The organism is Herbaspirillum chlorophenolicum (assembly GCF_001189955.1).
GTDB lineage: Bacteria > Pseudomonadota > Gammaproteobacteria > Burkholderiales > Burkholderiaceae_D > Herbaspirillum > Herbaspirillum chlorophenolicum.
In genome coordinates this window covers 56,360-100,217 of the sequence record NZ_LFLT01000019.1, presented here as the reverse complement: position 1 = coordinate 100,217, position 43,858 = coordinate 56,360, and the positions used below count along the sequence as shown (strand labels likewise).

34 protein-coding genes (1 of these 34 only partly in view) are annotated in these 43,858 nt (G+C 58.6%); 21 read left to right on the top strand and 13 right to left on the bottom strand.

Translation table 11 applies throughout. The features are described 5' to 3' along the window. Nucleotides 1-87: 87 nt before the first annotated feature. Entirely contained in the window at nucleotides 88-2,205 is a 2,118-nt protein-coding gene (locus AKL28_RS13415) for an AIPR family protein (RefSeq protein ID WP_050468652.1), read from the top strand. Nucleotides 2,206-2,271: 66 nt separating this feature from the next. Here AKL28_RS13415 and AKL28_RS13410 read toward each other — a convergent pair whose 3' ends face one another. Then, entirely contained in the window at nucleotides 2,272-3,846 is a 1,575-nt protein-coding gene (locus AKL28_RS13410; protein ID WP_050468651.1) for a DNA cytosine methyltransferase, read from the bottom strand. A 43-nt stretch (nucleotides 3,847-3,889) separates the two neighbouring features. Between AKL28_RS13410 and AKL28_RS23925 the strand changes: the two genes are divergently transcribed. Then, nucleotides 3,890-4,345 carry a very short patch repair endonuclease gene (locus AKL28_RS23925; RefSeq protein ID WP_082221490.1) on the top strand — a complete coding sequence of 152 codons (456 nt, stop codon included), beginning with the start codon at nucleotides 3,890-3,892 and terminating at the stop codon, nucleotides 4,343-4,345. Nucleotides 4,346-4,370: 25 nt separating this feature from the next. Here AKL28_RS23925 and AKL28_RS13405 read toward each other — a convergent pair whose 3' ends face one another. From AKL28_RS13405 to AKL28_RS13375, 8 genes are all read right to left on the bottom strand, one after another. Then, nucleotides 4,371-5,039 carry an HNH endonuclease gene (locus AKL28_RS13405; RefSeq protein ID WP_156226338.1) on the bottom strand — a complete coding sequence of 223 codons (669 nt, stop codon included), beginning with the start codon at nucleotides 5,037-5,039 and terminating at the stop codon, nucleotides 4,371-4,373. Nucleotides 5,040-5,634: 595 nt separating this feature from the next. Next, on the bottom strand, nucleotides 5,635-8,133 hold the full coding sequence (gyrB, locus tag AKL28_RS13400; protein ID WP_050468649.1) for a DNA topoisomerase (ATP-hydrolyzing) subunit B: 2,499 nt from the start codon (nucleotides 8,131-8,133) through the stop codon (nucleotides 5,635-5,637). 158 nt (nucleotides 8,134-8,291) lie between these two features. After that, a complete protein-coding gene (gene dnaN / locus AKL28_RS13395; RefSeq protein ID WP_050468648.1) occupies nucleotides 8,292-9,398 on the bottom strand; it encodes a DNA polymerase III subunit beta in 1,107 nt (368 codons plus the stop codon). A 215-nt stretch (nucleotides 9,399-9,613) separates the two neighbouring features. Next, nucleotides 9,614-9,973 carry a hypothetical protein gene (locus AKL28_RS24495; protein ID WP_156226337.1) on the bottom strand — a complete coding sequence of 120 codons (360 nt, stop codon included), beginning with the start codon at nucleotides 9,971-9,973 and terminating at the stop codon, nucleotides 9,614-9,616. Between the two features lie 107 nt (nucleotides 9,974-10,080). After that, a complete protein-coding gene (gene dnaA / locus AKL28_RS13390) occupies nucleotides 10,081-11,499 on the bottom strand; it encodes a chromosomal replication initiator protein DnaA (RefSeq protein ID WP_050468647.1) in 1,419 nt (472 codons plus the stop codon). Between the two features lie 280 nt (nucleotides 11,500-11,779). After that, on the bottom strand, nucleotides 11,780-12,547 hold the full coding sequence (locus AKL28_RS13385; protein ID WP_050468646.1) for a class II glutamine amidotransferase: 768 nt from the start codon (nucleotides 12,545-12,547) through the stop codon (nucleotides 11,780-11,782). A gap of 229 nt (nucleotides 12,548-12,776) precedes the next feature. Then, nucleotides 12,777-13,094 carry a hypothetical protein gene (locus tag AKL28_RS13380; protein WP_050468645.1) on the bottom strand — a complete coding sequence of 106 codons (318 nt, stop codon included), beginning with the start codon at nucleotides 13,092-13,094 and terminating at the stop codon, nucleotides 12,777-12,779. Between the two features lie 496 nt (nucleotides 13,095-13,590). Beyond that, nucleotides 13,591-13,827, bottom strand: coding sequence for a hypothetical protein (locus AKL28_RS13375; RefSeq protein ID WP_050468644.1), 237 nt, complete (start codon nucleotides 13,825-13,827; stop codon nucleotides 13,591-13,593). 156 nt (nucleotides 13,828-13,983) lie between these two features. Here AKL28_RS13375 and AKL28_RS13370 point away from each other — a divergent pair, with 156 nt between their 5' ends. Further along, nucleotides 13,984-14,943 (top strand): LysR family transcriptional regulator, encoded by a 960-nt coding sequence (locus AKL28_RS13370; RefSeq protein ID WP_050468643.1) that lies wholly within the window; start codon nucleotides 13,984-13,986, stop codon nucleotides 14,941-14,943. 147 nt (nucleotides 14,944-15,090) lie between these two features. Continuing rightward, nucleotides 15,091-17,127, top strand: a complete 2,037-nt coding sequence (locus tag AKL28_RS13365) for an AsmA family protein (protein WP_174525347.1) — start codon at nucleotides 15,091-15,093, stop codon at nucleotides 17,125-17,127. A 614-nt stretch (nucleotides 17,128-17,741) separates the two neighbouring features. Here the strand turns inward: AKL28_RS13365 and AKL28_RS13360 are convergent. Next, nucleotides 17,742-18,044 (bottom strand): 2Fe-2S iron-sulfur cluster-binding protein, encoded by a 303-nt coding sequence (locus AKL28_RS13360; RefSeq protein ID WP_050468641.1) that lies wholly within the window; start codon nucleotides 18,042-18,044, stop codon nucleotides 17,742-17,744. 486 nt (nucleotides 18,045-18,530) lie between these two features. Next, nucleotides 18,531-19,415 (bottom strand): LysR family transcriptional regulator, encoded by an 885-nt coding sequence (locus AKL28_RS13355; protein ID WP_050468640.1) that lies wholly within the window; start codon nucleotides 19,413-19,415, stop codon nucleotides 18,531-18,533. Nucleotides 19,416-19,651: 236 nt separating this feature from the next. On the opposite strand from AKL28_RS13355, the gene AKL28_RS13350 reads away from it, so the two are divergent. The 14 genes from AKL28_RS13350 (at nucleotide 19,652) to AKL28_RS13285 (ending at nucleotide 35,057) form a co-directional block, all read left to right on the top strand. After that, nucleotides 19,652-21,163 carry a CoA-acylating methylmalonate-semialdehyde dehydrogenase gene (locus tag AKL28_RS13350; RefSeq protein ID WP_050468639.1) on the top strand — a complete coding sequence of 504 codons (1,512 nt, stop codon included), beginning with the start codon at nucleotides 19,652-19,654 and terminating at the stop codon, nucleotides 21,161-21,163. A 100-nt stretch (nucleotides 21,164-21,263) separates the two neighbouring features. Next, complete coding sequence (locus tag AKL28_RS13345; RefSeq protein WP_050468638.1) at nucleotides 21,264-22,886, top strand: GMC family oxidoreductase; 1,623 nt, start codon at nucleotides 21,264-21,266, stop codon at nucleotides 22,884-22,886. Nucleotides 22,887-23,099: 213 nt separating this feature from the next. Next, nucleotides 23,100-23,870 carry an ABC transporter ATP-binding protein gene (locus AKL28_RS13340; RefSeq protein WP_050468637.1) on the top strand — a complete coding sequence of 257 codons (771 nt, stop codon included), beginning with the start codon at nucleotides 23,100-23,102 and terminating at the stop codon, nucleotides 23,868-23,870. A 23-nt stretch (nucleotides 23,871-23,893) separates the two neighbouring features. Continuing rightward, complete coding sequence (locus AKL28_RS13335) at nucleotides 23,894-24,634, top strand: ABC transporter ATP-binding protein (protein ID WP_050468636.1); 741 nt, start codon at nucleotides 23,894-23,896, stop codon at nucleotides 24,632-24,634. 163 nt (nucleotides 24,635-24,797) lie between these two features. Next, the gene (locus tag AKL28_RS13330) at nucleotides 24,798-26,009 is read left to right on the top strand and encodes an ABC transporter substrate-binding protein (RefSeq protein WP_050468635.1); all 1,212 of its coding nucleotides are present in this window, start codon (nucleotides 24,798-24,800) and stop codon (nucleotides 26,007-26,009) included. A gap of 215 nt (nucleotides 26,010-26,224) precedes the next feature. Next, nucleotides 26,225-27,109 carry a branched-chain amino acid ABC transporter permease gene (locus tag AKL28_RS13325; RefSeq protein WP_050468634.1) on the top strand — a complete coding sequence of 295 codons (885 nt, stop codon included), beginning with the start codon at nucleotides 26,225-26,227 and terminating at the stop codon, nucleotides 27,107-27,109. A 13-nt stretch (nucleotides 27,110-27,122) separates the two neighbouring features. Then, a complete protein-coding gene (locus AKL28_RS13320; RefSeq protein WP_050468633.1) occupies nucleotides 27,123-28,103 on the top strand; it encodes a branched-chain amino acid ABC transporter permease in 981 nt (326 codons plus the stop codon). Nucleotides 28,104-28,398: 295 nt separating this feature from the next. Continuing rightward, complete coding sequence (locus AKL28_RS13315) at nucleotides 28,399-29,160, top strand: sulfite exporter TauE/SafE family protein (protein ID WP_050468632.1); 762 nt, start codon at nucleotides 28,399-28,401, stop codon at nucleotides 29,158-29,160. Between the two features lie 311 nt (nucleotides 29,161-29,471). After that, entirely contained in the window at nucleotides 29,472-31,400 is a 1,929-nt protein-coding gene (gene mnmG, locus AKL28_RS13310; protein WP_050468631.1) for a tRNA uridine-5-carboxymethylaminomethyl(34) synthesis enzyme MnmG, read from the top strand. Nucleotides 31,401-31,450: 50 nt separating this feature from the next. Further along, the gene (rsmG, locus tag AKL28_RS13305) at nucleotides 31,451-32,113 is read left to right on the top strand and encodes a 16S rRNA (guanine(527)-N(7))-methyltransferase RsmG (RefSeq protein ID WP_050468630.1); all 663 of its coding nucleotides are present in this window, start codon (nucleotides 31,451-31,453) and stop codon (nucleotides 32,111-32,113) included. Then, nucleotides 32,113-32,652, top strand: coding sequence for a lipocalin family protein (locus tag AKL28_RS13300; protein ID WP_050468629.1), 540 nt, complete (start codon nucleotides 32,113-32,115; stop codon nucleotides 32,650-32,652). The genes rsmG and AKL28_RS13300 overlap by 1 nt, the downstream gene beginning before the upstream one ends. A 64-nt stretch (nucleotides 32,653-32,716) precedes the next feature. Continuing rightward, complete coding sequence (gene leuE, locus AKL28_RS13295; protein ID WP_050468628.1) at nucleotides 32,717-33,349, top strand: leucine efflux protein LeuE; 633 nt, start codon at nucleotides 32,717-32,719, stop codon at nucleotides 33,347-33,349. 7 nt (nucleotides 33,350-33,356) lie between these two features. After that, nucleotides 33,357-34,127: a ParA family protein gene (locus AKL28_RS13290; protein WP_050468627.1), complete on the top strand. Its 771-nt coding sequence runs from the start codon at nucleotides 33,357-33,359 to the stop codon at nucleotides 34,125-34,127. A 15-nt stretch (nucleotides 34,128-34,142) separates the two neighbouring features. Further along, nucleotides 34,143-35,057 (top strand): ParB/RepB/Spo0J family partition protein, encoded by a 915-nt coding sequence (locus AKL28_RS13285; RefSeq protein ID WP_050468626.1) that lies wholly within the window; start codon nucleotides 34,143-34,145, stop codon nucleotides 35,055-35,057. Nucleotides 35,058-35,201: 144 nt separating this feature from the next. Here the strand turns inward: AKL28_RS13285 and AKL28_RS13280 are convergent, their stop codons facing one another. Further along, nucleotides 35,202-36,779: a glucan biosynthesis protein G gene (locus AKL28_RS13280; protein WP_414735700.1), complete on the bottom strand. Its 1,578-nt coding sequence runs from the start codon at nucleotides 36,777-36,779 to the stop codon at nucleotides 35,202-35,204. A 314-nt stretch (nucleotides 36,780-37,093) separates the two neighbouring features. On the opposite strand from AKL28_RS13280, the gene bglX reads away from it, so the two are divergent. Beyond that, a complete protein-coding gene (gene bglX / locus AKL28_RS13270) occupies nucleotides 37,094-39,448 on the top strand; it encodes a beta-glucosidase BglX (protein WP_050468624.1) in 2,355 nt (784 codons plus the stop codon). Nucleotides 39,449-39,547: 99 nt separating this feature from the next. Here the strand turns inward: bglX and AKL28_RS13265 are convergent, their stop codons facing one another. Further along, a complete protein-coding gene (locus tag AKL28_RS13265; RefSeq protein WP_050468623.1) occupies nucleotides 39,548-41,407 on the bottom strand; it encodes an ABC transporter ATP-binding protein in 1,860 nt (619 codons plus the stop codon). A 462-nt stretch (nucleotides 41,408-41,869) separates the two neighbouring features. Between AKL28_RS13265 and AKL28_RS13260 the strand changes: the two genes are divergently transcribed. After that, a complete protein-coding gene (locus AKL28_RS13260) occupies nucleotides 41,870-43,615 on the top strand; it encodes an ABC transporter ATP-binding protein/permease (RefSeq protein WP_050468622.1) in 1,746 nt (581 codons plus the stop codon). Nucleotides 43,616-43,791: 176 nt separating this feature from the next. Next, a protein-coding gene (locus tag AKL28_RS13255) for a D-amino acid aminotransferase (RefSeq protein ID WP_050468621.1) crosses the window boundary here: on the top strand, nucleotides 43,792-43,858 show its 5' end (the start). Its footprint extends 782 nt past the window's final position; 67 of the gene's 849 nt are visible here — the first part of the coding sequence; its start codon is at nucleotides 43,792-43,794; its stop codon lies off the right edge, out of view.

Genomic DNA, 43,858 nt, shown 5'->3' with positions numbered 1-43,858 from the left:
ACCGCATGCTGCCGAATGGAATCGTCCACCTTTCCTACGGCATCTCGCTGACCTCGCTAGGACCCTATCAAATTTGAAAGGCTGTAAATGCAGATCGATGAATTTCTGGTCGAGTTGTCCCAGCTTGTAGCACGACGTAGTACGGCCAGCCATCTGGTTGATACCCTTGCCTTCATCAGCGAAGTTGCCGACCGTCTCGAAGACGATCCTGTTTTTGGTGAATTCGAAAGCATCGAATATCAAGGAACTACAAGCAGAAACCGAACAATGAAGCTTCATGGTTTCAACCGCTTGGATGAATCTGATGGCAGTATTGGATTGGTCATCGGTAAATGGGAGGATACGTCTTCACCGCAGACACTGAATAGCGCCACGGTGAGTCAGATGTCCGGCTGGTTGGAAAATTTTATCCGAGAGTCGATCGAAAATGATCTTTGCGAGCGCATTACCGAGGCCAACCCGGCCTATGAGCTAGCGCTGCAGCTACGCAATGAGCAGAGAAAAATCAACAGAATCCGCTTTCATATTTTCAGCAACTCGGTCTTGAGCAATAGATTCAAGGAAGAACTCCAAGGTGAAATAGCAGGCATTCCTGTCGAAAGTCACATTTGGGATTTACAACGCTTATCTGCGATCTATCAGTCCAACCGTGAGCGAGAGGTTGTTGACATTGATCTGACCACTCTAGGCGGTTTCGGAATACCCTGTATCGAGGCTGCCAAGTCCGATACCTTGCGCTCGTATTTGTGCGTGATCCGGGGCGATCAGTTAGCCGACTTATTCGATCGATATGGAAGCCGGCTCCTTGAAGGTAACGTGCGATCTTTCCTCGGCATGAAGGGCGGCGTCAACAAGGGGATCAGAGCAACCATTCAGGATGAGCCGAGTCTCTTCTTTGCCTATAACAACGGCATTGCTGCAACGGCATCCGATGTGACCATTCAGAGCATTGACGGTCAGCACGTCATCACCAATCTAATCGATCTGCAAATCGTCAACGGTGGTCAAACGACCGCAAGCATCCTGAGTGCCAGAAAGAAGGACAAATTGAGCCTTCAGGATGTTTCAGTGCAGATGAAGCTTACAAAGGTCTTGCCCGAGAAGGCGCAGGAACTGATCCCCAGTATTGCTGAATTTTCGAATACTCAAAATAAGGTCGCTGCAGCCGACTTTTTCGCTAATCACCCGTTCCATCGCAAAATGGAAGAAGTTTCTCGTCGACTTCTTACTCGTTCCATTGCAGGTCACCGTATTCAGAGCAAATGGTTCTATGAGCGCTCACGTGGCCAATTCCAAAATGAACGCCTCTATCTGAGCAAATCAGAGAAAACGTCATTCGAACTACAATATCCACCGGAACAACTGATCAGCAAAACTGACCTCGCCAAATACAGCCACTCTTGGGAGGAAAAACCTTACTGGGTCAGTTTGGGTGCGCAAAAAAATTTCTCACGATTTGCAGCGAAGTTTTCAAGCAAGGACGGTGACATAACCGAAGCAGAACATTGGCAAGCCATCAGTGCGTCCTATGGTGACGAATACTTCAAATCCATGGTCGCCATCGCCATCATCTGGAAGAAAATGGAATCTATCGTCGATGCCGCCAGAAACTCATGGTACGAAGGTGGTTATCGAATCAACATCGTCACCTATACAATTGCCAAGCTCGCACATGATGTCCGCAAGGCTGGTGGCGAAATTGACTTGGAACGTGTTTGGAACAACCAAGACGCAGGTCCGGAAATTTCCGGACGTCTCGAGCAACTCGCACCGCATATTCAGACGTCGCTACTTCTTCCGCCACCAGGAGTAAAGAACGTCGGTGAATGGTGCAAGAAAGAAGCATGCTGGGAAAGCATCAGTCAACTCCGACTTCCTTGGGAAGTCAGCATCAAGGCGATGGCAATCACCAAAGAGGCTCACAGCGAAAAAAAGGTCGAAGAAAAGAAAAAGGGATCAGTTGATATTGGGATCAATCTTCAAGCGGAAACCCTCGCTCTTTGCATGTCCGGCTACTGGGCGGCACTGCACGCGTGGACAGGAAATCGGACAGATATTTTTTCACCTACCGACAGAGCTCTACTGCAGCGGGCCAGTACAACTCAAGGCTTCCTGAAATTGAATCAGGAAGCAAATTGGAAAAAACTAATAGCTTTCAAAAAGGCTGCCGAGGACGAGGGGTTTCGGCATGCAGCACAAAAATAGTCAGTCATCGAGCTACCGCTCGCAATGTTGTCGGATAAATTGACCCCATGACATTGCGAGATATTTCTACTGCGAATTTTGAAGAAGCATCAGCACCTTCTTAGCGATCTTCTGGGCCAACATGGGTGGTACAGCGTTACCGACCTGATGATATTGCTGCGTACGATTTCCTTGGAAAAAGTAGTTATCCGGAAAAGTCTGCAAGCGCGCGGCCTCTCTCACAGTCAAGCTTCTGCATTGTGCGGGATCAGGATGAATGAAATAGTGACCATCCTTGGCAATGTGACTTGTCACTGTCGTTGACGGCATGTCTTTGAGTTGTACCCGGAACCGATCCTTAAATTTTCCACTCGTCCAGTTTTCATGATTAGGATGAAGAGTTTCCAATAGATCAAACTCCTCATGTCCGGATGGCGATCTCTTTCTCGCTCCGGCAAATACCGATGCATATGCGTATCGCCCCAAATCACTACTCATATGTGATCGGACATCATGGTTGAGCCAGACTTTCAAATTCTTGTCCGCGTACCATTTTTCAAGTGGGGAATCTTGTGAGCGGTCGCCCTTGCGCCGTGGATACCTCAACGCACCAGACTCCATGTTCGATGCAATCTTTCCGGCATATTTTCCTAGTTCAGCACGAACATCGGCCATCTCATGGTTACCTACCGTTGCACTTCGCATGTCCTTGAGATGTCGATTTACAGCATCTGCCCACAGTTCAGGACTGTCCGACTCCTTGCTCAATCGACTCCTCAATGGAGGCAACGAACCAATGGCCTCCTCCACAGTCCGGTATTCTGAGTGTTTTTGCAATGCGCTAGGAGCGATATCAATATCTTCCCGTACACCAATCAAAATGACGCGGTGGCGTGCCTGCGGAATACCATAGTCTTCAGATCGAAGGACGAAGTCCTTAGGATTGATGTCGTCAGGATCCATGCTCCGGTCAAAATATGTCTGGCAGGACAGGGAGTGGATACGATAGCCGTATTTTCCTGGTTTGCTTCCCATGGCCAAATCAGGATCTGCCAAGTCACGCAAAATCGTTTCGAATATGCGCTTGCCGCCAACGGAAGCAGACAATATACCCTTGACGTTCTCCATGACGAAAACCGCCGGTCTGTAACGTTGAATAATCTTTAAATACTCTTTATACAGAAAGTGTCGATGATCCTTCTCTGGAACATAGGTAGCAGTACCCATGTTTCGAGAGCGCCCCACTAAAGAGTAGGCTTGGCAAGGGGGGCCACCGATCAGTACCCACGGAATAGCTGGTCCAATCTTTTGTTCTTTCAGAACACGCTCCAAGCGAAGATTGTCCTTTTCTTCACCCAATGTAAGTTGTAGCGCTTCTTTCCCCGCACACTCCCAGTCCGCAAGAGAGGCCATGTCGTAAGGATGCTCGGCTTCGCCATTGCAATACAGATAATACGGCCGCAGTGCCTCTGGACCTTTTCGCTTCAGAATTCTAAAGTAAGCTCGTAGTCGAAGCGTTTGATGGGCGGACGCTTCCATTTCCGCTGATACGGCAATATGGAACGCGTTCTGAGACAGTCCGGAAAATCCTTCACCGAGCCCCCCGGGTCCAGCAAATAGATCGACGATCGGAATAGAATTTTCGGTGACTGAGTGAGCCATTCCCTAGAAGTCAATTAACTAAATAACTAGGATACCAGGAAGCATGGATGTAGTCGACAATTCCACGCGATCAAGAATGATGGCGGGTATACGTTCGAAGAACACCCTACCGGAAAAACACGTCCGATCATTTTTGCATGCTCGAGGATTCCGATATTTAATTCACGATAAACGACTTCCGGGTTCTCCGGACATCGTACTCCCAAGGTACAAGGTAGCCATTTTTGTACATGGCTGCTTTTGGCATCAACATCGCAAATGCAAGAAGGCAGCAACTCCAAAGACCAATCAATCAAAATGGGCTGCGAAATTTGCCAAGAATCGAGAAAGAGACCGTCGCCACTTGGCTGCACTAGAAAATTCAGAATGGAAAGTAATCGTGATTTGGGAGTGTGGGCTGACGCGAAACTCGGATAATAGCGAAGCGTTGCAGTGGCTACCTGACGCTATTCGAACCCCTTCTGCCTCATTTAAAGAGTGGCCACTCAACGACAATTAAAGCGCTGTAGAGCCTAAAGAATCGATTAAGCTAATGACGCCAAGAACAATTGCCATCGCCTCGACAGGGCAGTACTTGATGGTAAATGCCTGCCTTTGATACGCAACTCATACCCGTCAAATTTTTCATAGTCAGTACCGATTTTTGCCTCTGCATGTACTCTGACAGTCAGCGAATCCGGATCTATAGCCAACAATCCCAAATCGAACAATGTATGCAGGTCCGCTCGCAGTAATAAACCGTTTTCAGTGTGGTTATGCTCTTCGCCTCGATAGCAATCGATATGTGCGGCCTCCAAAACACTGAGCAACTCGCATCCACTAATCATGCATTTCGCGCCATAAATGCGAATCAGACCGTCCCTGAATTTTCGTTGCCCGCGACGCAGCTTGATCGCACGAAGCACCTCCTGCCGAGAATCTGTCGCCGACGGCATATAAGCCAGAACCTCAGATCCTGTATCAAAGTTGGCCTCGGTTGCGCCGACCGACAGCGAACTGACGAAACCTTGGATCAAAGAACGTGTTTCACCGTTAGCCGCGAGAATCGCATCTTCAAGTTTAGCCAGATCCAATTCCGCTATCGAGAGCTGATCACTGGGTCGCAATATTGACGACTTAATTAAATCAATGGGAATTCCATCAGGCATAGCAATAAATGCTGCTCCATATGACGCGTCATACGAAGTGACCAAGGCATTTTCCCCTACAGGCTGTGGAAATTGAAATCCACATTTATGGCACTTCCAATTTGGGAGTTTTTTTCGCGTCTTGATATTGGTTGATCTACACTCAGGACAGCGTTGACGATGCTTTTCACTGTTCTCATTTCGTTCGATGTGCTGAACTAACGAGATTCCTATTAGCCTTGTTTTACTACGGATAACAACCAAATCCCCCACCGCCAGTTGTTTGTGATTGGGTACCTCACTGTCATAACGATATGAATTCTCTGGTCGGTCCAAGTACCCATTATTTCCACCGTATTGGAGATCATTTTTTTCTACGGTAAGTAGCGACCATACGCGACTTGTTCTCACTCCCCACCCCTTTGATCAATATATGAATTATTAGAATCCAGCCTCTTATTCTTGCATCGAATCTTGATATTTTTTTGGGCTTCGGATCGAAATTATTCTTCAAACAAACAAAGGTCAAACAATATATCTTTTCTGTTGTCGCAGAGCTTTTTCCCATAAAGCTCACATCCTCCGTAAAGTCTCTCGGCAAAATAAAAAAGGCCGATGAACTTCATCGGCCTTTTCCAAAAACGTACTTAATGACGCAAAATCAAACGTCAATATTCCCCGCCTGCAACGCATTAGATTCAATAAACGCCCGACGCGGCTCCACATCATCCCCCATCAACGTCATAAAGATCTGATCCGCCGCAATAGCATCCTCAATCTGCACCTTCAACAAACGGCGCACCGTCGGATCCATCGTGGTTTCCCACAGCTGCTCAGGATTCATCTCACCCAGGCCTTTGTAACGCTGCTTGTTGACGCCGCGTTCAGCTTCATCACGCAGCCAGGCCATGGCTTGGCGGAAGTCGGTGATGGCGGACTCCTTGCGCTTTTCGCCGGTGCCGCGGGCGATAACGGCACCCTTGCGGATCAAACCCTTGAAGGTCTGCGCAGCATTCGACAACACCTGGTAATCGGGGCCGGAGGCGAAGTCGGCATCAATCACGGTAGCCTTGATGTTGCCGTGGTGGCGGCGCTGGATGTGCAGGGCGACCTTTTCGGAGAGTTCGTCGAGCTTGGCGACCACTTGCACGGTCGGGTCCGCGATGGCCTTGGTGAGTTCGGCGGCGGTGGCTTCGGCCTGTTCCAGGTTTTCCATCTTCAGGGTGACGCCGGCGTTCATGATGGCGTCCAGCGCCGCTTCGTCGATCGCGCGCGTGAGGCGCATGATGATGGCGTTGGCGGTGTTGTACTGGCGGGCCAGTTCGACCAAGGCGTCGCCGCTGATGCCGGCTGCATCTTCCGCCGGTTTCAGTTCGGCGTCGTTCAGGGCGATCTGCATCATGTATTGCGCTTCCTCGAGGTCGTCCTTGAGGTAGCGTTCGTCCTTGCCGGCCTTGACCTTGTAGAGCGGCGGCTGGGCGATGTAGATGTGGCCGCGCTCGACCAGCGCCGGCATCTGGCGGTAGAACAGCGTGAGCAGCAGGGTGCGGATGTGGGCGCCGTCGACGTCGGCGTCGGTCATGATGATGATGCGGTGGTAGCGCAGCTTGTCCGGGTTGAATTCGTCGGCGCCGATGCTCGTTCCCAGCGTGGCGATCAGGGTGGTGATCTGCTCGGAAGAGAGCATCTTCTCGAAGCGCGCCTTTTCGACGTTCAGGACCTTGCCGCGCAGCGGCAGGATGGCCTGGAACTTGCGGTCGCGGCCCTGCTTGGCGGAGCCGCCCGCGGAGTCACCCTCGACGATGTAGAGTTCGCACAGCGCCGGGTCGCGTTCCTGGCAGTCGGCCAGCTTGGAGGAGAGGCCCAGGCCGTCCATCACGCCCTTGCGGCGGGTCAGCTCGCGGGCCTTGCGCGCGGCTTCGCGCGCGCGGGCGGCTTCGACGATCTTGCCGCAGATGATCTTGGCGTCGTTGGGCTTTTCCATCAGGTAGTCGGTGAGCGTCTTGGCGACGATTTCTTCGACCGGACCGCGTACTTCGCTTGAGACCAGCTTGTCCTTGGTCTGCGAGCTGAACTTGGGTTCGGGGACCTTTACCGAGAGCACGCAGGTGAGGCCTTCGCGCATGTCGTCGCCGGAGATTTCGACCTTGGCTTTCTTGGCGAAATCGTTCTCGTCGATGTACTTGTTGATGACGCGGGTCATCGCGGCGCGCAGGCCGGTCAGGTGGCTGCCGCCGTCGCGCTGCGGGATGTTGTTGGTGAAGCAGAGCACTTGCTCGTTGAAGGCGTCGTTCCATTGCATGGAGACGTCGACCGAGATGTTGGTGTTCTGGTCCGACATCCTGTCGCCGGTGGCCTGGAACACGGTCGGGTGCAGCACGTTCTTGTTCTTGTTGATGTACTCGACAAAACCGCGGGTGCCGCCTTCGAAGGCGAAGTTTTCTTCCTTGCCGGTGCGCTGGTCGGTGAGCTTGATGTGCACGCCATTGTTCAGGAACGAAAGTTCGCGGATGCGCTTGGCGAGAATTTCGTAGTGGAATTCGACGTGAGTGAAGATTTCTTCGTCGGCCCAGAAGTGGACTTCGGTGCCCTTCTTGTCGGATTCGCCAATGACCTTGATCGGCGAGACCTGGATGCCGTCGATGGTTTCCAGTTCGCGGTTTTGCACCACGCCTTTGGCGAACTCCATGGAGTGGACCTTGCCGTCGCGGCGGATGGTCAGCAGCAGTTTCTTGGACAGTGCGTTCACGCAGGACACGCCCACGCCGTGCAGGCCGCCGGAGACCTTGTAGGAGTTCTGGTCGAATTTGCCGCCGGCGTGCAGCTCGGTCATCACGATTTCGGCGGCGGAGCGCTTGGGTTCGTGCTTGTCGTCCATCTTCAGGCCGGTGGGGATGCCGCGGCCGTTGTCGGTGATCGAGATCGAGTTGTCGGCGTGGATGGTGACGTGGATCTCGCTGCAGTAGCCGGCCAGCGCTTCGTCGATGGAGTTGTCCAGCACTTCGAACACGAGGTGGTGCAGGCCGGTGCCGTCAGAAGTATCGCCAATGTACATGCCGGGACGCTTGCGCACCGCTTCCAGGCCTTCCAGGATCTGGATGGAGGAGGCGCCGTAGCTTTGTTGCGCGGAGTTGGTGTTGTCTGCTGGGCTGGAGGACATGGTTACCTTCTGAAAAAGCTAGCCAAACGACTAGAGACTGCGGGTGAAACGACAAAGAAATTACAAAATGCGACAGGGGTACGGCTGAAAACGGAATTCTTAAAAGCGACTGAGGGGCCGTCTCAGACGGCCCCTCGTTCGCTTGCACGCGGCAACGCTTAAATGCGCATCGGCATGACGACGTACTTGAAGTCGGCGTTGTCCGGGATGGTGACCAGGGCCGACGAGTTGGCATCGCCCAGGGCGATGTTGACGTAGTCGTTCTTCAGGTTGTTGAGCACGTCGAGCAGGTAGCTGACGTTGAAACCGATGTCGACGGTGTCGCCGCCGTAGTCGATTTCGAGTTCTTCGACCGCTTCTTCCTGGTCGGCGTTGGTGGAGCTGATCTTGAGGCTGCCGGGAGCGATCACCCAGCGCACGCCCTTGAACTTGTCGCTGGTCATGATGGCGGCGCGCTGCAGCGAACGCAGCAGCTGTTCGCGGCTGATGGTGAAGCCGTTCTTGTAGCCCTTGGGCACCACGCGGGTGTAGTCGGGGAACTTGCCTTCGACCAGCTTGGAGATCAGCTCGATGTCGGCGAAGGTCAGCTTGACCTGGTTGTTGGCGATTTCCAGTTTGACTTCTTCATCGCTCTCGTCGAGCAGGCGCTGCAGCTCGATGATGGTCTTGCGCGGGATGATGACTTCCTGGCGCGGGAATTCCTGTTCGGTGGCGACCTGGCAGAAGGCCAGGCGGTGGCCGTCGGTGGCGACCGCGATGACGTTCTTGCCTTCGACGACCAGCAGCAGGCCGTTCAGGTAGTAGCGGATGTCCTGTTGGGCCATGGAGAAGTGGACCATGTTGAACAGGTGCTTCAGGGTCTTTTGCGGCAGGGTGACTTGCGCGTTGTACTGCTCGGCCTGGGCGACGGTGGGGAATTCTTCCGCGGCCAGGGTCTGCAGCGCGAAGCGCGATTTGCCGGATTGCACGGTCAGGCGCTTGTTGGCAAGCGAGATGGAGACTTCGCCGGAATCGGGCAGGGCGCGCAGGATGTCGAGCAGCTTGCGCGCGGCCACGGTAGTGGCGATGGCTTCGCTGCCGGAACCGACTTCGGCGTGCGTGGTGATCTGCACTTCGATATCGGTGGACAGGAAAGACACTTTCTCGCCGTCCTTGCGGATGAGGATATTGGCCAGAATCGGCAATGTGTGCCGACGCTCGACAATACCGCTCACGATCTGCAGAGGACGCAGGAGCGTGTCTCTTTGGGTTTTAACCAATTGCATAGTCTGTTTGTCCTTGCTAATAGTGGTTTAAAGGATGCCGTTGGCTGACTGGCCGCTCATGCAAATGTCGCGCGTGTTCCCCCTCTGGTGAAAACAACCGGAACCTGCCTGGAATACGCAACGCTCCTGCATTTGCACGGCCTGCCCTCAGCCGGTCCGAAACCTGTTCCGATGTCGCCGGCAAGCTTTTGGCGGGCAAATTATTGTGTTTTTGATCACAACCATGAACCATCCGGCTTACCTGACAACACCTTAGGAACATTTGAAGGCAAATCCCCCATTTTTAAAGAGGTTTTCTCCGAAGTTTCCACGATATCCCGCGAATTTTCCGCGTGCTGGGCGGCCCTGGCGTCCGCCGGCGAAATATCGCCTTCCATTGTACCAATCATCCCCCTTGAACGTAAGTTTTTGCCTAGGAAACGAGTACTTTTGGCGATTGGATTGTCCGGGATCAGTATTGGTGCGGCGAAATCCCTGGGATCGCGGGCCGGGGCGGCTTTCAGGCGGCCGGATGGCGAGGGGGCGGGGCGGTCGCCGGCCGCTTTATCGTTGTGCCGGAGAAGGTCCGGAACCATGTGGCGTTTATCGCATATCGGCGGTCAACGCTTCGGCTTCTACAAATAAAAATGCCGCCCAACTCACGTGGGCGGCATGTTGCCGGCATGGCGAACAGCTTGCCGGATCAGCCTTTGAGGGTCTGCTCCAGCACGTGCAGCTCGTGGTTGCATTCCGGGCTCTTGGCGCGGTCGGCGGAGATCTTGCGCACGGCGTGCAGCACCGTGGTGTGGTCGCGGCCGCCGAACAGGTCGCCGATTTCGGGCAGGCTCTTCTGGGTCAGTTCCTTGGCCAGGTACATGGCGATCTGGCGCGGCCGGGCGATGTTGGCCGGGCGCTTTTTCGAGTACATGTCGGCGACCTTGATGTTGAAGAAGTCGGCCACGGTCTTCTGGATGTTTTCCACCGAGATCTGGCGGTTCTGCACCGAGAGCAGGTCCTTCAGGGCTTCCTTGACGACATCGATGGTGATGTCCTTGCCGTGGAAGCGCGAGTAGGCCAAGATCTTGCGCAGCGCGCCTTCCAGCTCGCGCACGTTGGAACGCAGGTGCTTGGCGACGAAGAAGGCGACGTCGTCGGACAGCACGACTTCTTCGGCTGCCGCTTTTTTCATCAGGATGGCCACCCGCATTTCCAGCTCGGGCGGCTCGATCGCCACCGTCAGGCCGGAGTCGAAACGGGAGATCAGGCGGTCGTCCATGCCGCTGATTTCCTTGGGGTAGGTATCACTGGTGATGATGATCTGTTTCTTGGCCGCGATCAGCGCTTCGAAGGCGTAGAAGAATTCTTCCTGGGTGCGGCTCTTGCCGCCGAAGAACTGGATATCGTCGATCAGCAGCAGGTCCAGCGAGTGGTAATAACGCTTGAAGTCGTCGAAACCCTTGCGCTGGTAGGCGGTGACCACGTCGCGCACGTATTGCTCGGCGTGGATGTAGCGGATCTTGGCGCCGGGGTTATCCACAAGCACCTGGTTGCCGATGGCGTGGATGATGTGGGTCTTGCCCAGGCCCACGCCGCCATACAGGAACAGCGGGTTGTATGACACGCCGGGGTTGTTGGCAACCTGGGTGGCGGCCGCGCGGGCGAGCTGGTTGGCCTTGCCGGTGACCAGGTTGTCGAAAGTCAACACGGGGTTGATGCGCGACTGTTCCTGGCGCGGCGCGACCGCGCGCACGGGCTCCGGTTCGGACTGGTAAGCCTGGGCCGAGGGCAGCCCGAGGCCGGAAATGCCATTGCCGCCACCTGCCTGGTGGCCCGTATCGGCGCCGCCGTTGGTGGCCGCTGCCGCGCGCCGGGCTTGGCCCACACGCGGGTCGAGCACGAATTGCACTTCGATCGGGGACTCCCAGTATTCACTGGCGAGGTTGGTGATGCGGCTGGCAAACTGGGCCTTGACCCAGTCGAGTTTGAAACGGTTGGGCGCGGCGATGCGCAGCAGCCCGTCTTCATAGTCGAGCGGAATCAGCGGCTTGATCCAAGCGCTGTATTGTTGCGGAGTCAGTTCCTGCTCAAGTTTGATGGAGCAGGTCTGCCAGAAGTTTTCCATGAAGCTTTCTTATTGAATAGTAGTGCGGCGCCGTTGAACGGATTCAGGTCAGGACCGGTGGATAAAAAACAATGTCGGCCGAGGCGCAAACAAGGGACGCATTTTACCCCGCCGGGAGAAAGTTATCCACAGGGCGCGAGGCAGATTGGCAGAGTAAAAAATCATATCCATCGACAGGAAATGGTCGATTCGGACATTATTTTTTTAGCAAGGGGCCGCGCATGCGGTTTACCGGGGATAACCCCGATGGATTTTCTTTTTGGAAATATCCCGGTTCGTATCAGGCGATGACTTCGCCATCCACGAATACCTTGAGTTCGCCCGGCTGATATTGCGTCCAGACCTCATTGTTGGTCAGCGGCTGGGTGACGATGACGGCTACGCGGTCGTTCACCGTGGTGACCTGGGCGAAATCGACGGACAGGTCGTCATCCGACAGCTTGGCGGTGGCGAAGGGGTGCTGGCGGATGATGTAGTAGAGGTTGGTGGAGCAGTGCGTGTAGAGTGCCGATCCGTCCGAGAGCAGCATGTTGAAGGTGCCGTGGCCGGCGATGTAGTCGGCAATCTCGCGCAATGCGGCGCGCAGTTCGGCCAGCGGCGGCAGCGTGTCGCCGAAGCGCTTGCGGAACTCTTGCAGGATGTAGCAGAAGGCCTGTTCGCTGTCGGTGGTGCCGACCGGGCGGTAGGGGCCGTCGAGTTCCGGCGTGAAGTTCTTCAGGTCGCCGTTGTGGGCGAATACCCAATAGCGCCCCCACAGCTCGCGCACGAAGGGATGGCAATTGGCCAGCGCCACGCGGCCCTGGGTGGCCTTGCGGATGTGGGCGATGACGTGCTGCGACTTGATCGGATACTGCTTGATCAGCTCGGCCACCGGGGAATCGATGGCGGCCTGGTGGTCGACGAAGGTACGCACGCCTGAGCCTTCGAAGAAGGCGATGCCCCAGCCGTCGCTGTGATGATCGGTCAATCCCCCTCGGGTGGCGAAACCGGTAAAGCTGAAGACGATATCGGTCGGGGTATTGCAGTTCATCCCAAGAAGCTGGCACATGATGTTTCTAGCGTGAATATAAGTGTTGCCGGACTGCCAAAGTTATCACGATTGCCTGCTGCCGGGAGCGGCCGGCTCCACAGGCACAGATAAAAAAAACCCCGCGAGCTTGCGCTTGCGGGGTTAATCCTTCCTAAAGAGGGAGGAGGAGACACAGTACGTACTACAAAACCTCAGGTTACTACTCGACTAGAAGTCGGCTTGCCTTGGAACGGCGACTGGCGCTCGCTTAGTCGCGCGCGGCCATGTTGCGCAGTTCGTTGGCGAAATTCGGTTGGGTCAGGCTGTATTCATTGGCCATGCGGTTCAACATGCGCTTGCCGCTGAACTTGTGCGCCAGGATGCGTTGCTCCAGCGACTTGCGCGGCTTGACCAGCACCAGGGCGGCTTGCGCCACTCCCATGAGCAGCGGCTTGAACACCATCAGGACAGTTACCAGTGCTCCCAGACCCAAGGCCGGGCGCATGTAGGCCGCCAGCATGCCGATCAGCGTCTGCGCGAAAGGAATCGCAGCTTCGGCGGGAAAGGCCAGGTTCAGGAAGGACATGATATTTCTACCTCTGATAATTCGTTTCGGTGCGCATCAGGCGCGTTCAATCTCACTGTTGTTGCATTGCAGTATATGTTTACAAGGTTTGTATGACTACTTTAGAGTTCTCATATCAGATATAGCGATGATGAATATGGCAGGGCGGGATTGCCGGCGAGTGGTTTGTGAATATCTCACCGGCCTTGCTGGTGTAGCCTCAGCAGCGGGCGTTTGTACCCGCGAAAAAAAACCCCACAGGCATGGCCTGCGGGGTTAATCCTTCCTAAAGAGGGAGGAGGAGACAACGGATCGGTGTCCAGACGCGTTGATCGAATCAGCGTCAACACAGGCGCCGTACGCGCCTGAACAACCGAAATCCCTGACACCGGAGGCGGTGGCCGGTTGGGCCTGCCGCCATGCCGCGCAGCGAATCGCGCACGGCCGGTAAAAACTTGAATCTTGTACTGCTTTGCCGCCGGCGCTTTATCAGCACCCGCCCGGCCAATGTTGCGAATTAACCGCGCGAAGCGATGAAACGCAGTTCAGCGGCCAGGTTCGGCTGGGTAGCTTCGAACTTGTCGGCCATGCGGTTCAGTTGGCGCGAACCGCTGGCGCGATCCTGTTCGGCGGCGACCAGGGCGACAGCTTGCAGCTCGTGGGCCTTCACGAAGTGGATGAAGATGTTGCGCATGACGGCTGCGAACTTGCTCTTGAATGTGGTGTTAACGGTGCTTTGTGCGATGGTTGCCATGATTCGATCCTTGACGTTATGTGTTATGTTGCATTGCAGTGTAGTGAACTCGTATTTATTTGACCAATTTCCTTTTCGGATATCAGTTATATAATTCGTGAATAGCGATTTCCTGAATTCATTCGCGATCCACTTTCCGCCGCAAAGGCCCGCCCTATGAGCTTCCTGACCCTGGACCTGAACCTGCTGCGCGTATTCGATGCAGTCATGACGGAGCAGAATCTGACGCGCGCGGCCAACTTGTTGGCCATGACCCAGCCGGCTGTCTCCAATGCGCTACGGCGGCTGCGCGATACCCTGAACGACGACCTGGTGATCCGCACCGCCCATGGCGTGAAGCCGACGCCGCGCGCCGAAGAACTGTGGCCGACCGTGCGCCGGGCGCTGTCCGAGCTGGAAGCGGTGATCGCGCCGGAAAGCTTCGATATCTCGCGGGCCCAGAATACCTTCCGCATGGCGATGGTGGACGCGACCGCGGCGCTGTGGCTGCCGTCGCTGGTGCGCACCATCATGCGCGACGCGCCGCGCATCAAGATCCGCATGATGCCGCTGACCACCCGCGACCCGCGCGCCATGCTGCTGCGCGGCGACATTGATCTCGCGGTCGGCTTTTTCCCCGGCGTGACGGCGCAACTGGCCGATGGCCAAGGCATGGCCAAGAGCCAGATCAGCCATGCCCGGCTGTACACCGGCCAATACGTGTGCGTGATGCACAAGAACCATCCGCTGGCGGGCCAGCCGCTGACGCTGGACACCTACTGCGCGGCCGACCACCTGCTGGTGAGCCTGTCGGGCAAGCCGCATGCGGTGATCGACGACGTGCTGGCCGGCATGAACCGCGAGCGCAAGATCCTGCTGACGGTGAACCAGTTCTTCACGGCCGGGCGCATCGTTGCCAGTTCGGAATTGCTGACGGTGCTGCCGCGCCACCTGGTGGCCGCCACCGGCATGGCCGAAGTGCTGGTGGTCAAGGAACTGCCATTCCAGACGCCGGAAGAACACGTCGATATGCTGTGGCACGAGCGCGATGCGCGCAATCCGGCGCACAAATGGCTGCGCGCGCACTTGAGTGCAACGACTCATGACGAATTCGGTCGTATCAACATGAAGCGCTGATGCGGCGCATGCAGGTATAAGAATCCCGTTGGAACCCCGCGGCTGCCCAGGAGACAGGCGGCTGCCGGGATCGCCTGTACCGGACATCTCCGGAGACCGTCGCATCGGCGCATGTTGATCAAAACCCTCACGGGAACAACCATGCCAATGCCGCGTATCCGAAAAATAATCCTGTGGCTCGTCGCCAGCCTTTTCATCGTCATCGCTGCCGCGGTGATCTTCCTCCTCACCTTCGACTGGAACCGGGCCAAGCCCTGGATCAACCAGCGCGTATCCGAATCGATCGGACGCGAATTCGCCATCAACGGCGACCTCTCGCTGCAATGGCAACGCGCCGGAGAAACCGCGCCATCGCAATCCGGATGGTCGAGCTGGGTGCCTTGGCCGCGGCTGCAGGCGCAAGACATCACGCTGGCCAATCCCGATGCCTTCAGCCAGTCCGGCAAGATGGCCACGATCAAGCAGGTCACTTTTACGCTCAACCCGGTGCCGCTGCTGGTGCATGACATCTCGGTGCCGACGCTGGAAATCCACAATCCCGACCTCGCACTCCTGCGCAACAAGGACAACGCCAACAACTGGACCTTCAAGAGCAGCGATAGCGGACCTTCCGAGTGGAACCTGAAACTGGGGCGGCTGATCCTGCGCCAGGGCACATTCAAACTGGATGACGCCATCCAGAAAATCGACATCAAGGCCGAGATCGACACCCTCGACCCCGACAAGGAAAAGGTCTACGGCCTGGGCTGGAAATTGAAGGGCAGCTTCAACGGCGCACCGGTCTCAGGTGACGGCCGTGCCGGCGGCGTGCTCTCGCTGCAGAATCGGCAACAGCCATATCCATTGCAAGCCAGCGTGAAGGTAGGCAAGACCGCCATCGGCGTGCGCGGCACGCTGACCAAACCGGCCCAGCTGGCGGCGCTGGATCTGCGCCTGTCGGTCTCGGGCGCCAGCATGGGCAACCTGTATCCGCTGACCGGGATCTTGCTGCCGGAAACGCCGCCCTTCGCCACCGAAGGACATCTGCTCGGCAAGATCGACGCCACCCACAGCGAATGGCGCTATGAAGAATTCACCGGCAAGGTCGGCAGCAGCGATGTGGGAGGCACGCTGTCTTACAACACCAGCGGTCCACGTCCGCGGCTGGACGGCGCCATCACTTCCAACTTGCTGCGTTTCGAGGATCTGGCGCCGCTGATCGGGGCCGACTCCAATGAGGAAAAAATGCAGCGCGGCGCACAGGAACGCCAGCCGGCGGGCAAGGTGCTGCCGGTCAAGCAGTTCAGCACCGATGCCTGGGGCACGCTGGACGCCGACGTCAAACTGACCGGCAAACGTATCGTCAAGCAAAAGGACCTGCCGATCAGTGACCTGCAAGCGCACCTGGTTCTCAAGGACAAGGTGTTGACGCTGGATCCGCTGAGCTTTGGCGTGGCCGGCGGCAACCTGAGTTCGACCATCCGCCTCGATGGCCAGGATAAACAGATGAAGTCCGATATGAGCTTGTCGGCGCGTCGCATCAAGATCCAGAAGCTGTATCCGGAACTGGACGCGTCCAAAACCAGCTTTGGCGAAATCAACGGCGATGCCAAGTTGAGTGCGACCGGCAATTCGGTGGCGGCGATGCTGGGTTCGGCCAATGGCGAGGTCAAGACCCTGGTCAACCAGGGCGCCATCAGCAAATTCCTGCTGGAAGCGGCTGGCCTGAATGTGGGCAATATCGTCATCAGCAAGCTGTTCGGCGATAAGGAGGTGAAGCTCAATTGCCTGGCCGGCGATTTTCCGGTCAGCAATGGGGTGATGGATATCCGTACTTTCGTGCTGGATACCGAAGATGCGCTGATCAGCGCCGACGGCACGGTGGACATGAAACAGGAAAAACTGGACCTGACCATCCATCCCAAGAGCAAGGGCCTGCGCATTATCTCGCTGCGTTCGCCGCTGTACGTATCGGGCACGTTCAAGAATCCGGATGTCGGCGTGAATAAGGCGGTATTGGCGCTGCGGGCCGGCGGAGCGCTGGCGCTGGGCTTGCTGGCGCCGGTGACCGCCATCTTGCCGCTGATCAACGTGGATGGCGAACAAAAGGCCGATTGTGCCAATCTGCTGGAGGAAGTGAAAAAGCAGCCGCAAGCGCCGCCAGCGGGAAAAACCAGTGCCAGGAAAGTTTCGCCTAAAAAATAGGCATAGAAGAAATTTGATTTTTTAACATCGTTGGCCGGGGGATAACTCTCCCGGCCTTTGTCTTTTTTGGCGGTTCTTTTCCAGCCGTCAGTATTTGGGCAGGTTATTGGGGAAGCCCAAACCATCCAAAAATGCTTTCGAAACGGCCTATCGCCCCTGGAAATCCGATTGAAACGGGCTTGAAACAGCAAAAAATGCGGAATTACTGAAAATTGCCATTCGGCTCACGTTTTCCACAGGAAGCAGCTCAACCTGTGGATAAAGGTCTGGATAACTTTTTCATGGATTGGGGAAAACTAGGGAAGTTATTCACGGCCGATTTTTTATCCAAGAACTGTCCTTCGGCCATACACGCCTTGCCAAGTGTTTATACTTTTCGCAACCCCATGATTTTTTTCCGGTAAACCGGGTTATCCACAGAAAAGGGCCTGTGTTAACTATTACCTACTATTTATATATATAGACTTATTCAAAAGAGCAGAAAACCCGAATTCCGGGAAAAACACCATCCCCAACATCCCAACCCCTCCTGAATTCACTCATCTGACCAAAGCGATATTTCCATCCATGTGAAAAACAGGATTTCCTGATGGATCGAACAGAACGCGCTCAGCTCATCCTTCCAGGTCGATCGCAAGGGGTACCTCCAACACCAGGTCGGATTGCGCTTCAGCTACGCAAGGAAGGATCCAGCCCTCTTCTTTTTCTTCTTTGGTCAGCCCCGGCCATTCGATTTGGTAACTTACCGTGCCGGACTTCAGTTTGCACATGCAAGTACGGCAAGTGCCGTTACGGCAGGAATTGGGAAGGCGGATGAATTGGGCCAAGGCCGATTGCAGCAGCGATAGTCCTGGACGCTGTTCAAAACGCAGGCCGACTGGCTGGATATCAATGGAATGGGGCTGAGCAGGTGGCATGTGACGATGGATGTTCGATGCGATGGCGTAATGACGGCTTATCGATGCTTTTGGTCATTCATTTCAGGCGCCTGTGGATAAGTCTCTGCATATCTGCTGCGCGAATTGGGAATATCTCTGGGAATTATCCAAAAGCGAAAATTTATCCAATATTTGTTCTTGAGCTATGCAGAAGCTTACCAAGCGTTTATCCAAGACGTAAATTGCTGATTCAATTCAGGTAAACAAGCTTATCCACAGAAAAGTCCTGCGTTAACTATTACTACTATCTTTATATATAAACTTTTAATTTAAAAAACAGAAAAGCGGAATTGCGGGGATAACCTGAAAAAGCGCCACAAAAACAATTCAAAGGAAGAATTCAACAACGACGGCGTACTCAACAAGCACCGGAGGTGACATCCAGTGTTTTTGTTCGGCAAGGGGGAGGGATAAAAGGGAGCCGCTTGCTGGTTCAAGACCCGCAAGCGGTAGTCGAACGAAAATTCAATACTTCCAGATTTCCTGGAGCACCTGAAATACTGCCTTGATGGCATCTTCGTTCTGACGTTTCTCCAAGGCGATGAAACGCAGTTCGGTCGACAGGTCGACTGCGTCAGCGATGACCAGACCGTGGGCATGTGCCTGGCTGAGGGCAATCGACTCCCGCGCCAGCGACAGGCCTACCCCCGATTTCACCAGATCCAGCATGGAAGACTCCTGGTCGACCAGGGCCACGGTGTCCGGTTGCACCTTGTGTTGCGCGAATACCTTGCTCAGCAGCCGGTGATGGGCGGACTCCGGCGGTGTCCAGATCCAGGGCAGGCGCGACAGTTCTTTCCAGCCTTTGCCGGAAACCCGGCTTTTCCAGCCGGCCGGGGCAATCACGTTGTAGGTGAAAGGGGTCAGCGTCATGGCATGGAAACCCTTGCCCGGGTCGCCCAGGAAAAAACCGACATCCAGCCGTCCGTGCCGGATTTCATTCAGGACCGAGCCCGACATGTGATGGGACAACTTGGTGGATAACTGCGGGTGGCGTTCGACCAGCAGCTTGAGGAAGGCGCCCAGGCGGATGAATTCCGGATCGAGGATGGTGCCGATGGCCAGCGAACCGGACAGGTGGTCGGCGCTGGTCTGCAAGGCAGCCGCATGGCGACGCAGCTCTTGCAGGTCGGCCAGCACGCGTTCGGCCAATGGCAGCAGTTTGTTGCCTTCTGCCGTCAGCACCATGCCGGCGGCAGTGCGGGTGAACAAGGCCAGGCCCAGTTGTTCCTGCAGCGATTTGATCTGCAGGCTGACGGCGGGTTGGCTGACATGCAGTTTTTCAGCGGCGCGGGTCAGGTTGCCTTCCCGGGCGACTGTGATAAAAGCGCGTAACTGTATGATATCCATCGCTAATTCTTGTTAATTTCGCTTTTCACGTACTAAGTCGCGTACGTCGTAAATGATAGGTTTATAAGTTGTTCTTATATTTCTGTTGATAATAACTCATTGGATAGGATCGAATTGTCGCGATATTCTTCCAACGTCTGCCTAATTTAGCTTTCATCGGCACTTCCACCACGGGCCAACAGGATCGGGAGACAGATCCGGCCCGGATTGATATATCCATCACCAAAGGAATACTTATGAGCATCCCGCACATCGACCATTTCATCAACGGCAAGCTGGCGCGATCGGAAAGCGGCCGCAGCCAGGACGTATTCAATCCGGCTACCGGCGATGTGGCGGCCAAGGTGTCGCTGGCATCGGTGCAGGAAGTCAATGCGGCGGTGGCGGCTGCCAGCGCGGCGGCGCCGGCCTGGGCCGAGACTGCGCCGTTGAAGCGCGCACGCGTGCTGTTCAAGTTCAAGGAGCTGATCGAACAGAACCACGATGCGTTGGCCAAGGCGATCACGCTGGAACATGGCAAGGTGTTTTCGGATGCCAAGGGCGAGGTGACCCGTGGATTGGAAATCGTGGAATTCGCGACCGGCATTCCGCAACTGCTCAAGACCCAGTTCACCGACAACATCGGCGGCGGCATCGACAACTGGAACCTGCGCCAGCCGCTGGGCGTCACCGCCGGCATCACGCCGTTCAACTTCCCGGTGATGGTGCCGCTGTGGATGGCGCCGATCGCCATCGCTACCGGCAACAGCTTCGTGCTGAAGCCTTCCGAACGCGATCCGTCGCCTTCGCTGATGCTGGCGGAGCTGTTCAAGCGTGCAGGCCTGCCTGATGGCGTATTCAACGTGGTCCAGGGCGACAAGGTCGCGGTCGATGCGCTGCTGGAGCATCCCGAGGTGCAGGCGGTGTCTTTCGTCGGCTCGACGCCGATCGCCGAATATATCTATCGCAAGGCAACCGAGCGCGCCGGTACCTTCCCGCTGCGTGCGCAAGCGCTGGGCGGCGCCAAGAACCACCTGGTGGTGATGCCTGACGCCAATCTTGAGCAGGCGGTCGACGCACTGATAGGCGCGGCTTACGGTTCGGCCGGCGAGCGTTGCATGGCGATTTCGGTCGCGGTGGCGGTCGGCAGTGTGGCCGACAAGCTGGTGGACGCGCTGATTCCGCGTGTGAAGGCTCTGAAGGTCAAGAATGGCATGGAGGACGATGCCGAGATGGGGCCGCTGGTGACCGCTGCCCACAAGGCCAAGGTCGAGGGCTATATCCAGAGCGGTGTCGATGCCGGCGCCAAGCTGCTGGTGGACGGCCGCGGTTTGAAGGTGCCGGGCCATGAAAACGGCTTCTTCATCGGCGGTACGCTGTTCGACAACGTGACCACCGACATGAAAATCTACCAGGAAGAAATCTTCGGCCCGGTACTGTGCGTGGTGCGTGTGCCGGACTTTGCCGAGGCGGTGAAGCTGATTAATGCACATGAGTATGGCAATGGTGTGTCACTATTCACCGCCGACGGCAATACCGCGCATGAGTTCTCGCGCCGTATCCAGGTGGGCATGGTCGGCATCAACGTGCCGATTCCGGTGCCGATGGCATGGCACTCCTTCGGCGGCTGGAAGCGCTCGCTGTTCGGCGATACGCATGCCTATGGCGAAGAGGGGATCCGCTTCTATACGCGTTACAAGTCCATCATGCAGCGCTGGTCGGCGACCATCGGCAAGGGGGCCGAGTTCACGATGCCGGTGGCGAAGTAATCTGCGTGTAAAGATATCTTGGTATGGTCGTCCCGGCTTTGGCCGGGGCGGCAGGCAAGAATAAGAACGGCCGGAACGGCCAATAAAAAACGGAGACACCATGCAATCGGCAGGGCAATACGACTACATCATCATCGGCGCCGGCACAGCCGGTTGCGTGCTGGCCAACCGCCTTTCCAAGCAACCCGGCGTGAAGGTGCTGCTGCTGGAAGCAGGGGCCAAGGATGATTACATCTGGATCCACATCCCGGTGGGCTACCTCTATTGCATCAACAATCCCCGCACCGATTGGATGTTTCGCACCGAGGCCGATCCCGGGCTGAACGGGCGCAGCCTGATCTACCCGCGGGGCAAGGTGCTGGGCGGCAGTTCCTCGATCAACGGCATGATCTACATGCGCGGACAGGCGCGCGATTACGACGAGTGGGCGCGCATGACGGGCGATGACAGCTGGCGCTGGGACAATGTGCTGCCGCTGTTTCGGAAGAGCGAGGATTACTACCGCGGCAGCGATGAATTCCATGGCGCCGGGGGCGAATGGCGAGTGGAAAAGCAGCGCCTGAGATGGGACATCCTCGATGCGTTCCGCGAGGCGGCTGCCGAAAACGGCATTCCCAAGGTCGACGATTTCAACCGTGGCGACAATGAAGGTTGCGGCTATTTCGATGTGAACCAGAAACGCGGTATCCGCTGGAATGCATCGAAGGCGTTTTTGCGGCCGGCGATGAAAAGCGGCAACCTCGACATTATGACCGGTTCGCATGTGAAGAAACTCCGATTCTCTCGTGGTGAGAATGGACTGGTCTGCACCGGTGTGGAATTTACCGGCGGAGGCAGCGAGTGGTTTGCCGAATCGAAGAAGGAAACCATCCTGTCGGCCGGGGCGATCGGATCGCCCCATATCCTGCAGCTGTCGGGCATCGGCAACGGCGAACTCCTGCAGCAGCACCAGATTCCGGTAGTGCATGCGTTGCCAGGCGTGGGCGAGAACTTGCAGGACCATCTGCAGATTCGCACGGCCTTCAAGGTCAGCGGGGCCAAGACGCTCAATGCGATGGCATCCACGCTTGTCGGCAAGATGAAGATCGGCCTGGAATACATGCTGACGCAAAGTGGACCGATGTCCATGGCGCCGTCGCAACTTGGCGCCTTTGCCCGGTCCGACCCGTTGCAGGCCCGGGCCAACCTGGAATATCACGTGCAGCCGCTGTCGCTGGAAAAATTCGGCGATCCGCTGCATCCTTTCCCGGCCTTTACCGCCAGTGTGTGCAACCTGCGTCCGACTTCGCGCGGCCATGTGCGACTCGCCTCCACCGACCATGCGCTGGCGCCGAAGATCACCACCAATTACCTGTCCACGCCGGAAGACCTGAAGGTGGCGGCCGATTCGCTTAAGTTGACGCGCCGCATCGCCGCCGCGCCGGCGCTGGCGAAGTACATGCCGCAGGAGTTCAAGCCCGGTTTGCAATACCAGACTGAAGAGGATCTCTATCGTGCCGCGGGTGAAGTAGGCACGACGATTTTCCATCCTGTGGGCACTTGCAGCATGGGGCGCGCCGACGATGCGGCGGCGGTGGTGGACTCGCAATGCCGTGTGCGCGGGGTGTCCGGATTGATGGTGGCAGACGCATCCGTGATGCCTGCCATCACATCCGGCAATACCAACTCGCCGACGGTGATGATCGCCGAGAAAGTCGCATCAGCTCTGCTTTCCAGGGGGTGAGACAATATTTTTGAGGCGCTGGCCGATACGGTACTTATACGTATTGTAGGAATGGTACTACTCGGCTACTATGCGCCAAATATTAAAAAGAGCTTCTCAATTCGCCAGATAAGAACCGCGGTCTCTCATGCCAAAAGCGTTGGGCGATTTGCAGCAGGGCAGGCCTCGATGACCGGATAAACCGGCACGGGCATCAAAGGGAAAGATGAGACTATGACAGACGTCATTCTGGAGACAAGGAACCTGACGAAGGAATTCAAGGGTTTCACGGCAGTAAGCGCGGTCAATCTGCAAATTGAGCGCGGCCACATTCATGCATTGATCGGCCCCAACGGCGCCGGCAAGACTACCTGCTTCAACCTGCTGACCAAATTCCTGGTGCCGACTTCGGGCCAGATCCTGTTCAACGGGAAGGACATCACATCGGAAGCGCCGGCGCAGATCGCGCGCCAGGGCATCATCCGTTCATTCCAGATTTCCGCCGTGTTCCCGCACATGAGTGTGCTGGAAAATGTGCGCATCGGCTTGCAGCGCAAGCTCGGCACTTCCTTCCATTTCTGGAAGAACGGCGAGAGCCTGAAGCAGCTCGACGCGCGCGCCATGGAATTGCTGGACGAGGTCGACCTGACCGATTTCGCGCACACCACCACCGTGGATTTGCCTTACGGCCGCAAGCGCGCGCTGGAGATCGCCACCACCCTGGCGATGGAACCGGAGCTGATGCTGCTGGACGAACCGACCCAGGGGATGGGGCACGAAGACGTGGACCGGGTCACTGCGCTGATCAAGAAAGTTTCGGCCGGCCGCACCATCCTGATGGTGGAACACAACATGAGCGTGATCGCAGGCATCTGCGACCGCATCAGCGTTTTGCAGCGCGGCGCCCTGTTGGCTGAAGGCACCTATGCGGAAGTCTCGCGCAACCCGCAGGTGATGGAAGCCTATATGGGTACGACCAGCGCCGAGCTGCAGGGAGCGCACTGATGACTACCGCAACTTCGGCAACCATGAATTCCACCGTGAGCACATCTTCTTCCAACGCGCCGCTGGCGCTGCAGATCAGCGACCTGCAATCGTGGTACGGCGAGTCGCACATCCTGCATAACGTCAACCTGAACGTGCGCCAGGGCGAAGTGGTGACGCTGCTGGGCCGCAACGGCGCCGGCCGCACCACCACGCTGCGTTCCATCATGGGCTTGGTCGGCACCCGCAAGGGATCCATCAAGATCAACGGCCAGGAAACCATCAACCTCGCCACGCACAAGATCGCCCATTTCGGCGTCGGCTATTGCCCGGAAGAGCGCGGCATTTTTTCTTCGCTGTCGGCGGAAGAAAACCTGATGCTGCCGCCGTTCGTGTCGAAGACGGACAAGGGCATGTCGATCGACGAGATCTATGACATGTTCCCCAACCTGAAAGAGCGCCGCAACAGCCAGGGCACGCGCCTGTCGGGCGGCGAACAGCAGATGCTGGCGGTGGCGCGCATCCTGCGCACCGGTGCACGCTTGCTGCTGCTGGACGAAATTTCCGAAGGCCTGGCGCCGGTCATCGTGCAGGCGCTCGCGCGCATGATCACTACCCTGAAAGCCAAGGGCTACACGATTGTGATGGTGGAGCAGAACTTCCGCTTTGCCGCCCCGCTGGCCGACCGCTTCTATGTGATGGAGCATGGCCAGATCGTCGAGTCGTTCGAAGCGTCGCAGCTTGAAGCCAAGATGCAGACCTTGAACGAATTGCTGGGCGTTTGATCGTTTCAAGACTTGCATCCGGATGTGAACGGATGCTGTCGCAAGAATCATAAAAAGTACTGCCAACAAGTACGTCGCGGGGAGGCGATCCCTTTTCCGCTCAACATAAAGCTGTCTCGCAGGTCTATCAATTTAGCGGGCTCATATAACTGAGGAGATGAAAATGAAACTTAAGGCAATGGCACTTGCTGTCACCGCTGCAGCCGCAGCGTTTTCCATGGTGTCGTCGGCATCGGCGCAGACCTCCGGAGACGTGATCAAGATCGGTTTCATCACCGATATCTCCGGTGTGTATTCCGACATCGACGGCCAGGGCGGCGCCGAAGCGATCAAGATGGCGATCGCTGACATGGGCGGTTCGGTCAACGGCAAGAAGGTTGAACTGCTGGTGGCAGATCACCAGAACAAGGCCGACGTCGCCGCCAGCAAGGCGCGCGAATGGTTCGACCAGCAGGGCGTGAACATGCTGATCGGCGGCACCAACTCGGGTACTGCGCTGGCTTCGGCCAAGGTTGCAGCCGAGAAGAAGAAGGTCTACATCCAGATCGGCGCCGGCTCCGCGCGCCTGACCAACGAAGAGTGCTCGCCGTACACCGTGCACTATGCGTATGACACCGTGGCCCTGGCCAAGGGTACCGGTTCGGCAGTGGTGAAGCAGGGCGGCAAGAGCTGGTTCTTCCTGACCGCCGACTACGCGTTCGGCCACTCGCTGGAAGCCGACACCGCAACCGTGGTGAAGGCATCGGGCGGTACCGTGGTCGGTTCCGTGAAGCACCCGCTGGGCGCTTCGGACTTCTCTTCCTTCCTGCTGCAGGCGCAAAGCTCCAAGGCGCAGATCATCGGCCTGGCCAATGCCGGCGGCGACTTCATCAACTCGGTCAAGGCGGCCAATGAGTTCGGCATCACCAAGACCGCCAAGCTGGCCGGCCTGCTGGTGTTCATCAACGACGTGCACTCGCTGACCCTGAAGACCACCGAAGGCCTGTACCTGACCGATAGCTGGTACTGGGATGCCAACGAAGAAACGCGCGCTTTTGCCAAGCGTTACTTCGCCGTGCGCAAGAAAATGCCTTCGTCGCTGCAAGCCGCCGACTACTCGGCAGCCCTGCAGTACCTGAAGGTGGTCAAGCAAATCGGTACCGACGATCCGGACAAGGTCATGGCCCAGCTGCGCAAGACCAAGTTCAACGACATGTACCAGAAGAACGGCTACCTGCGCGCCGACGGCCGCGTGATGCACGACATGTACCTGTACCAGGTCAAGGCGCAGTCGGAATCGAAGTATCCGTGGGACTACTACAAGCTGGTGCAGACCATTCCTGCTGAACAGGCATGGACCACCAAGGCAGAGTCCAAGTGCGCGCTGTGGAAGTAATGCGCAGGACGTATCACAGGCATCAACCGCATCAACGCTGAAAGGCGGCAGTAAAAGAAGCGGCAGTAAAGGCAATCCGCAAAATCTGTCATTTCTGCTGGCCGGAAATGGCAGATTTTTGCTGTTGGAAGCGGCCCCCGATTTTGTTCGCGGGCGGCTTCTGTCTAGGCAAATAAGCGGTTGCGTTCTTCACCCATCTGGATGAACGGGTTTTTATGGAACTATTCGGAATCCCCTTGCAAGCCTTGCTGAGCCAGCTCCTGCTGGGGTTGGTCAACGGCTCTTTCTACGCCATGCTGTCGCTCGGCCTGGCAGTGATTTTCGGCTTGCTCAACGTGATCAACTTCGCGCACGGAACGCTCTACATGATGGGCGCTTTCCTGGCTTGGATGGGGTTGAGTTACTTCGATCTCAATTACTGGGTCATGCTGGCGCTTGCGCCTGTCCTGGTCGGCATCTTCGGCATCATCATCGAGAAGACCATGCTGCGTTGGCTCTACAAGCTCGACCACTTGTATGGCCTGCTGCTGACGTTCGGCATCACGCTGATGATCGAGGGCATCTTCCGTTCCATCTATGGCGTCTCGGGCCAGCCGTATTCGGTGCCTGATGCGCTGCAAGGCGCAACCAACCTCGGCTTCATGGTGCTGCCGAACTACCGCGCATGGGTCGTCGTGGCCTCGTTGGTGGTGTGCTTCGTGACCTGGTTCGTGATCGAGAAGACGCGCCTGGGCGCTTACCTGCGCGCCGGTACCGAAAACCCCAAGCTGGTCGAAGCCTTCGGCATCAATGTGCCGCTGATGGTTACCCTCACGTATGGCTTTGGCGTGGGACTGGCGGCATTCGCGGGCGTGCTGGCGGCCCCGGTGATCCAGGTCTCTCCGCTGATGGGATCGAACCTGATCATTACCGTCTTCGCAGTGGTGGTGATCGGCGGCATGGGCTCCATCCTGGGCTCCATCGTCACCGGTCTTGCACTGGGCCTGATTGAAGGCCTGACCCGGGTGTTTTATCCCGAGCTGTCAGCCACCGTGGTGTTCATCATCATGGCGATCGTGCTGATGATCCGTCCGGCCGGCCTGTTCGGCAAAGAGAAATAATCGGGAGACCGGCATGAACAAGAAACTGATAGTTGTTATTTTGTTAATACTTGCATTGGCTGCACCGTTTGGGCTCTATCCGGTGTTCCTGATGAAGATGTTGTGCTTTGCGCTGTTCGCCTGCGCCTTCAACTTGCTGATCGGCTATACCGGCCTGCTGTCTTTCGGCCATGCTGCCTTCCTTGGTTGGGCCGGCTATCTGTGCGGCCAGGCGCTGAAGGTGTGGGGCCTACCGACGGAACTGGGCTTGCTGGTGGGCACCGGTGTGGCGGCGCTGATCGGCCTGGTGATGGGCTTGCTGGCAATCCGCCGCCAGGGCATCTACTTCACCATGATCACCCTGGCGCTGGCGCAGATGCTGTACTTCGTTGCGCTGCAGGCATCCTTTACCGGCGGTGAAGATGGCCTGCAAGGCGTGCCGCGCGGCAAGTTGCTGGGCTTTATCGATCTCAGCAACGACCTGACCTTGTACTACGTGGTGCTGGCCATCGCCATCTTCGGCTTCGCCCTGATCGTGCGCACCATCAACTCTCCCTTCGGCCAGGTATTGAAGGCGATCAAGGAGAACGAGCCGCGCGCCATCTCGCTGGGTTATGACGTGGCGCGCTACAAGCTGCTGGCCTTCGTGCTGTCGGCTGCGCTGTCCGGCCTGGCCGGCTCCACCAAGACCCTGGTGCTGGGCTTCGAGACGCTGACCGATGTGCACTGGAGCATGTCCGGCCTGGTGGTGCTGATGACCCTGGTTGGCGGGCTGGGTACCATCGTCGGTCCCATCGTCGGCGCCATCATCATCATCATGCTGGAGAACAAGCTGGGCGATATCGGCAGCTGGCTGGCGAATGTGACCCATATCGACTGGTTCAATACCCTGGGTGATTCGGTGACCATCGTGACCGGCTTCATCTTCATCATTTGCGTGCTCTTGTTCCGCAAGGGGATCGTTGGCGAAATCCTGGCCTTGACCAAGAAGGGATCGGCAAGCCAGTCGCACTGAGTTTGAGAGAGAAGTTCGCCATCCCTGCGATGGCATCCTTGCCGCCGGCAAGTCATCGAGAGATGATTGCCGGCGGTATTTTTTTGCCGGTACGGCCTGATTGCATAACAGATGCTGCTGTTGCGTAACAGAGAAAGGGCGGCTGGATCTGTTGCCAATGTGGAAGCTGAGGGCAGGGTAGAATAGCGCTCCCGGCCAGGGCCGGGAGCTGTATTCAACAATAACAATCGCGCCAGTTTGTCTTCGATCGAAAGCCTTTCCATGCAATCTCGTTTTCCTGTACTGGTGATCCGCCATGGCTGATTACCTGATCCTGTGCGCCGCTGCTTTTGTCGCCGGCCTGATCGATGCGGTCGTCGGTGGGGGCGGGCTGGTACTGGTGCCGACCTTGTTCTCGGTATTTCCCAATACGCCGCCGGCAACATTGCTTGGCACCAATAAAGTAGCAGGTGTCATGGGAACCAGCGCCGCAGCCATCAATTTCGCCCGCAAGGTCGCGGTACGCTGGAGCACGGTAACGCCGGCGGCGATCGCGGCATTCGCCTTATCCTTCTTCGGCGCTTATGTGGTTACGCACATCCCGACCGATCTGATCCGCAAGGCCTTGCCCTTTGTATTGATTGCAGTGGCGGTGTATACGCTGAAGAAAAAAGACTTTGGGCAGACCCATGCGCCTACCTTGAGCGGCGCCAAGGAAATGATTTATGCCGCACTGATCGGGGCCGGCGTTGGTTTCTACGACGGCGTTTTTGGCCCGGGTACCGGCAGCTTCCTGGTTTTCCTGTTTGTGCGCGTATTCAGTTATGACTTCCTGTCGGCATCGGCAGTCTCCAAGTTCGTCAATATCGCGACCAATTTGGCCGCCCTGTGCTGGTTCGGCTATAGCGGCCACGTGATCTGGCAGTTGGGATTGCTGATGGCGGTATTCAATATTGGTGGTTCGCTGGTGGGCACCAGGCTGGCGATGAAACATGGCAGCGTATTCGTGCGCAAATTGTTTTTGCTGGTGGTGGGGGCATTGATCTTGAAGAGCGGGTACGATGCCTTCCTGAGATAAGGAAAAAGGGTTGTGTTTTTGGTCCGATGTTTCACGTGAAACATCGCATCAAAATTGGGGAAGAAAATCAAACGGGGCTGCGGCTCCGTTTTGTTTTGTGTTCACATGGTTTTTGTCGCCAAATGTTTCACGTGAAACAGTCGATGCCGGATAGCTATCCGATAGCTAGCGGATATCGGTAGAGCCGGGAATGAGGTAAACCTGCATCACCCCATGCCGATATTCCACATAATCCAGGCAGCCTTCCGACCCCATCATCCAAAAGACTTTATAATCTCGCCTCTGTTCACACCGTCTCCACGAGGCGCATCATGCTATTCCCCACACAATTTGACGTCATCGTTGTCGGCGGCGGGCACGCCGGCACGGAAGCTGCACTGGCCGCGGCACGCATGGGCCAGAAGACCCTGCTGTTGACGCACAACATCGAAACACTGGGCCAGATGTCCTGCAACCCGTCCATCGGCGGCATCGGTAAGGGCCATCTGGTCAAGGAAGTCGATGCCATGGGTGGGGCGATGGCGATCGCCACTGACGAAGCCGGCATCCAGTTCCGCATCCTGAACTCGTCCAAGGGACCGGCCGTGCGCGCTACCCGCGCCCAGGCGGACCGCATCCTGTACAAGCAGGCGATCCGTTCGCGCCTGGAGAACCAGCCCAACCTGTGGCTGTTCCAGCAGGCGGTGGACGATTTGATGATCGAAGGCGACCGCGTGGTCGGTGCCGTGACCCAGGCCGGTATCCGGTTCCAGGGCAGGGCGGTAGTGCTGACCGCCGGTACTTTCCTGGACGGGAAGATCCACGTCGGCCTCAATAACTATGCCGGCGGCCGCGCCGGCGATCCACCGGCGGTGTCGCTGTCGGCGCGCCTGAAGGAGCTGAAGCTGCTGCAAGGCCGGCTGAAGACCGGCACTCCGCCACGTATCGACGGCCGCAGCATCAATCTTTCGATCCTGGAAGAGCAGCCGGGCGACTTCGATCCGGTGCCGGTGTTCTCGGTCATGGGCAATACGGCCATGCACCCGCAGCAGATGCCGTGCTGGATTACCCATACCAACAGCCGTACCCATGACATCATCCGCGGCGGCCTGGACCGCAGCCCGATGTACACCGGCGTGATCGAAGGCGTGGGCCCGCGTTACTGCCCATCCATCGAAGACAAGATCCATCGCTTCGCCGGCAAGGATTCGCACCAGATCTATCTGGAACCCGAAGGCCTGACTACCCACGAGTTTTACCCCAACGGCATTTCCACCAGCCTGCCGTTCGACGTGCAGCTGGAGCTGGTGCGGTCGATGAAGGGGCTGGAAAACGCCCACATCCTGCGTCCCGGCTATGCCATCGAATACGATTACTATGATCCGCGCGGCCTGAAGTCGTCGCTGGAAACCCGCCAGATTCAGGGACTGTTCTTCGCCGGCCAGATCAACGGCACCACCGGCTACGAAGAAGCCGCTGCCCAGGGCATGCTGGCCGGCCTCAATGCCGCGCTGCAGACCCAGGGCCGCGACGCCTGGGCCCCGCGCCGCGATGAAGCCTACCTTGGCGTGCTGGTCGACGACCTGGTCACCCAGGGCGTGCAGGAGCCGTACCGCATGTTCACCAGCCGCGCCGAATACCGTCTGTCGCTGCGCGAAGACAATGCCGACCTGCGCCTGACCGACATCGGACGCCGGCTCGGTTGCGTCGGCGACGCGCAATGGGAAGTCTTCGAGAAAAAGCGCGAAGCGGTTGCACGTGAAATGGAGCGCCTGAAGACCACCTGGGTCAATCCGCGTATCCTGGCCGCTGCCGAAGCCGAACGCGTGCTCGGTAAGGCCATCGAGCACGAATACAATCTGCTCGACTTGCTGCGCCGCCCGAACGTGAGCTATGACAGCCTGATGAGCCTGACCGGCGCCGAAGGCCAGCCGCTGGCCGGCCCTGGCATCGAAGATGGGCCGGTGCGCGAACAGGTCGAGATCCAGGTCAAGTACGCCGGCTACATCGCCCGCCAGGCCAGCGAGATCAGCCGCCAGGACCACAATGAAAACCTCAAGCTGCCGGCTGACCTCGACTACATGGAGGTCAAGGCGCTGTCGATCGAAGTGCGCCAGAAGCTCAACAAGCACAAGCCTGAAACCCTGGGCCAGGCGTCCCGCATTTCCGGCGTGACCCCGGCGGCGCTGTCGCTGCTGCTGGTCCACCTGAAAAAGGGCGGCCTGAAGCTGGCGCAGGGCGAGACCAACGAAGCGGCCTGAGCGCGGCGCCTGACAGGCCAGGACAGCAAGCACAAGAAAACGGAATACGGATGAGCATTACGGCAGACCAGAACCCATTGACCCAGACCCTGAAGGACGGCGCCGCCGAACTCGGCCTGCACCTGAGCGAACGCCAATTGTCGCGCTTGCTGGCCTACCAGGCGCTGCTGGCGAAATGGAACAAGGTCTACAACCTGACTGCGTTGCGCGATCCGGCGCAGATGATGACCCATCACCTGCTGGACTCGCTGGCCGCGGTATCGGCCTTCGCCGGTGCGCAGCGCGTGCTGGATGTGGGTGCCGGCGGTGGCTTGCCGGGCATCGTGCTGGCGATCTGGGCGGCTGAAGCCGAGCCGCAGATGAGCATCACCCTGGTCGATACGGTGCAAAAGAAAACCGCCTTCCTGACTCAAGTGAAGGCGGAGTTGCAATTAAGAAATGTTTCGGTGGTCCATGCACGCGTCGAACAGTTGCCTGTTGAGCAACAATACGATGTCATCACCTCGCGCGCCTTCGCCGAACTGAACGACTTCATCGATTGGTCGAACCATCTGTTGCAAGAGGGCGGCAAGTACATTGCCCTCAAGGGCATCATGCCGCAACAGGAGATCGACCGGCTGCCGCCGGGCTGGAACGTGAACAAGGTACAAGCCTTGCATGTACCGGGACTGGATGCCGAGCGGCATCTCATCTTTTTGGAAAGAAAGTCCTGATGAAAATCTCCATCGCCAAGGCTGCGGCTGCCATGCTCATGCCACTGGTCCTCATGACCGCAGCCGGTGCGCAGGAAGTGAAGACCGTACCCTCGGTCGACCTCAAGCGCTATGCAGGCAAGTGGTATGAGATCGCCAAGATTCCCAACGGCTTCCAGAAAAAATGCGTGTCCGGCACCATTGCCGAATACCGCGCCCGCAGCGATGGCGATATCGACGTCACCAGCCGCTGCAAGACCGCCGATGGCAACGATGAGGAACAGGGACTGGCACGCGTAGTCGGCGGCAGCAGCAACGCCAAGCTGCAAGTCAGCTTCATGCCGTCATGGTTGTCGTGGCTGCCGTGGGTCTGGAGCGATTACTGGGTCACGGAACTGGATGCACAATACACGCTGGTCACCGTCGGCAGCCCTTCGCGCGAATCCCTGTGGATACTCTCGCGCACGCCGGCCATCAGCGACGAGCAATATGAGAACGCAGTCAACAACGCCACCAAGCAGGGTTTCGATACCGCGCGCCTGGTGAAGACCCGGCAGTAATGAATAAACGCCGCCGCGTCCGCAATGACTGCGGGACGGCAAGAACAGCAAAGGGAGAGGCAATATGCAGGCACTGTTTCATACCATCGGCATCACCGACATCTGGCAACTGGTTGCCGCCACCATGGTGTTCCTGCTGTTGCCGGGCCCCGGCACTTTTTGTGTACTGACCTGCTCGGCCAAGCATGGCTTGCGCGGCGGCTTCGCGGCTATTGCCGGGCTGATGCTGGGCGACATCGTCCTGATGTTCCTGGCGGCCATTGGTGTGGCGGCGCTGCTGCATGCCAATCCGCTGCTGTTTCGCGGCATGCAGTACCTGGGCGCGGCCTATCTGGCCTACCTCGGACTGCGGCTGTTGTTTGCAAGAGGCGAGGGCGGTGGTACAGTCGTACCCTTTTCCAACGCTGCGGATTTCCGGCGCGGCTTTCTGGTGACGCTGATCAACCCGAAAGCCATCGTGTTTTACATGGCGTTCTTCCCGCTGTTCCTGGACCCCGCCACGCAACAGGGTGCGCTCACTTTTGTCACGATGGGCGCGGTGATCTGCTGCTGCACCGTTTTCTACGGCAGCATCCTGGTCCTGATCGGCAATGCGGCTGCGCGGCGTCTGGCGCGCAACCGCACCATCGCTACCCTGGCTTCGCGCGCGGCAGGCGTGTTCCTGATCGGTTTCGGCATCAAGTTGACTACTCAATAAAAAAGACATGGCTAAAATTTTTTGCGTCGCCAACCAAAAGGGCGGCGTCGGTAAAACCACCACAGCAGTCAACCTCGCCGCCGGTCTGGCGCAACTGAACCAACGGGTCTTGCTGGCTGACCTCGACCCCCAGGGCAACGCCACCATGGGCGCCGGCATCAACAAGGCGACGCTGGAAGGCTCGATCTACGAAGTGCTGCTGGGGATGTCCGACATCCGCAGCGTGCGCAAGACCTCGGAAGCCGGCAACTTCGACGTGCTGCCAGCCAACCGCGAACTGGCCGGCGCCGAAGTCGAAATGGTCGAGCTGGAGCAGCGCGAGGCGCGTTTGAAAAACGCCTTCGCTTCCGTGGCCGACGACTACGACTTCATCCTGGTCGATTGTCCGCCGGCGCTATCCATGCTCACGCTGAACGGCTTGTGTTCGGCGCATGGCGTGATCATCCCGATGCAGTGCGAGTACTACGCGCTGGAAGGCCTGTCCGACCTGGTCAACACCATCAAGAAGGTGCATGCCAAGCTGAACCCGGAGCTGAAGGTGATCGGCCTCTTGCGCGTGATGTTCGACCCGCGCATGACGCTGTCGCAGCAAGTCTCCGACCAGCTTGAGCAGCACTTCGGCGACAAGGTCTTCAAGACCGTCATCCCGCGCAACGTGCGTCTGGCAGAAGCGCCGTCCTACGGCGTGCCGGGCGTGAACTTCGATCCCAACTCCAAGGGTGCGCAAGCCTATATCGCGTTCGGCGCGGAAATGGTCGAGCGCATCAAGACCTTATAAGTAACAGGCAATCCAATGGCAACATCACTGAAAAAATCCAAAGGCTTGGGGCGCGGACTCGATGCGCTTCTGGGCGGCTCGTCCGACATTACCGAAGAAGCCCAGGCGCAAGCCGCGCAAGCTGGCCTGCCCAGCGTGATGGCGGTGACCGAGCTGCAGGCCGGCAAATACCAGCCGCGTAGCCGCATGGACGAAGGTGCGCTCAATGAACTGGCAGCCTCGATCAAGGAACAAGGCTTGCTGCAGCCGATCCTGATCCGCGCCATCGGCCAGAAGAACGGCAAGGATATCTACGAGATCATCGCCGGCGAGCGCCGTTTCCGCGCCGCCAAGATCGCCGGCCTGACCGAGGTGCCGGTGCTGGTCAAGAACGTCGACGACCAGACCACCGCCGCCATGGCGCTGATCGAAAACATGCAGCGCGAAGACCTCAATCCGCTGGAAGAGGCGCAAGGCATTCACCGCCTGATCACCGACTTTTCGTTCACGCACGAACAGGCTGCGGTTGCCGTGGGCCGTTCGCGCAGCGCAGTGTCCAACCTGCTGCGCCTGCTGAACCTGGCCAAGCCGGTGCAGACCATGCTCATGGCCGGCGACATCGACATGGGCCATGCCCGTGCGCTGCTGGTGGTCGACTCGGCTACCCAGATCCAGCTGGCCAACCAGATCGTCGCCAAGCGCATGTCGGTGCGCGACGCCGAAAAGCTGGTCACGCGTGCCTCTGCAGAACAGGCCGCGAAGCCGCGTGAAGGCAAGGAAAAATCGCGCGACATCGCACGCCTGGAAGAAGAGCTGTCCGACCTGCTGGCCACTCAGGTCAGCATCAAGACCGGCGCCAAGAACAAGGGGCAACTGGTCATCAGCTTCAACGATCTCGATGCGCTGGATGGCGTGATTACCCGCCTGCGCGGGGAATCGGTGGAGTCCTGAGGCTAATCGGATAAGCCGGCAGCACGTCAAGCCGCAATGCCGTCCAGTTCAGGCTGGACGGCATTTTCATTTGGATCGTAAAAAAGCCGCTTCAACGGAAGCGGCTGGAATTAATTATATAAATAATTTTTAGGAGGCTGGCGATCAGAACGTCCGCTGCACATCCGAACGCGGCGGCAACTGGTAGCTCCAGGTCTCGGTCAGCACCTTGGGACCGGACAACAGCGCCGCACGCAACTCCACCGCCTGCGCCGAATTCCGGACCTTGACCCGCAGCGTCAGGCGCCAGCCGTTGATAGCCGGGTTGGGTTGCAGTTTGGCATCGATCAGTTCGCCGTTGTTGCTGATGCTGACTTGCGGACTGACCTGCGCGCCGGCCGGCAGCTTGGCCAGTGCCGGGCCGGTGAAGTCGACCAGCAGGGCGGTCGTGCCGTCGAAGCTGCGGATCAGGTTGGCCTGGGTCAGCTCGCCATCGGTGTGGAACGTCTGCTTCACCCAGCTTACTTCATCCTTCAGGATCGCGGCCTCGTCCATGGTCCAGTGGATGCGGTAATCGAAAGCCATCGGCACACCCTTGGCCGGCAATTGCGCCGGCAGCCAGTAGGCTACGATGTTGTCGTTGGTTTCGTCGGCAGTGGGAATTTCCACCAGCTGCACGGCGCCTTTGCCCCAGTCGCCCCTGGGCTCGATCCATGCGCTCGGGCGCAGGTCGTAGCGGTCTTTCAGGTCCTCGAAATTGGCGAACTCGCGGCCGCGCTGCAGCAGGCCGAAGCCCTTGGGATTGGTTACTTCGAACGAACTCACTTCCACGTTCTGCGGATCGTTGAGCGGACGCCACAGCCATTCGCCGGAACCGGTGTGGATCGCCAGGCCGTTGGAGTCATGGATGGCCGGACGGAAGTTGCGCCTGGACGATTGCTGGTTGGGACCGAACAGGAACATGCTGGTCAGCGGCGCGATGCCCAGGCGGGCCACCTCGCCGCGCAAGAACACGCGCGCCTGCACATCCAGCACCGAATCCTGGCCGGGCGTGAGGGTGAACTTGTAGGCGCCGGTGGCGCGCGGGGAGTCGAGCAGGGCGTAGAAGGTCAGCTGCTTGTCGCCGCTGGCGGGGCGCTGGATCCAGAATTCGGTGAAGTGCGGGAATTCCTCGCCGCTCATCATCGCGGTATCGATGGCCAGGCCGCGCGCAGACAGGCCGTACACCTGCCCCTTGCCGATCACGCGAAAATAGCTCGCGCCCAGCACGCTCATCACCTCGTCTTCCTTGCCGGGGCTGTTGACCGGATAGACCACGCGAAAGCCCGCATATCCCAGGTGCGAAGTGCTCTCCTTGTCGAAATGCAGGTCGCCGAAGTCGAAGCGGTCGGTGCTGTAGCCGATCTCTTGCATGCGGCCGCCGACGATTTCATGGATCAGTACCGGCGAGTTGAACTGCATGCCCTGGTGGTAGAAGGCCAGTTTGAATGGCGTCTTCTGGTCGCGCCATTCGAACTTCTCGCTCTTGGGCTGGATCTTCATATAGTCGGCAAACTGCATGCTGGAAAACACCGGCGGCAGATTGCTCACAGGCTTGCGGTAAGGCTGCTCGACCAGTTCCTTGGCGCGGGCCGTCACCTGGTCCAGCGAAAAAGTCTGGGCCTGCGCAGCCGTTGCCAGCAGGGCGGCAGACAACAGCAAGGCGCTGGGCAGGGGAATGCGCTTGAACACGTTCAGAATCACTTATTTCTCCATAAGGACGCGGCGCCTGCAGGTGCCGCCATGGCAACTTTGCGCTGCGATCGGCAGCGGGGGCAGAGCCCGGCAAGCATTAAAACAGAATAATATAGCGAACCGTCCAGCCACCGGCACGTCATAGAACAAGCAAATGCGCAGGAAAATGCGCAAGCATTCATCGCGCCAGGGCTCCCGCACCGACGGCATCATCCGTTTCCAGTCCGCGGCGCCTCCAGTATGAGGACGTGCCGCGGTCAAAGTTTCAGAACGCATTTCATCCACAGGCGTGAGATGCGTCCTATAAAAAGAGAGGAATTTACGTGTTCATCAAGCACCCCGCCAGGCCGGCCGCTCACGCGCGCCGTTCACGTCATCGCTACATTGCATCAGTGTGTGCGCTGGCCTGTGCCGTCAGCCTCCTGGCGCCGCAGGCATATGCGCAGGGCAAGCCGGCCCTGCTTGGCGATAAGGCCGCCTTCATCAATGACCTGATGTCGCAGATGACGGTTGATGAAAAGATCGGCCAATTGCGCCTGGTCAGCATCGGCCCCGACATGCCTGCCAAAAAACTGGCCGATGAAATCGCCGCCGGTCGCGTCGGCGGTACCTTCAACTCGGTCACGCGCGCCGACAACCGGCCGTTGCAGGATGGCGCCATGCGTTCGCGCCTGAAGATCCCGATGTTCTTCGCCTACGACGTGATCCACGGCCATCGCACCACTTTCCCGATCGGCCTCGGGCTGGCCTCGAGCTGGGACCTGGACGTGGTCGCCACCGCCATGCGCACCGCCGCCGAAGAAGCCGCTGCCGACGGTATCGACATGACCTTCGCACCGATGGTCGACATCAGCCGCGATCCGCGCTGGGGCCGTACTTCGGAAGGCTTCGGCGAAGATCCGTATCTGGTGTCGCGCATCGCTGAAGTCTCGGTGCGCGCGCTGCAGGGCGAGAAGAAGCCCATCGCCGCCGACCGCCTGATGGCCAGCGTCAAGCACTTCGCGCTGTATGGCGCGGTCGAGGGCGGACGCGACTACAACGTGGTCAACATGGACCCGCAGCGCATGTACAACGACTACCTGCCGCCTTATCGCGCCGCAGTGGATGCCGGCGCCGGCGCGATCATGGTGGCGCTCAACTCCATCAACGGCACGCCTGCCACATCCAATGTCTGGCTGCTGCAAGACCTGCTGCGCCGCGAGTGGGGCTTCAAAGGGCTGACCGTAAGCGACCACGGCGCCATCACCGAACTGGTGAACCACGGCGTGGCGCGCGACGAGGCCGAAGCGGCGCAACTGTCGATCAAGGCCGGCACCGACATGAGCATGGCCGACCAGGTCTACCTCAGCCAGCTGCCGGGCTTGCTCAAGTCGGGCAAGGTAGCGCAGCAGGATCTCGACAATGCCGTGCGCGAGATCCTTGGCGCCAAGTACGACATGGGCCTGTTCCAGGACCCTTACGTGCGCATCGGCCAGGCCGCCGGCGATCCGCCCAGCGTGAATGCCGAGAGCCGCCTGCACCGCGCCGCCGCGCGTGAGGTAGCGCAACAGTCCATGGTGCTGCTGGAAAACCGCAATGCCACGTTGCCGCTGAAGAAGACGGGAGCCATCGCACTGGTCGGCCCGCTGGCGGATTCGCATATCGACATGCTGGGCAGCTGGTCGGGGGCAGGAGTGGACAAGCAGACCGTCACGCTGAAACAGGGCCTGCAGGATGCGCTCGGCGCCAAGGCCAAACTGGTCTACGCGCGCGGCGCCAACATCACTGAAGACAAGCACATCGTCGACTACCTCAACTTCCTCAACTGGGACGACCCCGAGGTGGTGCAGGACAAGCGCAGCCCGCAAGCCATGATCGCCGAGGCGGTCAAGGCGGCGCGCAGTGCGGACGTGGTCGTGGCGGCAGTGGGCGAGTCGCGCGGCATGTCGCACGAGTCGTCGAGCCGCACGCAGCTGACGTTGCCGGAGAACCAGATGGCCTTGCTCAAGGCGTTGAAGGCCACCGGCAAGCCGCTGGTGCTGGTACTGATGAACGGCCGTCCGCTGGACCTGAACTGGGCGCGCGACAATGCTTCCGCCATTCTCGAGACCTGGTACACCGGCACTGAAGGCGGCCATGCGATTGCCGACATCCTGTTCGGCGACGTCAACCCCTCGGGCAAATTGCCGATCACCTTCCCGCGCTCGGTGGGCCAGATCCCCAGCTACTACAACCACGCGCGCCTGGGCCGTCCGTTCACCGAAGGCAAGCCGGGCAACTACACCTCGCAGTACTTCGAAGAACCCAACGGACCGCTCTACCCATTCGGCTATGGCTTGAGCTACACCGAGTTCAGCCTGTCCGGTGTGACCATGTCACAGCCGGTGATGAAAGCCGATGGCCGCGTCGATGCCACGGTCACCGTGAAGAACACCGGCCGCCGCGCCGGCGCTACCGTGGTGCAGTTGTACATCCGCGATGTGGCCGCTTCGGTGGTGCGTCCGGTCAAGGAGCTGAAGGACTTCCGCAAGGTGTTGCTGCAGCCGGGCGAGCAAAAGGAAGTGCGCTTCACCATCGATGCGAAGGCGCTCAGCTTCTACAACGCCAAGCTGGAACACGTGGCCGAGCCGGGCGAATTCCAGGTGCAGGTGGGGCTCGATTCCAAGGACGTGAAGACGGCTTCGTTCACGCTGGAGTGAGCGTCGCGGTGATGTCGGGGAGTTTTGTCTTGCTGAGCGCTTCCCGCAAAAAAAAGCCCCGTCACATTGACGGGGCCATCTCCAGACCTTGCGTTTTCCTCAGGCCATCGCTTCAGCCGGCTCATCATCTTCTTCACCCAGAAACCCGCCGCTCTGGTGCGCCCACAACCGCGCATACAGGCCGTTGGCGGCCAGCAGTTCGCTGTGCGTGCCTTGCTCGATGATGCGGCCCTGATCCAGCACGATCAGGCGGTCCATCGCCGCGATGGTCGACAGGCGGTGCGCGATGGCGACCACGGTCTTGCCTTCCATCAGCTTGTACAGGCTGGTCTGGATGGCCGCTTCGACTTCCGAGTCGAGCGCGCTGGTGGCTTCATCCAATAGCAGGATGGGCGCGTCCTTGAGCATGACGCGGGCGATCGCGATGCGCTGGCGCTGGCCGCCGGAGAGCTTCACGCCGCGTTCGCCCACATGCGCGTCGTAGCCGGCGCGGCCCTTGGCATCGGCCAGCGTGCCGATGAAGTCGTGCGCTTCGGCGCGCTTGGCGGCATGGATCATCTCGGCATCGCCGGCATCGGGGCGGCCGTAGAGGATGTTGTCGCGTACCGAGCGGTGCAGCAGCGAAGTATCCTGCGTCACCATGCCGATCTGGGCGCGCAGGCTGTCTTGCGTGACATGCGCAATGTCCTGGCCGTCGATCATGATGCGGCCGCCTTCGATATCGTAGAAGCGCAGCAGCAGGTTGACGATGGTCGACTTGCCGGCGCCGGAGCGTCCTACCAGGCCGATCTTTTCGCCCGGGCGGATCACCAGGTTCAGACGATCCACCACCGGCCGCGGTGCGGCGCCGCCATAGCTGAAGTTCACGCCTTCAAAGCGCAGTTCGCCTTGTTTCACCAGCAAGGGTTTGGCATCGGGCGTGTCCTTCACATCATGTGCGCGCGACAGCGTGTTGATGCCGTCCTGCACCGTGCCCACGTGTTCGAACAGCGCAGCCATTTCCCACATGACCCAGTGCGCGATCCCGTTCAGGCGCAGCGCCATCGCGGTGCCAGCCGCCACTGCGCCGATGCCGACCTTGCCTTGCGTCCAGAGGTAGAGCGCGATGCCGGTGGTGCCGATGATCAGCACCATGTTCAGGATGTGGTTGACCACTTCGAAGCCGGATACCAGGCGCATCTGCTGGTTCACCGTGACCAGGAACTCGCGCATGGCGCTGCGCGCGTAGCCGGCTTCGCGGCCGGCGTGCGAGAACAGCTTGACTGTCGCGATGTTGGTATAGGCATCGGTGATGCGCCCGGTCATCAGCGAACGGGCATCGGCCTGGTTGCGGGCCACCTTGGACAGGCGCGGCACGAAGTAGCGCATGGCGATCGCATAGGCGACCAGCCAGATCATGAAGGGCACCAGCATCAGCAGGTCGAAGGTGCCGACCACGGCGATCAGCGTGACGAAGTAGATCACGATGAACACCATGATGTCGCCGGTGATCATGCAGAAGTCGCGCACCGCCAATGCCGTTTGCATTACCTTGGTGGCAACCCGGCCGGCGAACTCGTTCTGGTAGAAGCTCATGCTCTGGCTGAGCATCAACCGGTGGAAATTCCAGCGCAGCAGCATCGGGAAATTGCCGGCCAGGGTCTGGTGCTTGTACAGCGTCTGCAGCGCGACCAGCAGCGGACTGCCGGCCAGCACCAGGCACAGCCAGAGCAGATGGTGGCCTTCCTGCGCCCACAGTTGGGCCGGCTCGACCTTGGCCAGCCAGTCGACAACGCGGCCCATCATGGCGAACAGCATTGCCTCGAACACGCCGATGATGGCAGTCATCGAGGTCATGGCCGCAATGTAGCCGCGTACCCCACGGGTACAGAACCAGATGAAGCTCATGAAGCCGCGCGGGGGCGGCAAGGGATGGTCTTCGGGATAGGGGTGAACCAGTTTTTCGAACCAGGCGAACATGCAAACTCCACAAAAGCCGGGCCTGCCGCAAGTGGCGTCGCCGCGACGCCGACGGTCGATGTGAGCGTGTCGGGCCGGGCAGGCGGGGCGTCAATTATTATTCATTCATCGTTGCGCGCCGGGAAGTCGGTATCGATCGGATGACCGTGCGCGCAGGTGTTGCTGGGCGGGTGCGGCTTAAGGCCGCTTATTTTGTTGCCCGGTACGGCGATGGCTTGTCTTCCTTACTGTTTTCCTGCGGCATCCGGCCATTTTAGGGAGCCGGAGCGTTGCAGAAGGAAAAGATGAAGCCGAATGATCTCATAACGGGAAGGATTGCGTACACCGCCGCACAGGAAAACACTTGTCGGAAAAAACGAATTGTCGCTTCCTTGGAACAGGTTCCTGCATCGGCGGATGTTAAGTCTGGCTTAAGTCTGTAACGGCAAGCTGGTCGGCAAGTCCATCGCCAACCCGCTTGCCATGACCAACACTACGCCACCCAGCAGCCCCGGCCGCGCCGCCGTCTGGAAACTGATCAAACCGTTCTGGGCTTCCGACCAGAAATGGAAAGCCTTCGGCCTCCTGTTCGCGATCATTGCCCTGAACCTGGGGATGGTCTACATCAACGTGCGCCTCAATTCCTGGAACCGCGACATGTATGACGTGCTCCAGGCGCACAATTACCCGCAGTTCAAATCGCTGCTGTGGCAATTCTCCGGCCTGGCCTTCGTCTTCATCGTGGTCGCCATCTACAGCGTCTATCTGACGCAGGCGCTGCAGATCCGCTGGCGCTACTGGATGACCGAGCGCTACATGGATCGCTGGCTGGCGCACCGCGCCTACTACCGCATCGAACAGGGCCAGCAGGGCCGCCTCTCCGACAACCCCGACCAGCGTATTGCCGAGGATTTGCGCGCGCTGACTTCCGACACGCTGTCGCTGGTGCTGGGCTTCATCTCCAGCAGCGTCACGCTGCTCTCCTTCGTGCATATCCTGTGGCTGGTGAGCGGGCCGGCTTCCTTCTCCGCGCTGGGACAGGCATGGAGCATTCCCGGTTACATGGTGTGGTTCGCGGTGGCCTATGCGGCGGTCGGTTCGGCCGTTGTGTGGTGGATCGGCCAGCCGCTGGTCGGCCTGAATTTCAACCAGGAACGCTTCGAGGCGAACTTCCGTTTCGGCCTGATCCGCGTGCGTGAACATTCGGAAGCCGTCGCCTTATATCGCGGCGAGGCGCAGGAGCGCGCGCAGCTCACCGCGCGCCTGGACGACATCCGAGGCAACTGGTGGGACATCATGCGCGTGACCAAGAAGCTCAATATCGCGGTCAATTTCTACGGCCAGTTCGCGGTCATTTTTCCGATGCTGGTGTCGGCGCCGCGCTATTTCTCCGGCGCCATCTCGCTGGGCGTGCTGATGCAGATCAGCAATGCCTTCGGCCAGGTGCAGGATGCGCTGTCGTGGTTCATCAACGCCTTCACCACGCTGGCCAGCTGGAAGGCCAGCATCAACCGCCTGGCCGGCTTCAATGCCGACGTCGAGCGTGCGCAAGGCATGGCGCGCACCATCGAGGTCGAGCGGCACACCGGCAGCGCGCTGACCATCGAAGGCCTGCAGCTGTCCTTGCCGGATGGCGGCGTTGTGTTGCGCGGCATGGATGCGCGCCTGGAATCGGGCGAGCATGTGCTGGTCAGCGGCCCTTCCGGCTGCGGCAAGTCGACGCTGATCCGCGCCATCGCCGATGTCTGGCCCTATGGGCGCGGGCGTATCGGCCTGCCTGCCGACGCGGCGATGATGTTCCTGCCGCAGCGCAGTTACCTGCCGATCGGCACCTTGCGCGCGGCACTGTCGTACCCGGCTGCCGAAGGCAGTTTCGACGATGCGACGATCGCGCGTTACCTGGCGCTGTGCCGGTTGCCGCAACTGGTTGGCCGACTGGACCAGGCCGCCAACTGGAGCCATGCCTTGTCGCCTGGCGAGCAGCAGCGCCTGGCCTTCGTACGGGTGTTCCTGAACCGGCCGGCGCTGGTGTTTCTGGACGAGGCCAGCAGCGCCATGGATGGCGAAACCGAAGAAGTGCTGTACGCAGCGTTGCCGCGGGAGCTGCCGGGCGTGACGGTGGTCAGCATCGCCCACCGCGAGACGTTGGCGCGCTTCCATTCGCTGCGCTGGAGGTTCGTGCCGATGGGCGAAGGCGAGGGATGCCGGGTAGAGGTTGCGGCGCTTTAAACCTCGCATGCCGTCCTGGTGAAAGTCAGGGCCCAGCGTCGTCCGGCGGCAAGTGAAAAACGGGAGATGCAATACCGTTTTTGCATAACCCCGTACACTTGCGTATGCCACAATCTTTGAATGGCGGCTGCGAATCCACCGCTTTCCCTCATTCCCGACCACTTGGAAAATTCACCATGAACGACCCCATCGTCTACCTGAACGGCGAACTCACGCCCCTGTCCGAAGCCCGCGTTCCCGTGC

What these genes read in the sequence shown, in the direction of transcription:
- AKL28_RS13325 (WP_050468634.1), top strand. Translation starts at nt 26,225, where the DNA reads ATGGAACTATTCGGAATCCCCTTGCAAGCCTTGCTGAGCCAGCTCCTG.
- dnaN (WP_050468648.1), bottom strand. Translation starts at nt 9,398, where the DNA reads ATGCAATTGGTTAAAACCCAAAGAGACACGCTCCTGCGTCCTCTGCAG.
- AKL28_RS13335 (WP_050468636.1), top strand. Translation starts at nt 23,894, where the DNA reads ATGAATTCCACCGTGAGCACATCTTCTTCCAACGCGCCGCTGGCGCTG.
- AKL28_RS23925 (WP_082221490.1), top strand. Translation starts at nt 3,890, where the DNA reads ATGGATGTAGTCGACAATTCCACGCGATCAAGAATGATGGCGGGTATA.
- AKL28_RS13365 (WP_174525347.1), top strand. Translation starts at nt 15,091, where the DNA reads ATGCCGCGTATCCGAAAAATAATCCTGTGGCTCGTCGCCAGCCTTTTC.
- AKL28_RS13385 (WP_050468646.1), bottom strand. Translation starts at nt 12,547, where the DNA reads ATGTGCCAGCTTCTTGGGATGAACTGCAATACCCCGACCGATATCGTC.
- AKL28_RS13330 (WP_050468635.1), top strand. Translation starts at nt 24,798, where the DNA reads ATGAAACTTAAGGCAATGGCACTTGCTGTCACCGCTGCAGCCGCAGCG.
- AKL28_RS13315 (WP_050468632.1), top strand. Translation starts at nt 28,399, where the DNA reads ATGGCTGATTACCTGATCCTGTGCGCCGCTGCTTTTGTCGCCGGCCTG.
- AKL28_RS13345 (WP_050468638.1), top strand. Translation starts at nt 21,264, where the DNA reads ATGCAATCGGCAGGGCAATACGACTACATCATCATCGGCGCCGGCACA.
- AKL28_RS24495 (WP_156226337.1), bottom strand. Translation starts at nt 9,973, where the DNA reads ATGGTTCCGGACCTTCTCCGGCACAACGATAAAGCGGCCGGCGACCGC.
- AKL28_RS13300 (WP_050468629.1), top strand. Translation starts at nt 32,113, where the DNA reads ATGAAAATCTCCATCGCCAAGGCTGCGGCTGCCATGCTCATGCCACTG.
- AKL28_RS13340 (WP_050468637.1), top strand. Translation starts at nt 23,100, where the DNA reads ATGACAGACGTCATTCTGGAGACAAGGAACCTGACGAAGGAATTCAAG.
- leuE (WP_050468628.1), top strand. Translation starts at nt 32,717, where the DNA reads ATGCAGGCACTGTTTCATACCATCGGCATCACCGACATCTGGCAACTG.
- AKL28_RS13355 (WP_050468640.1), bottom strand. Translation starts at nt 19,415, where the DNA reads ATGGATATCATACAGTTACGCGCTTTTATCACAGTCGCCCGGGAAGGC.
- AKL28_RS13360 (WP_050468641.1), bottom strand. Translation starts at nt 18,044, where the DNA reads ATGCCACCTGCTCAGCCCCATTCCATTGATATCCAGCCAGTCGGCCTG.
- AKL28_RS13380 (WP_050468645.1), bottom strand. Translation starts at nt 13,094, where the DNA reads ATGTCCTTCCTGAACCTGGCCTTTCCCGCCGAAGCTGCGATTCCTTTC.
- AKL28_RS13290 (WP_050468627.1), top strand. Translation starts at nt 33,357, where the DNA reads ATGGCTAAAATTTTTTGCGTCGCCAACCAAAAGGGCGGCGTCGGTAAA.
- rsmG (WP_050468630.1), top strand. Translation starts at nt 31,451, where the DNA reads ATGAGCATTACGGCAGACCAGAACCCATTGACCCAGACCCTGAAGGAC.
- AKL28_RS13285 (WP_050468626.1), top strand. Translation starts at nt 34,143, where the DNA reads ATGGCAACATCACTGAAAAAATCCAAAGGCTTGGGGCGCGGACTCGAT.
- AKL28_RS13260 (WP_050468622.1), top strand. Translation starts at nt 41,870, where the DNA reads ATGACCAACACTACGCCACCCAGCAGCCCCGGCCGCGCCGCCGTCTGG.
- AKL28_RS13375 (WP_050468644.1), bottom strand. Translation starts at nt 13,827, where the DNA reads ATGGCAACCATCGCACAAAGCACCGTTAACACCACATTCAAGAGCAAG.
- gyrB (WP_050468649.1), bottom strand. Translation starts at nt 8,133, where the DNA reads ATGTCCTCCAGCCCAGCAGACAACACCAACTCCGCGCAACAAAGCTAC.
- AKL28_RS13415 (WP_050468652.1), top strand. Translation starts at nt 88, where the DNA reads ATGCAGATCGATGAATTTCTGGTCGAGTTGTCCCAGCTTGTAGCACGA.
- AKL28_RS13265 (WP_050468623.1), bottom strand. Translation starts at nt 41,407, where the DNA reads ATGTTCGCCTGGTTCGAAAAACTGGTTCACCCCTATCCCGAAGACCAT.
- dnaA (WP_050468647.1), bottom strand. Translation starts at nt 11,499, where the DNA reads ATGGAAAACTTCTGGCAGACCTGCTCCATCAAACTTGAGCAGGAACTG.
- AKL28_RS13370 (WP_050468643.1), top strand. Translation starts at nt 13,984, where the DNA reads ATGAGCTTCCTGACCCTGGACCTGAACCTGCTGCGCGTATTCGATGCA.
- AKL28_RS13410 (WP_050468651.1), bottom strand. Translation starts at nt 3,846, where the DNA reads ATGGCTCACTCAGTCACCGAAAATTCTATTCCGATCGTCGATCTATTT.
- AKL28_RS13350 (WP_050468639.1), top strand. Translation starts at nt 19,652, where the DNA reads ATGAGCATCCCGCACATCGACCATTTCATCAACGGCAAGCTGGCGCGA.
- mnmG (WP_050468631.1), top strand. Translation starts at nt 29,472, where the DNA reads ATGCTATTCCCCACACAATTTGACGTCATCGTTGTCGGCGGCGGGCAC.
- AKL28_RS13320 (WP_050468633.1), top strand. Translation starts at nt 27,123, where the DNA reads ATGAACAAGAAACTGATAGTTGTTATTTTGTTAATACTTGCATTGGCT.